Below are 57671 nucleotides of genomic sequence, written 5' to 3'. Positions count from 1 at the left end.
AGAGCGATTGAACGGTAAAAGACCGATGTATTCATCCACGCGATATTCAGGCAGAAAAATACCAGCCCTAAAAAAGAAGTTATTTGTGGGGTGTAATTCTCAACAGAGCCGAATAAAAGCGAATTCCACGTCCAGATAAAATAAACGATGTTCATCAAGCCAGTCAGTGTGATAACGGAAATATGCAGTTTATATCCTGTCAAGGAACCCCGGGCAGCCAGGAACATTGTGCTCATCACTATCATGCAATACGCTACTGCTGCCAGGAATACGCCCATCATTACCTTAAATTCAGGTAAGCCGAGCAGACGAAATAGCCACATCCAGACAGAAACTTGTAGCATAGCGTAGCAAAAAATAGTGAGTAAGGTACTTATTGCTAATGGAATGCCTGTCATATGTACACCCACAGGAACACCGAACTGACCTTTTAAGCGATCTTTCAATGATTCAAGCCGTTGGCGATCGTCAGTCGCCATTTCACCTGTTATTACAGTACTTAATGCAAGGCTCTTCTTGATGTAATTTATCATGTCCGGGTCAATAACTTCCTGTAAATGAAAAAGACTGAATCAAGCCAAAAACGTATTTACCAGATTGTGTAATATTCTGCGGATTCCTGATTGTACCCGAGACAGCACTTCCAACAAATGCCGAGGAGTTTGAAATGGCATTCAACAGTTCACGCTGTAAGAGCAACTGCAACGCTTCCGATGGGTAACGTTTAGGGTACCTGCTCCTGCGGCGGGTACGACAGTGAGAAATGTAGCCCCGCAAGAAATCGTCGTAGAACCGATTTCAGTTGCTAATGAAGGTGACTGAATCTCTGTTACCCGGCGAGGCGTTAGATGCTGAGGCGATTAAATCAAAGCCAGGAAAAGTAGATTGAGGCAAAAACGTCCATTATGATGACCTCAAGGTTAGCCCAAAAGGAAATCATGACAATGAGTGTTGGATTAATTACAGACGAGCCTGGACGCGTTTATACCTTCCATTCAACATTGCCAACTGGTGAGTATTTCGAATTTCGTCCCCGCAACCCTCCACTGAACTCAAAACCCATCGTTGATGACGAAAGCGGGATGTGTATTGGTTATTCCGTCGCTCAGGCTCCAGGTCTGTGGCAGATTTATGATACTGACGGTATGTTTATCAGGCTGGAGGAAGCACCGTTAGAAGCTCCCCTGATTGACCCAACAGACCTGGCTTTAATTGCCTTTGGTGCATTTCGCCTTTTTCGGGCTGGTAAAGCGTTACTTGAGAGTGGTGCCAAAACGGTTGTAACCGTTAAACTCAGTCAGGCCACCATCAGTATTTTGCGTGGCCGCCTCAAAATGGGCTTGTCAGCTCGCACGCTCAGGATGAGTGAGTCATCGGCAAAACATATGCTAACTCCCGGTCGCTATGTGCCTTTACAGATTCAGGAAAAAGCCATTCGTTACGGTACCAGAACGCCAGACCCACTGAAAAAGCCAGGTTTTTTCCGGTACGAAGCACGTATGTATAAGCTTGTGGAAGACAGGCAAAATAAAGGCACTTATATTTACAAGTCATACCGTCTTGAGGTTTTGGTCAGGGAAGCTGACTGGACTATCATGCATTTTCAGTATATGCCGTGAAGGGGGAATCATGATAAATATCACAAGCGGTAACAGACACCTTAAATTGACGCCTTATGAAAGGCTTACTGAGCCCGAGGAGCCTGCCTATAGCCGTATTATGGTTTGGGTTGAATTCTCAATCCCTGCCTTAAAAACTGAGTTTGCTGCAGAGTTTTTTGTCGGTCAGTTAGAGCAATTCAGGAATGATACACATGGTTTCCATCAGGCGTTAAAGACAGGGGGGAAATTTAAGGATATTAATTTAACCTCGGCATTCGAGCAGGTTGTACTTAAGTTCCATCAGGCACATTTTTCCGGGGCTGTTGGCGTTAGCATGGTACTGAAGCCTGAAAACCATGCTGACAGCATTACGCTTGAGGATTCCTTCGATATTGATGAAAGTTATTTTCCCGACCTGCTCTCAGGTCTGGACGACATCATTTCGTGGCAGAACTGATGCTTGAACTAAGTCACAAGACTGGCATTCAGAATGTCAGTTTTTTGTGCCATTTATCCGGGATTTTCTCGTTCTTAATCGGTCCACCCATCAGTAGCATGAGTTTGAATTCGTTTTCTATTCCCGCGTTTGCCAGCCAGCACCGGCGCGGTTGCTGATGCACCTGTATTAAAAGCGACCCCTTAAGTGCTACCGACGGAAAAAGCAGACTAACTGGGGGATGCTGAAACAGCAACAAATTGATAACGATGTTCAATCATAAGGGTTAGCAAAAAGCCCCGATGTTGGGCTTTTTAAATATGGATGTGGTTAATGTGTGGGCGCAGATACAAATAAAACCTTTTATTTCAGGTTGTTAGTTCAAAAAAATAAGCCCGCGTAAGGGAGATTACGCAGGCTAAGGAGGTGGTTCCTGGTACAGCTAGCATTTATGGGTTATGTTTTTCAGCGCTGAGGATAATACCCGTATTGAACGAAGCGGTATGTGATCCGATTCTAAGAATTATCCCAGCGTGAAAAAATTCCCCTGATTAACTATTTGCTGTGTGGGTTTCGAGTGCTTTCGCCATCGAAATTACGCATCAGCAGGGCGAACTTCAGCTCCACCTCTTCCGGAACCGGCAGCCAGACGGTATGACCGTCACCCGGTGCAACTTCAATCGCTTCACCTTTGCCGTTTTCCAGGTGTTCCAGCGTAAAGTTCATGTTGCCCTGCGGGGTCATCAGCTCCAGGCTGTCGCCTTTGGTGAACTTGTTTTTTACCGCCACGGCAGCCAGTGCGCCTTTGCGCTCGCCGGTGAAGTCGCCGACAAACTGCTGGCGCTCGGATACGGAGTAGCCGTGCTCGTAGTTCTGGTAGTCATCGTGGGTATGACGACGCAGGAAGCCTTCGGTATACCCGCGATGCGCCAGGCCTTCCAGGGTTTCCAGCAGGCTGGTATCGAACGGTTTACCGGCGGCGGCATCGTCGATGGCCTTGCGGTAGACCTGGGCGGTACGCGCGCAGTAGTAATAGGATTTGGTGCGACCCTCAATTTTCAGAGAGTGCACGCCCATCTGGGTCAGACGCTCAACGTGGGCGATGGCGCGCAGATCTTTCGAGTTCATGATGTAGGTGCCGTGCTCGTCTTCAAAAGCGGTCATGTACTCGCCCGGACGTTTGGCTTCTTCAATCATAAACACGCTGTCGGTTGGCGCACCGATGCCCAGCGTCGGCTCAACGTTGGTTACCGGGATCGGCTCATGCTTGTGAACGATGTTGCCGATGTCATCTTCTTTGCCTTCCTGGACGTTATACTCCCAGCGGCAGGCGTTGGTGCAGGTACCCTGGTTCGGGTCACGCTTGTTGATATAGCCTGAGAGCAGGCAGCGGCCGGAGTAGGCCATGCACAGCGCGCCGTGAACAAAGATTTCGATTTCCATATCCGGCACCTGGGTGCGGATCTCTTCGATCTCTTCCAGAGAAAGTTCTCGCGACAGAATGACGCGGGTCAGTCCCATCTGCTTCCAGAACTTCACTGTCGCCCAGTTGACGGCGTTAGCCTGTACGGAGAGGTGAATGTCCATCTCCGGGAAGTTCTCCCGAACCAGCATGATTAAACCCGGGTCCGACATAATCAGCGCGTCCGGTCCCATATCCACCACTGGCTTCAGGTCACGGATGAACGTTTTCAGCTTGGCGTTGTGCGGTGCGATGTTCACCACCACGTAGAATTTTTTACCCAGGGCATGCGCTTCGTTGATGCCAAGCTGGAGGTTCTCGTGGTTGAATTCGTTGTTGCGCACGCGCAGCGAGTAGCGCGGTTGGCCCGCGTAAACAGCATCGGCACCATAGGCGAAAGCGTAACGCATATTTTGCAGCGTTCCCGCCGGGGAAAGGAGTTCCGGTTTAAACATGTTTGTTCTCGTTCTGATGACAGGTCAGATCCGCGTGCACCTGGTGCAGCGGTAAGGGGAGATCCCCCACTTTAAGGGCGGGCATTGTAGCGCTGCGGGACGGGGAGGTAAAGCGCCGGGGCGTTACGCCACTAACCCGGCGAGTTTAAACTGTGTCAGGTGTTGTCTTTTACGGTCTGGCTCGGACCATTAGTTTTCACTGATGCAATGCCCTTATCCCGCGATTGCTCAGATGCGTACATCTGGCTGCTGCCAATCACCTGATGATTGCCTGCTTTGAGGTTGAAATAAAATTTGCCGTTAGAGGCTGTTTTCTTCTCATAACGTTCCTCCAACGGGCTGTTTGAGCGCACGGAGGCAATACCGTTTTCAGCGGCACTTTTGGTGGTGTACAGCTCACTGGTAAGAATGGTTTCTGCGTTCCCTGCTTTAAGAACGAACCTGAACTGACCATCACTGCTCTTGCTTAATTCGAACCAACCAGACATAAGAACTCCTTGATCGAAATTGAATTTATCAGTGCCGATGATAAATAAACGCATCGGTAAAGAGAGTATGGTTGATTATCGTGTGGATTCCAGAAATGAAAAACCCGCCGGTGGCGGGTCTGATAGCGAAAATGTCACGCAATCCTGCACGCATCCGCTTCCCATCTATACCCCACACCATACACCGCGCGAATAAATGACTGCTCGGCATCCAGCGCTTCCAGCTTACGGCGCAGGTTCTTGATATGGCTGTCGATGGTGCGGTCAGTCACCACGCGGTAATCGTCATACAGGCGGTTCAGCAACTGCTCCCGGGAGAAGACTTTCCCCGGCTCGTGGGAGAGGGTTTTCAGCAGGCGGAATTCAGCAGGAGTCAGGTCCAGCATCTTGTTGCGCCAACTTGCCTGAAAACGGCTTTCGTCGACAACCAGCGGACTTTCTGCGTCCAGCACCTGCAGTTCGCGATGTGGCTTGCAGCGGCGCAGAATGGTTTTCACGCGGGCGACGACTTCACGTGGACTGTAGGGTTTACAGATGTAATCATCTGCACCAATTTCGAGGCCCAGCAGGCGGTCAATCTCTTCAATTTTAGCGGTGACCATGACGATGGGCACGTCGGAGAAGCGACGAATTTCCCTGCACAGGGTCAGGCCGTCGGTACCGGGGAGCATCAGGTCCAGCAGGATCAGGTCCGGCGGCGTCTGACGTACGTACGGCAGCACCTGGTCGCCATGATTAATCAGCGACGGGGCATAGCTTGCCGCGCGTAAATAGTCGATCAGTAACTGCCCAAGTTTCGGCTCATCTTCCACAATCAAAATGCGTGGCGTGTTTTCGTCAATCGGTAACTCGGTCATGCTTCTCTCGATAAATCCCGTTCCAGAGGTAACTCTACTGTAATGCTAACCCCACCAAAAGGCGAATGGGCGGCGCGGATCGTGCCATTATGCGCCTCAACGATGTTAACGCAAATCGCCAGTCCCAGGCCGGAACCGCCGCTGGCACGGTTGCGGGAGCCTTCAGTACGGTAGAAACGTTCAAACAGTTTTTCCAGCTGTGTGTCCTGCACGCCGGGGGCGGAATCGGCAAAGGTCAGGGCAAAGTTCCCGTTTTCCTGTTTGCCGGAGATATGCAGCCCGCCACCGCAGTCGGTGTAGCGCAGGCTGTTTTCCAGCAGGTTGTTGAATAGCTGCATCAGCCGGTCTTTGTCACCAAACACCACCGCGCTGTCTGGCAAGGAGAGATCGATTTTCAGATTGCGGCTGGCAAAACGTTCCCGGAAAGCGCCGGTGGTGACTTCCAGGACGTTAATCACGTCGACGGGCGCTTTCTGGTAGGCCAGCGCCCCTTCATCTGACATAGAGAGCTGGTGGAGGTCATCCACCAGTTTGGTGAGCGTGCCCACTTCGGCCTGCAATGAGGCCACCGATTCAGGCGTGAACTGGCGTACACCGTCCTGAATGGCTTCCAGCTCGCCGCGCAGCACCGCCAGGGGGGTGCGCAGCTCGTGCGAAATGTCGGCCATAAAATCGCGGCGCATCTGCTGGTTTTTCTCCAGAGTACTGGCGAGCTGGTTAAAGTCCTGAGCCAGCTTACCCAGTTCATCCTGGCTGCGGGTATCTACGCGGGTCGTGAAATCCCCGGCGGCCAGCTTGTGCGTGCCCTCCACCAGCCGTTTCACCGGGGCGAGCAGGCCGCGTGCCATCGGGAAGGTAGCAAGCGCGGCGAGCAGAGTGGAGAAGGCGACAATCAGCCAGCTTGTCCGACGCTGTTGACGGTCAAAGTTAATATCGGTATTGCGCGTCAGGCGCTCTACCGGCGAGGCAATAACCCAGCCGACGGTCGCGTTATTCACTTTGATCGCACGACGGGTGCCGTCAGGCGGAATCGGCGCACGCGGGCCAACCAGCGTGCGCATTTCCTGATCGATTACCCAAAACTGAGTGCGCCAGCCGTGCGGCGGCATGCCTGGCCCTGGGCGATCGTCACCGGTGTCGTGCTCCAGCGAGCGCAGGATCTGGAAAATGAATCGGTCATTATTGCGCAGAAAACGCCAGTTGCCGTGCTGTGCGTACTGCTCGCCCAGCGCATCGCTTAACCCCTGCAAACGTTGCTCATTGCCATGCTTGATGTAATCAATAAATCCACGTTCAAAACTGACCCGCACAGCCCAGTGCATGCTGATCAGCAGGACAATACAGGTGGTAAATATCGCGACAAAGAGCTTACCGGTAATGCCCGGTCGCCAGAATTTCATGATTCACTCCTTTTACTGCGCCGGATAACGACATTCTTGCTGGTATCATCCGGCACTCTGGCGAAGATGAAAGCGGGCAGGGCGATGATGACCGCCAGGCTGAGATAAGTGTATAAAAAGACCTGATGCGCGACCGGGGTATCAACGCTGAGATGGTGTTGTCCGTACATACCGAGCAGTAAACCCGCCACGGTGACGCCCACGCTCATGGACAGTTGCATAACCATCGAAAGCAGGCTGTTGCCGCTACTCGCCAGATCGTCCGGCAGATCTTTCAGCGTCAGCGTGTTCATCGACGAGAAGCGCATGGAGTTGATAATCCCCTGGCAGAACAGCACCAGCGGCAGGACGTAGTACCAGCCCATCAGCGCCACGGCCATAAACAGCAGGCTGACCAGCGCCAGCCCCAGCGTGGCGGTCACCAGCACGTGACGATAACCAAAGCGGTTTACCACCTGCACCACGATGCGCTTCATTCCCATGCTACCCAGCACCATCGGGATCATCATTAAGCCCGCATGAAACGGTGAAAACCCCATCCCAATCTGCAAGAACACTGGGGTCATAAACGGCAACATACCGCTGCCGATGCGCCCGGCAAAGCTGCCGAACAGGCCCAGGCGATAGGTGGCGTTTTTAAACAGTGAGAGACTGAACAGTGCTTTATCGTTACCTCTGGCATGCCACAAATACCAGAGGATGGCCGTGAAACCGAGGGCAACCAGAATACCCAGCGTCAGGGACGAAATCCCCAGACCTTTTTGTCCGTCGAGTGCCAGCGTCAGCGTTGCCATTCCTCCTGCCAGCAGGATAAAACCAAAGAAATCGAAGCGTCGGGTTTGCATGGTGTAGTTGGGCATCAACGCCAGAGTGGCAATGGCACCGATGATGCCGACAGGAAGGTTGATTAAGAAGATCCAGTGCCAGGACGCGTATTCCACCAGCATACCGCCCAGCGCCGGGCCCAGCAGCGGCCCCACCTGACCGGGAAGGGTCACAAAGGTCATTGCCGCCATGTATTGCTCACGTGGAACAATCTTCATAACTGTTAGCCGCCCGACGGGCACCATCATCGCCCCGCCAACGCCCTGCAACACCCGCGCCATGATTAGCTGGTCGAGGGTGTTGGCCTGAGCGCAAAACAGCGAACCCGTGGTAAACAACACGATCGCGGTAAAGAAGATATTCCGCACGCCGACTTTGTCGGCCAGCCAACCGCTGGCAGGCAGCATCACCGCAACCGTCAGTACGTAGGAGACAATTACCATATGCATATGCAGCGGACTCTCCCCCAGACTTTTCGCCATCGAGGGGAGGGCGGTATTGACGATGGTCGTATCCAGCGACTGCATAAAGAAGCCGAAGGCGACTATCCATAATTGCCAGCGAACATTAGCGGGGAGGTCGGTCATTTATTCGATCACCGTGGTTCTGTTTTTCCGCGAAAAACGCAGTCGCAGACGGTCAAAGAAGAGATAGACCACCGGCGTGGTATACAGCGTCAGTAACTGGCTCATGACCAGCCCACCGACAATCGTGATCCCCAGCGGCTGGCGCAGCTCTGAACCGTCGCCACCCGAGATAACTAACGGCAGCGCGCCAAACAGCGCAGCCAGAGTGGTCATCATGATCGGACGAAAACGCAGCAGACAGGCCTGGAATATCGCCTCTTCTGGCGACAGATTGCCGTTACGCTGAGCATCCAGCGCGAAGTCCACCATCATAATGGCATTTTTCTTCACAATACCGATTAATAGCATGATCCCGATGAGCGCGATAAGGCTGAATGGCGCACCAAACAACTCCAGCGCCAGCAATGCCCCGACGCCCGCCGACGGCAGCGTCGAGAGGATCGTCAGCGGATGAACGTAACTCTCATACAGTATGCCAAGCACAATATAGACCGTGGCAATGGCGGCCAGGATCAAAATCACCTGCGAGTTCATTGTGTCCTGAAATACCTGCGCGGTTCCGGCAAAGCTACCGCGTACGGTAGACGGCACGCCAAGCTGCGTCATCGCGCGGTTGATCGCATCGCTGGCCTCGGAAAGTGATGAACCGGCTGGCAGGTTAAAGGAGATGGTCGATGCTGCCGACAGCCCTTGATGGTTCACCGACAGCGGCGCGTTGGCAGGCCGCCAGCTGGCGAAGTAGGAGAGCGGTATCGCCTTGCCGTCGCTGTTGATCACAAACATTTTGTCCAGGGCACTGATGTCCTGGGTGTAACGCGGATCAACTTCCATCACCACCTTATACTGGTTCATCGGCTGATAGATGGTGGAGATCTCGCGCTGACCGAAGGCATTGTTCAGCAGACTGTTGGCTGCTTCAACGTTAATACCCAGACGCGACATGGTCTCGCGATCGTAGGTCAGCGCCATTTCAGCACCGTTATCCTGCTGATCAGAGTTCACGTCCGCCAGCTCCGGCAGGGCGGCCAGCGCCTTGCGGATCTTCGGCTCCCACTCGCGCAGGGCCGCTAAATCATCAGAGAGCAGCGTGTACTGATAGCTGGCATTCGCCTGACGCCCGCCAACGCGGATATCCTGAACGGCCATCAAAAACAGATTGGCACCGGGCTCTTTAGCGAGTTTCACCCTAAGACGGTCAATCACCTGCTGGGCGGTTTCGTTGCGCTCGCCGCGCGGTTTCAGGGTAATAAACATCATCCCGCTGTTGACGCGTGACCCCCCCGTAAAGCCGGTCACGTTATCTACCGCTTTATCTTCCCGGATAATCTTCATAAAGTCCTGCAGCTTGCCGCGCATCGCCTGGAACGAAATGCTCTGGTCAGCCTGAATACCGCCCATCAGCACCCCGGTATCCTGCTCCGGGAAGAAGGTTTTCGGGATGGTGATGTACATCCAGACGTTGAGCACAATGGTTCCGATCAGCACCAGGCCGACAAGCCGGGTATGGTTCAGCACCCATTTCAGCGATTTGCCGTAGCGCTCCTGTATGGCCATCAGGATACGACCAAAGCCTTTACGGCGCGGCTGCGAGTGTGGTTTGCTGCGCTTGAGCATCCAGCCGCACATCATTGGCGTGAGCGTAAGGGAGATGATCAGCGAAATACCGATAGCGACGGAGAGGGTGACGGCAAACTCCCGCAGCAACCGGCCCGGCAACCCGCCCATCAGCAGCAGTGGCAGGAACACCGCCACCAGCGACAGGCTCATGGAGAGCACCGTAAAGCCCACTTCGCGCGTCCCCTGAAGCGCCGCCTGTAGCGGTTTAACACCTGCTTCCAGATGGCGGGATATGTTTTCCAGCACCACGATGGCGTCATCGACCACAAATCCTGTTGCGATGGTTAAGGCCATCAGCGACAGGTTGTTGAGGCTAAAGCCACACAGATACATGGCGGCAAAGGTACCAATCAGCGACACCGGAACGGCGACTGCCGGGATCAGCGTCGCGCGGCCTGAACGCAGGAACAGGAATACCACCAGGATCACCAGCGCAACGGAGATAACCAGCGTTTGCTCCACCTCTTCAAGCGAGGCGCGAATAGTCGGGGAGCGATCCTGGGCAATCTGCAAATCGATCTCAGCCGGGATCGTCTCCTGCAACACCGGAAGACGCGCGCGGATGCTGTTCACCGTCTCAATAATGTTGGCTTCCGGCAGCTTGCGGATCATCAGCAAAATCGCCGGTTTGGCGTTGGTCATCCCGGCGTTACGCACGTCCTGCACCGAGTCAATGACGCTGGCGACGTCGCTTAAACGCACCGCCGCGCCGTTGTTATAGTGGATGATTAGTGGTTGATATTCCGCCGCGGTTTTCAGCTCGTCGTTGGTGTGGATCTGCCAGCGGTGACTGTTGTCCTCAACCGCCCCCTGCGGTTTGCGCACATTGGCATTGCTGATAGCGGAGCGTACATCATCCAGTGACACGCCCTGATTAAACAGCGCCTGCGGGTTTAAGCCCACACGGACAGCGGGCAGGGAACTTCCGCCGACGCTCACGTCGCCGACGCCATTGATTTGTGAGATCGTCTGCGCCAGTTGGGTAGAGGCAAAGTCGTACAACTGCCCTTGCGAGTAGGTATCCGAGGTCAGTGTCAGGATCATGATCGGCGCATCGGACGGGTTAGCCTTGCGGTAGGTCGGGCGGCTCGGCATTCCGCTCGGGAGCAGGCTTTGCGCGGCGTTAATGGCGGCCTGCACGTCGCGTGCCGCACCGTTAATATCCCGATCGAAGCTGAACTCCAGAATGATACGCGTGCTGCCCAGCGAGCTGCTGGAGGTCATCTCGTTAATTCCGGCAATCCGCCCGAGCGAACGTTCCAGCGGCGTGGCGACCGACGAAGCCATCGTTTCCGGCGATGCGCCAGGCAGCGAGGCACTGACCATGATCACCGGGAAATCTACCTGCGGCAGGGGAGCCACCGGCAGCAGCCGGAAACCCAGTACGCCGCACAGGGTGATGGCGAGCGAGATTAAAATCGTCGCCACCGGGCGATAAATGAAGAGGGCGAAAAACTTCACTTACGCCTCCTCTTCACGTTTCGGGAAGCGGCTTTTGGTCCACAGCGCCAGGCGGTCAAACAGCAGGTAGATCACCGGCGTGGTGAAGAGGGTTAGCACCTGGCTCACCAGCAGACCACCCACCATCCCGATCCCCAGCGGACGACGCAATTCCGCGCCGACGCCGGTACTGAGCATCAGTGGTAGCGCACCCAGCAAGGCGGCCAATGTGGTCATCAGGATCGGACGAAAACGCAGCAGACAGGCCTGGAAAATCGCATCGCGCGGGTTCATCCCCTGCTCGCGCTCGGCAGCTAGGGCAAAGTCGATCATCATGATGGCGTTTTTCTTCACGATCCCGATAAGCAGGATGATGCCGATGATCGCAATCACATCCAGTTCGCTCCCCGCCAGCATCAATGCCAGCAGTGCCCCGACACCTGCCGTCGGCAGGGTAGAGAGGATGGTGATCGGATGGATAAAGCTTTCATACAGCACGCCGAGCACGATATACATTGCGACCACCGCCGCGACAATCAGCCAGATAGTGTTGCCGAGTGCCGCCTGGAATGCCAGCGTACTGCCCTGGAACTGGGTCTGAATATCGGACGGGAAGCTCAGCGTTTTCTCTGCGGCCAGAATCGCTTCCACGGCTTCGCCAAGAGAATAGTTATCCGGTACGTTGAAAGAAATGGTGGTGGACGGGAACTGATCCAGATGGTTAATCGACAGCGGGGTATAGCGCTCTTCCACGGTCGAGATGGCGCTTAACGGCACAATACCCCCGTCTTTGCTGGTCAGGCGTACCGAGTCCAGCCCCGCCAGGCCAGGTGTGTGCTCGGTGTTGTGCTCCAGCACCACGCGATACTGATTCGCCTGGGTGTAAATCGTGGAGATCAGTCGCTGCCCAAAGGCGTTATACAGCGCGTTATCAACGTCTGCCATGGTGATGCCCAGTCGGCTGGCGGTGTCACGATTCACATTCACATACGCTGCCAGACCTTTGTCCTGCCAGTCGCTGCTGACGTCAGAGAGCTGCGGCAGGGTTTTTAGCTTATCCACCAGCTGCGGCACCCAGGTGCTGAGAGCATCCAGTGTGGTGGCCTGTAGCGTGAACTGGTACTGGGTGCGGCTGACCTGGGTATCAATGGTCAAATCCTGAATCGGCTGCAGATAAAGTTCCACGCCAGGCACGCGCGCCACGGACTCTTGCAGACGTTCAATCACCGCGTTTACGCGATCGTCGCGCTGACCCAATGGCTTAAGGTTGATTTGCAGACGTGCGCTGTTCAGAGAGGGGTTGGTGCCATCCACGCCGACATAGGAGGTCAGGCTCTCCACCGCCGGATCTTTCATGATGATCTCAGACACCTGCTGCTGCCGCTGTGCCATGTTAGCGAAGGAGACCGACTGCGGTGCCTGAAGCGTGCCCTGAATAATGCCGTTGTCCTGAATCGGGAAAAAGCCCTTCGGAATAACGATCCACAACAGGACGCTGAGCGCCAGTGTACCGAGTGCCACGCCGAGCGTTGCCCACGGATGGTTGAGCACTTTCGCCAGCAGACGTCCGTACGCCGCGATAATGCGTTCGAATATGCGTTCGGAGGCGCGGGAGAAACGGTTTTGCTTGCGCAGGGACTCGTGGCTTAGCATGCGGGCGCACATCATCGGCGTCAGTGTCAGTGAAACAACCGCAGAAATCAAAATGGCGACTGCCAGGGTCACGGCAAACTCACGGAACAGACGTCCGACGATATCGCCCATAAACAGCAACGGGATCAACACCGCGATCAGCGAGAAGGTCAGCGAGATGATGGTAAAGCCGATCTCGCCCGCACCTTTCAGCGCGGCCGCCAGCGGTTTTTCGCCTTTCTCGATATAGCGCGAGATGTTCTCGATGACCACGATGGCGTCATCCACCACGAATCCGGTGGCGATGGTGAGCGCCATCAGCGTCAGGTTGTTGATCGAGAAATCGAGGAACACCATCACGGCAAACGTCCCCACCAGCGAGAGCGGGACGGCGACGGCGGGAATGATGGTTGCCGGAACGTTGCGCAGGAACAAATAGATAATCATCACCACCAGCGCAATCGCCAGCATCAGCTCAAACTGGGTGTCGGCGACCGACGCGCGAATATTCGTGGTGCGGTCAGAAAGCACTTTTACGCTGACCGATTTCGGCAGGCTTTCAATCAACTGTGGCAGCATAGTGCGAATGCTGTCGGCGGTTTCAATGATGTTTGCACCCGGCTGACGCTGGACGTTCATCACGATCGCCTGTTGTTTGTTTGCCCAGGCACCCAGCCAGCTGTTTTCCGCCCCTTGTTCGACTGTCGCGACATCGCCAAGACGCACCGGCGCACCGTTCTGGTAAGCAATAATCAACTGACGGTATTCATCGGCGGACTGCATCTGGTCGTTCGCGGAGAGCGTAACGGCACGGGTTGGGCCGTCCAGCGAGCCTTTTGCCGAGTTGACGTTAGCATTGCTGATGGCGCTGCGAATGGTTTCGCTGGTCAGCCCCAGTGCGGCAATCGCCTGGGCGTTGAGCTTCACACGCACCGCCGGGCGTTGCCCGCCTGCCAGTGTGACAAGGCCGACACCGGATACCTGAGAAATTTTCTGCGCCACGCGGGTTTCGACCATATCTTCCACCTGCGTCATCGGCATGGCGGAAGAGGTGACGGCAAGCGTCATGATCGGCGGATCCGCCGGGTTCACTTTGCTGTAGATCGGTGGATTAGGCAGGTCTGACGGCAGCAGGTTGGTGGCCGCGTTGATGGCGGCCTGTACCTCCTGTTCCGCGACATCCAGTGACAGCGTCAGCTGGAACTGGAGCGTCACGACGGATGCCCCGCCGGAACTCTGGGAGGACATCTGTTTCAGGCCAGACATCTGACCGAACTGGCGCTCCAGCGGTGCGGTAATGGCTGACGTCACCACGTCCGGGCTGGCGCCAGGATAAAGCGTCACCACCTGAATGGTTGGGTAATCCACCTCCGGGAGCGCCGAAACGGGCAGGAAGCGATAGCCGATAATCCCGGCCAGCAGGATTGCCACCATCAACAGCGTGGTAGCGACAGGACGTAAAATGAACAGGCGTGACGGCCCACCTGTAGAATCTGGAGGCATCACCTGCATCAGGCTTTCTCCCCCTGTTTCGCAGGTTCAACCACTTCCACTTTCGCCCCTTCGGTCAGACGGTCAATACCGTCCGTGACCACGCGGTCGCCCGCGGAAAGCCCGGCGCTGATGACCACCATCTGGCTGTCCTGAATCCCGGTTTTCACCAGATGCTTGCTGACTTTATTGTCGCTGTTCAGTACCCAGACAAAGTTCCCCTCATTACCCATCTGCAGTGCTGCTGATGGGATCACCACTGCGTTTTCTTCAGTCGCAACCAGCATCCGCGCATTGACGAACTGGTTCGGGAAGAGGGCGTCGTCCTGGTTATTAAACCGTGCTTTGAGCTTGATGGTGCCGGTGGTGGTGTCGATCTGGTTGTCCAGACTGAGCAGGGAACCTTCGCTGAGTTTCTGCTTGTTGGTACGATCCCATGCTTCCACTACCAACCCCTTTCCAGCTTTTTGCGCCTGCACCACCGTCGCAATTTCACTTTCCGGCAGGGTAAAGACTAAATCGATCGGATGGGTTTGGGTGATCACTACGATGCCCGTGGTGTCGCCACTTGAGATTTGGTTGCCGATATCGACCTGCTTCAGGCCGACGCGCCCGTCAATCGGCGAGGTGATGCGGCTCCAGTCCAGTTGCAGTTGTGCGCTGGCTACGGCGGCTTCATCGGCTTTAATCGTGCCCTGCGTTTCGCTGACCAGCGACTGCTGGGTATCCAGCTCCTGACGCGATACCAGGTTGGTTTTCACCAGTTGCTGGTAGCGTGCTAAATCGCGCCGGGCGTTGGCGAGCGTGGCGTTGTCTTTCGCGAGTTGTCCCTGAGCCTGGGCCAGCGCCACCTTGAACTGGCTCGGGTCGATTTCCGCCAACAGATCGCCTGCTTTGACCTGCTGACCTTCCTGGAAGTGAATGGCCATCAGTTGGCCATCGACACGGCTGCGTACTGTTACGGTGTTGGCGGCGGTAATCGTCCCAAGACCCGTAAGATAGCGCGGAACGGCTTTATTCACCGCCGTAGCCGCCTGTACAGGTGCCAGCGCACCGCCGCGCATACCGTGACGCCCTCCACCCGTTGGGCGTTGTGGCTGGCTGGTGGCACCCGCGGGGGCTGCGGAGTTTGCGGATTGACTGTGCCAGTACCAGGCGGCAAGGGCCACCACAATGATGCCAGCGGCGATTACCCAGCGGGATTTATTACGGCCTTTCATCGTTATACGTTCTCATCCTGAATACTTCGGGGAATGATACTAGTTTAGTCAGGCAACATAGCGGAAAAATGGAGGAAATATGGAAGACTGTCAGGAATGGTCTGAGAGTAGCGCCGCGGTTTTTTCCCTCTCCCGGCGGACTGAGGGATCCCCAGTAATTTTTTTCTGAAGCGATGAATGTTGTATCAGTAAAATGAAGGGCTTACAGCGACGCCCTGGTCCGGCTGTAAATCGCCGAAGCGTTTCCGTAAGGCCGGGGCGAGGCGCAGGGATGCGCCGAGAGGGCGTGGCCTGCAGGGATGCAGGCTCATGCCCGACCCGATAGCCTGAAGGAATAAGCTGAGGGTACCGCGAAGCGGCGATTTACCGCCGGGAGCCCGGGTCGCCAGGGCGGCGGCGATTGAGCCGCCATGGCACGTTCACAGGTGATGTCCTCACAGAGTAGCAAGATACGTAAAGTGAACGGAATAACCTCCACTGCCGTATGTTCCCCCTCACCCCAGTGGGAGAGCGCACCAGCCCGCACTGCAACAACACTAGCTAAACATCACCTGCGCCCAGCGCGCCAGACCGGCTGTAACGGAACCAAAGTCATCGCCACCCGCAATCGGAATGCCTGGCAGCTGTTCGGCCAGCGCTTTCTTAATCAGCGGTGAACGCGCGCTACCCCCGGTGAGGTAAATCACGTCAGGCTTCTCTTTACCGTTCTCCAGTGCCAACTGCACCTGCTCCAGAATACGCTGTAGCGGCTGAGCGAGCGCTGCCTCCAGCCCGTCCTGTGAAATCGCGGTGGCCAGATCGTCGCTGATAAACGGCAAGGAGACCGCATGCTCAGCGCGGTCGGAAAGGGCAATTTTGCTCTCTTCAGCAGTACGCACCACACGGTAGCTCAGGCGCTGGCGCCAAACTTTATACAGCAGGGCAACTTTATCTGCGTCCTGTGCATCGCGCACCAGGTCGTTCAGGAAACGGCCATTTGCGGTGCTGTAAAAATCACTCTGCGCCGGGACGTCGTTAATCGCGATAGCGTTCCACCATGGCAGGATTGGCAGAGCGATCCCTTTTTCAGTTTGTCCGCCCATGCCAAGCAGTGGCATCAGGCTCTTGAATGCCAGGGCAATATCGAGATCGTTACCGCCGATGCGGCAACCACTGTGCCCCAGCAAGCTGTTTTCGCGGTCACGACGGTTATGCCATTGTGGCCCCATCAGCAGCAACGAGCAGTCTGTCGTACCGCCGCCGATATCCACGACTAATACGCGTTTCTCTTCCGTCAGTGTGGCTTCAAAATCCAGCCCCGCCGCAACGGGCTCATACTGGAACACTACGTCACGGAAGCCAGCACGGTGCGCCGCACGTTCAAGGATACCCTGTGCCTGCTGGTTAGCGTCATCTCCCCCCAGTCCCTGGAAGTTGATCGGACGGCCAATCACCGCCTGGGTGATCGCTTCCGACACCTGGGTTTGCGCCTGATTGCGAATGTGCAGCATCATGGCGCAGACCAGATCTTCAAACATCGCCACCTGCTGTGGCTTCAGACCGCTGGCACCCAGGAAGGATTTTGGTGATTTAACGAAGTAAACCTCTTCGGGATCTTCGATGTACTGCCCGAGCGAAGAGAGGCCGAATTGCACGCTGGAAGGCGTAACGTCGATATCTTCCTCGCGGTTAAAACTGACCGCCCGGCGCAGCAGGGCCTGGGTCTCCGCCGCTGTGGCCGGAACCTGATGATGGCGGAACAGCCATTCGCTGACTGCTTCGCGGGTAGGTGCGCAGAGCATTGATGGTAGCAGCGTGCTCTCTTTTTCCATTTTCAGGAGCTGTGGCTGTCCGTCTTGCATAATTGCAACTGAGCAGTTCGCCGTACCGTAGTCAAATCCAATAAACACGAATAATCCCCATGCCAGTGAGAAGGGGCGAGACTTTAACGAAATGTCTGCATCGCGACAACAGGAATATGAAAGCAAGGCGAAACAAGGTCTTTCGGTTTATGCTGAGGGGAACAAAAAAGGAGCGACAATGTATACCCTGACCTGGCAACCCCCTTACGACTGGCAATGGATGTTTGGCTTTCTTGGCGCGCGTGCGGTAGAGGGCGTCGAGACCGTCACTGAACACTATTACGAGCGCAGTTTCGCCTGTGAGGGGCACCAGGGGATCTTTCGCGTCACACCGGATAGCCGGACTCACACGCTAAGGGTAACGTTGAGCCCCGGGTTAATCCCGGTTGCGCGAACCTGTCTTGAGCGTATCGGGCGTCTGTTCGATCTGGCCTGCGATCCGCATGAAATTCACAAGACACTTGGCGATCTCGGCGTTGCACGGCCTGGTTTACGTTTGCCGGGAGCAATGGATGCTTACGAACAGGGCGTGCGGGCCATTCTCGGGCAACTGGTCAGTGTGGCAATGGCGGCAAAACTGGCTTCACGCGTTGTCGCACTGTGCGGTGAACCGGTAAACGATTCGCCAGGCTATGTCTGCTTCCCCACACCACAAGCGCTGGCCGCAACGGACCCGCTGGCGCTGAAAGCGCTCGGGATGCCAGTCAAACGCGCTGAGTCGTTGATTCATCTGGCGCAATCGGTGATTGACGGCACATTTCCGCTGACGCCACCCGAGGACGTGGAGGCAGGTATGAAGGCGTTACAGCAGCGGCCTGGAATAGGGCGCTGGACGGCAAACTATCTGGCTCTGCGCGGCTGGCAGGCGAAGGATGTTTTTCTGCCGGATGATTATCTGATTAAGCAACGCTTCGCCGGGATGACGCCAGCGCAAATTCGTCGCTATGCTCAGCGCTGGCAGCCCTGGCGCTCTTACGCACTGCTGCACATCTGGTATACCGACGGCTGGGCGCCGTCAGTTGATAGCGAAATAACTGGTATTGAGAAGTAGATCCAGCGGCTGTGGCTCGGCAATCGTGTCACCATAAATAAAATCGAGCCCGATGCCAGAGAGTGTATCCATCATGATCGGCTGATTACAGGGACCTGCGATGGTTTTCATCCCCAGACGCTGGGCATGGCCCTGGATGATAGTCACCATCATCTCATCCATCAGATTGCCATAAACGTTGGTCACCACTTCCGCGTCCAGCATCAGATAGTCGGCCATATTCGCGCTCAGATGGGTAAAGACGTTCATGTCACGCCCCACCTGACTGAAGATCACACGGCAGCCCGCCTGACGAAGCTTTTGCAGCCCGCGTTGCAGGTTTTCATCCGGGTTGCACACCACATCGGCAGGGATGATCAGATGCAGAAGACGGCCCGGCAGTGGGCTTTTATCCAGCAGGTCGAGAAGTTCATCGACCAGCGTCATGCTAGCCAAACCGACCTCAGAAAGCGGCAGTGCGACCCCCATACCTTTACTCGCGACTTGTGCGGCAGAGGTACGGAAAAACTCACTAAAGATCCGTCTGTCGAGAGCGTGCAACAGCTCAGGTTCCGCCAGGCCAGATCGGAAGGCGTGTTCTTCCTGTACTTCGCCCTGGCTGGTCCACAGGCGTAACGAAATGAGCCAGAAGTTACAGCTTTCCGGTATGCGGGGCGAGGCGACACTGCGGGCTATCATCATCAGATGATTGTCTTTAATCATGTGCCACTGTTCATCCAGTGACATCATGCTGCGTGCGCTGTGATCCCGCTCCTGCTGAGGTTCGTAAACCGTGACTATGCCGCGCCCACTGTTTTTCGAGGCATAACAGGCGATATCAGCCTGCGACATGATCTCTGATGCCTGATGATTATTTTCATCAATCAACGTGATACCTGCGCTGGCGCCAATTCTGTGCAGGCGACCTTCCCACATAAAGTGATAGCCATTAATGGTATCGATCAGGCGACTGGCGATATAACGTGCGCTCTCTATGTTGCAGTCCGGTAACAGCAAACCGAATTCGTCCCCGCCCAGACGCGCCAGTACATCGCTGGAGCGGAGCATGGTCAACATTAATGAAGAGAGCTCCCGGAGCAGGGCATCACCTGCGGCATGGCCTGCCGTATCGTTGACCGCTTTGAAACGATCAAGATCGATAAAGACCAGCGCATGACGCTGGCGCGTTTCGCGAACGGTCTGCAAGAGCCGTTTGAGATGATTTTCGAAGCTGACCCGGTTTGCCAGGTGGGTCAGGGCATCGTGGGAAGCGCTGTAACTCAACTGACGCAGCATTTTGCGCGACTCAGTCACATCCTGAATCACGATAACCGAGCCAATGTTTTGTCCGTCCAGTGTGCTGAGCGGCGTAATGCTGTAATGAATATCAAAATAACCGCCGGTGCGGCAGTTCAGGACCACGTCCTGATCGATATCGGAACGGGACATATCACCGCTATGAATGTTCTCCATCAGCGGCCCTTTTTCACCAAAGGTAATATGCAGCACCCGCAGGATGGGCTGACCGATAGCTTCGGTCTGCAGCCAGCCGCTCATTTTCTCGGCAACCGGGTTCATGAAGGTGACATTCATGTTGATATCGGTGCACAGCACCGCTTCGCCGATGGAGTCGAGGGTTATGTGCAGACGCTCTTTTTCCTGGAACAGGGCCTCGTTGAGTTGCTTAACTTCGGTCATGTCCATGTTGATACCGAGCAGGCGTTCGACTTCGCCCTGCTTGTTCAGCACCCGGTTCGCCAGAGAGCGGATATGTCTCACGCCTTCCTTCACGCGGATGCGGAATTCAAGCTTAAACGGCAGACGGGAAATCAGGGAGTCCCGCAGCACCTTTTCTGCATGCGCGCGATCTTCAGGCAGCATCGTTTCGTGCCAGAGTTGCCAGGTGGGCTTGATGTGCGGCGGTATTTCATACAGCTCGAACATCCGCTTATCCCAGCTGATAATGTCAGGCTCCAGATCCCACTCCCAGATGCCGATACCCCCCGCTTCGTTGGCAAGCGTAATACGCTCCATCAGGCGTTTGTTGACCCATTCGGTCTGTTTCAGGTCGTTAATATCTTCGATCTGGGCGATAAAATAGAGGGGTGAACCGTCGGTATGGCGCACGACAGAGACAGCAAGAAGCGCCCAGACCACCTCTCCATTGCGCGTGTAATAGCGTTTCTCAAGGGTGTAGGTATTAATCTCACCGTTGACCAGTTGCTCCAGTTGTTCCAGGTCGGTATGTAAATCTTCCGGCCAGGTTAACTGCTGGAAGGTGAGCGACTGGAGTTCCGTCTGGCTGTAACCGAGAAAGTTGCACAGAGCCTTGTTAGCCTGAAGCCATTTGCCCTCAATGCTGACCAGCGCCATACCGATGGCGGAATACTCCATCGCGTTACGAAAACGCTCCTCGCTCTCGGTAATATGTTTGCGTTCTGCACGGAAAGCATACATCACCATAGTCATCACGTTGGCAGGCAGGAGCAGCATCAGGAACGGTAGCCACGGCGCATTCAACATGGCGTTAGTATGCTGAGTGGTCAGCGCCACAGGGTTACGGGCGATCATCAGGGAAACTACCATGACGGTGACCAGAAACACCATGAACGCTTCCATTCGCGGCAGGCGCACGGCACTCCACATGAGCAGAACGATAACGCAGGTAAAGGGCCACGGCAGCCAGGTGATCGCTGCCCAACTGAGGACTAACGTCACTGCCATGGTGGTCAGCGTTTCCAGCAGCAATTTCGGGTCACGATGTCGCAGCAGATAATGCGGTTTAAACAGCAACCCTAATGGCACCAGCGCCAGCGCACCAATGGCTTCAGACAAGACCCAGACGAGGAAATTACGCAGTGGTTCTGGAGTGGGGGCCAGAAAATAGACCAGAACACCACCCACCAGTGGTGGCACCAGCGCGCTGCCAATGGCCAGACGGATCCAGTCATTCAGATTTTGTAGCGGGTTATACCACGGGAGCAATTTGCGCAGTAATAACGCACCAATGACAGCCTCAATAACGTTGATTAAGGGGTAGATGAAGCTTGTCGCCCCCCACGAAAACAGCATCCATGAAGCCAGAATATTGCCAAACGAACAGGCCAGGGCTATCCCCGGCCACATTTTTCCGGCGTGGCGGTAAAACGCCACCATCATGATGGCGGTGGGAAACCAGAGCGGCGCCAGCAGAGTACCGAAGCGAGTAAGCTCCAGCGAAAATAAGGTAAAGATAAAGGTGACCAGGCCCAGACAGACAAGTCGTAATAAAGGATGTGGGGTGGTAACCAAAACCCGCTGGTATTGTTTATTCATTACCGCTTTATCCAGAGACGCCATGCCGTCAGGAAAGAAGTCCGGACGAGTGAATTTGATAATTTGGTTTATGCTAGTACAAACAATTTACAATTCATATGGTGACTGCTCATAATTTGACATCATAGACTTATTAAATAGTTACTCTTTATAAAATTCATATTGATTGCTGAAAAAGTGTCCGTTTAAATTTCACTAAAGGAATAATACGTCACTTTTCAGGCTGTCTCGCAGAACCTGCGCTTTCGACTGGTATCACGCCCCCGAAATCCCTATAATTGCCGCGTTTGACGCTCCGGCGTCGTCCTTCCTTAACATCCAGGTTAATCAGGTCGCTAAATTTATGACTGATAAGTCTCATCAGTGCGTCATTATAGGCATCGCCGGCGCATCGGCTTCAGGTAAAAGTCTAATTGCCAGTACGCTTTATCGCGAACTGCGTGAACAAGTAGGTGATGAGCACATCGGCGTCATTCCCGAAGACAGCTATTACAAAGATCAATCCCATCTGTCGATGGAAGAGCGCGTAAAAACCAACTATGACCACCCAAATGCAATGGATCACAGTTTACTGTTCCAGCATCTGGAAGCACTTAAGAGTGGTCAGGCGATTGAACTGCCCGTTTACAGTTATGTAGAACATACCCGCACTCAGGAAACCATCCGCATCGAGCCGAAGAAGGTCATCATCCTTGAAGGTATTCTGCTCCTGACGGATGCCCGTCTGCGTGAATCCATGAACTTCTCGATTTTCGTCGATACCCCGCTGGATATCTGCCTGATGCGCCGCATCAAACGTGACGTTAATGAGCGCGGTCGTTCAATGGACTCCGTCATGGCGCAATACCAGAAAACAGTCCGTCCAATGTTCCTGCAATTCATTGAACCGTCCAAGCAATACGCCGATATCATCGTGCCACGTGGGGGCAAAAACCGCATTGCTATTGATATCTTAAAAGCGAAAATCAGCCAGTTTTTTGAATAAGCCGCGTGAATTGTGTACCGTTCAGAGATAACCTGGTTTTACCCTGAGTGTTTACCGCCTCAGGGTACGATGCATGAAAGGAGAAAGTGCCATGCGTCTTTGTGATCGCGATATTGAAGCCTGGCTGGATGAAGGCCGTTTGTCTATTACCCCGCGTCCACCGGTGGAGCGTATCAATGGTGTGACCGTTGATGTGCGGTTGGGGAATAAATTCCGTACCTTTAGTGGCCATACCGCGCCGTTCATCGACCTCAGCGGGCCGAAGGATGAAGTCAGCGCCGCGCTTGATCGCGTGATGAGTGATGAAATCGTCATTGACGAAGGCGAAGCCTTTTATTTGCACCCAGGTGAACTGGCGCTGGCGGTGACGTATGAATCCGTGACGCTGCCGGCGGACCTGGTTGGCTGGCTGGATGGCCGCTCTTCACTGGCGCGACTGGGGTTGATGGTTCACGTGACCGCGCACCGTATTGATCCCGGCTGGTCTGGCCGTATCGTGCTGGAGTTCTTCAATGCCGGTAAACTGCCTCTGGCACTGCGCCCGGGCATGATGATTGGTGCGCTGAGCTTTGAACCGCTGACTGGCCCGGCCGAGCGTCCTTATAACCGCCGTCAGGACGCAAAATATCGCGACCAGCAGGGTGCGGTTGCCAGCCGTATTGATAAAGACTGATCAGTTAGTCCACTGAGGATGCCATGAGAAGAGTTCTGACAACGCTGATGATTTTGCTGGTGGTGCTGGTTGCTGGCCTTTCAGCGTTGGTTCTGCTGGTTAACCCGAATGATTTCCGCGCTTATATGGTGCGGCAGGTCGAGGCTCGTAGTGGTTATCAACTGAAGCTTGATGGGCCGCTGCGCTGGCACGTCTGGCCACAACTCAGCATTCTCTCTGGCCGCATGTCATTAACGGCGCCGGGGGCATCTTTACCACTGGTCTCTGCAGACAACATGCGTCTTGATGTGGCGCTGATCCCGCTCTTTTCTCACCAGTTGCAGGTTAACCAGGTGATGCTGAAAGGCGCGGTGATCCAGCTCACTCCACAGACCGAAGCTGTGCGGAACGCAAATGCGCCGGTTGCGCCGCGAGAAAATACCTTACCTGATGAACCGTCTGATACGGGCTGGTCATTTGATATCGGCAAACTGAAGGTGGCCGATAGTGTGTTGGTTTTCCAGCATGAAGGTGATGAGCAGGTCACCGTACGAAATATAAACCTGAATATGGAGCAGGATGAGCATCATCTTGCCTCGCTGGATTTTAGCGGCCGGGTGAACCGCGATCAGCGCGATCTGACCCTGTCACTGAATGCCAGCGTGAATGCGTCCGATTATCCGCATCAGCTTACCGCCGACATTCAACAACTGAACTGGCAACTGACGGGAGCCGATCTTCCCACTCAGGGAATAACCGGTCAGGGGTCGTTGCAGGCCGTGTGGCGCGAAGAACAAAAACAGCTGGAACTGGATAACCTCAACCTGCAGGCGAATGACAGTAGCCTGAAAGGGCAGGCGAGTGTCTCTCTTGAGGAAAAACCGAAGTGGGTTCTGAATCTACAGTTTGACAAACTTAACCTGGAGAATCTGCTGCCTCCTCTGCCCGCAAGCGCAACAGACAGCGATGTCACGCAAACGGGGCAAAGCCAGGCACCCAAGTCGCGTCCGGTTATCTCGTCCAATCTCGAACAACCTGACTATAACGCGCTGCGCGGATTTACAGCAGATATCCTGCTGAAAGCCAATAGCCTGCGCTGGCGCGGTATTGATTTTACTGATGTAAGCAGCCAGATGTTTAACCATAACGGTTTGCTGGTGATCTCCGAACTGAGCGGTAAACTAGGGGCTGGACACCTCTCACTGCCGGGTACTCTGGATGTCCGTAAAGATGTTCCCAGCGCCGAATTCCAGCCGCGTCTCGATAACGTGGAGATCGGCACCATCCTGAAAGCATTTAACTACCCAATATCTCTGACCGGGCAGTTGACGCTGGCAGGCGACTTCTCCGGCACAAAAATTGATGCCGATGCTTTCCGTCGCGAGTGGCAAGGTCAGGCGCATGTCGACCTGAAAGATTCCCGTATGGAAGGGCTTAACTTCCAGCAACTGGTCCAGCAGGCAGTTGAACGCAGCAGTGATGTGAAAGCCCAGGAAAACTACGACAGCGCAACGCGACTCGACAGCTTCACCACCGACATGACGCTGGATAACGGACTGCTTACTCTGGACGGCATGGAGGGAGTCTCTTCCGTGCTGTCGCTGACGGGTGAAGGTTCACTGGATCTGGTGAAAGAAACAGCGGATACACGTTTTAATATCAGGGTACTTTCCGGCTGGCAGGGTGAAAGTAAGCTGATTGACTTCCTGAAAGAGACACCGGTCCCGCTTAGCGTATATGGCAAATGGCAGGCGCTGAATTACAGCCTTCAGGTGGATCAGATCCTGCGTAAGCATCTGCAGGATGAGGCCAAACGTCGGCTTAACAACTGGGCAGATCGTAATAAAGATTCACAGACAGGCAAGGATGTGAAGAAGTTACTGGATAAGCTTTGATGTCCGATGTGCCGGGTAAGGCGTAGCCGTCACCCGGCTTTTTTACACCTCAAAATCCATCTCGTCCTCATCCCGCAGGGGGATGATCTGAACCTTCTGCACGCGATGGTTTTCAATCTGTAGCGTTTTGAGCCGATAGTCCCCCACCTGAACCTCTTCCCCCGGCTGCGGGATACGCTGCAAATACTCCATCAGCAGACCAGCAATGGTGTGATACTCACGTTTTTCATCCAGTGGCAGGGGAACGTACTGAATCAGGTCGTCAAGCGGCATATGGCCGTTGGCCGTCCATGAGCCATCTGCATTTTTCTGGATGTCATGGCGGGCATCAATCTCATCCACCTCGTTTGGCAAATTACCGGCGATGGTTTCCATCACGTCGCTGAGCGTGACCAGCCCTTCAACCGAACCAAACTCATCTACGACAAAAGCGAAGTGCGTGCGCGCGTTACGGAATTGCTCAAGGGCAGAGAGCAGATGCAGCCCCTCGGGGAACACCAGTGGCTGGCGCACCAGCACGCGCAGGTTTAACGCTTCGCCGTGTAACTGTTGTTGCAGCAGGTCGATGACATGTACCACCCCCAGCAACTCTTCCTCTTCCTCACCGCCAGTCACGACCACACGGGTATGCTGATTTCTATCCAGCAATGCGCGAATGTGTTCTTCCGGTGCTGTCAGGTCGATATGCTCGATATCGTGACGTGAGGTCATGATACTGCTGACTGAACGCTGATTCAGATTGAGCACCCGCTCAATCATTAGCCGCTCCTGCGGGTTAAAGATCTGCCCGTCGTTATGATCGGCCAGCATCGCAGAGGATTCGGCATCTAACTCTGCGTCCTCTTTTTGTCCGCTGAGCAGGCGCATCACGGTGTCGGCAGTGCGCTGACGCAGGCTCTGGTTTGCTGACAAAAAGCGACGACGGTTGAATATGGCGAGTTGGTTCAGTGACTCAATCATCACCGAGAAGCCGATCGCGGCGTACAGGTAGCCTTTAGGAATATGGAAGCCAAAACCGTCTGCTACCAGGCTAAAGCCAATCATCAGCAGGAAGCTCAGGCAGAGGATGACGATGGTCGGGTGGCTGTTCACAAACCGCGTCAACGCTTTGCTCGCCATTACCATCAGCGTGATGGCGATAATCACCGCAGCCATCATGACGGCAAGATGGTCCACCATCCCGACGGCAGTGATCACTGAGTCCAGAGAGAAGACCGCATCCAGTACCACAATTTGCGCCACTACCGGCCAGAATTTAGCTCCCCGTCGTTGGGTGGGATTTTCGCTGTCTTTCCCTTCGAGCCGTTCGTTCAGTTCTACTGTGGCTTTGAACAACAGGAACAACCCGCCGAAGAGCATGATCAGATCGCGGGCACTGAAGCTGAGATTATATAGAGTAATCAGCGGTTTAGTTAGTGTGACCAGCCAGGAAATTGACGCCAGCAGCAGCAATCGCATCGCCATCGCCAGCAGTAAGCCCGTCACGCGCGCGCGGTCGCGCTGGGAAGGGGGAAGCTTTTCAGCAAGGATGGCGATAAAGACCAGATTATCAATACCGAGAACTAATTCGATGACGACCAGCGTAACCAGCCCGGCCCAGATTGATGGATCGGCAATCCATTCCATAGTAAGAGCAATACCTTCTGTTATATGACTAATGTCACACTTCGATCATGGATAAAGCTGAAAGAAATTGCAATGCCGGGATGCGATTTCTCTTAATACGTTGTGCTAAACAGAGTGTCATAGATTCAAACTGTAAATAAGGTAAATGCGTAGATTTAATTACAGAAAGAAATTTTAGGATATATCGCAGATAATGGTTTTTATTTTTATATTGTCAATATAAAGAAAATCCTAAAAGGTAAAAACTTTGCTCTTAATATTAATCTTAAAAACAGATATTGAGAGAGATGTCTCCTTGCCTGCTATTAGGTAAGCTGCAACAATTCTCCCGGCACCAAATGTTAAATCTCGGTGTTGCAATTATTGTTTTGGTCTTCAGACAGGGTTATTCATTATCCGTTGGATGTTTCAGGCGGTTGATATATTTCCAGAAGACCATCCTCAAGAGGGTGTCTATCCATAACACATTGTTTAGTCAGTGGATTGGTAACTGAAAGCCAAGGGCGGTAGCGTGCCTGAAAGCGTGTGAATCAGCCCCGGTTATTCTGTCAAGAGCCAATGGATGAATAAGCTTTTTTTAGGACTGATGCCAGTTATATTTCTATTTGATTAACTGCATGCTGAAACTCAATACAGCTCGAGCTTATTTAAATTGAACGGGATAATTACTCTGCCAAAGTGATAAATAATCAATGATGAAATCCAAAATGAAATTGATGCCATTATTGGTATCTGCACTCTTGATGAGCGGTTGTACGGTCTTTCCCGGCAGCAATATGTCCACTATGGGCAAGGACGTGATTAAACAACAAGATGCCGATTTTGATCTCGACAAAATGGTGAATGTTTATCCACTCACGCCACGTCTGGTGGAACAATTGCGTCCACGTCCAAATGTTGCCCAGCCGAATATGTCTCTGGACCAGGAGATTGCCGCTTACCAGTACCGCGTGGGGCCGGGTGACGTTATCAACGTGACCGTCTGGGACCACCCTGAACTGACCACTCCTGCGGGTCAGTACCGTAGCTCAAGCGACACCGGGAACTGGGTGCAGTCTGACGGCACCATGTTCTATCCCTATATCGGTAAAGTTCATGTTGCCGGCAAAACGCTTGCCGAGATCCGTAGTGATATTACCGGCCGCTTAGCGCAGTACATCGCTGACCCGCAGGTGGACGTTAATATCGCCGCATTCCGCTCGCAAAAGGCCTATATCTCCGGCCAGGTGAACAAATCAGGTCAGCAGGCCATCACCAACGTCCCACTGACTGTGCTGGACGCCATTAACTCTGCGGGTGGCTTAACCGATGGTGCCGACTGGCGCAACGTGGTGCTGACCCACAACGGTAAAGAGCAGCGTATTTCGCTGCAGGCGCTGATGCAAAACGGCGATCTGACCCAGAACCGGCTGCTCTATCCGGGGGACATTCTTTACGTGCCACGCAATGACGATCTGAAAGTCTTCGTGATGGGGGAAGTGAAGAAACAGAGCACCCTCAAAATGGACTTCAGCGGTATGACCCTGACCGAAGCGTTGGGCAATGCGGAAGGTATCGATCTGACCTCGTCTAACGCCAGCGGCATCTTTGTGATCCGTCCGCTGAAAGGTGAGGGCAGCGCGAAAGGCAAGATTGCCAACATTTATCAGTTGGATATGTCCGATGCGACATCGCTGGTAATGGCAACGGAGTTCCGTCTCCAGCCATACGATGTGGTGTACGTCACCACCGCGCCGGTTGCCCGCTGGAACCGCCTGATCAACCAGTTGCTGCCAACCATCAGTGGCGTTCGCTACATGACGGATACGGCGCGCGACATTCATACCTGGTAATCCATGATGTTTAACAAAATTCTGGTGGTATGCGTGGGGAACATTTGCCGTTCCCCCACGGCTGAACGGTTGCTGAAACAGTACCAGCCTGCATTGGTCGTTGAGTCCGCAGGGCTGGGGGCGCTGGTCGGCAAAGGTGCTGATGAGCGCGCAACGAGCGTGGCCCGGGATCATAACCTTTCTCTTGATGGACACATTGCCCGCCAGGTCACCGGCCGGATGTGCCGGGAGTATGACCTGATCCTGACGATGGAAAAGCGCCATATTCATGCGCTATGCGATATCGCACCGGAGATGCGCGGGAAAGTGATGTTGTTTGGTCACTGGGAAAATGAACGTGAAATCCCAGACCCGTATCGCAAAAGCCATGAGGCCTTCGAGGCGGTTTACACCTTACTTGACCAGTCTGCCCAACAATGGGCGCAGGCACTGAAAGCTCAGCAGGGATAACAATGACAGAAAAAACAAGACTTTCTGCCGCCCCGACTTCGGGCAGTGATGAAATTGATATTGGGCGCCTGGTCGGCACGGTTGTAGAGGCAAAGTGGTGGGTGCTTGGGATCACCGCCGTGTTTGCCGCTGCCGCTGTCGTCTATACGCTGTTCGCAACGCCTATCTACAGCGCTGACGCGCTGGTGCAGATTGAACAAAATACCGGAAATTCGCTGGTGCAGGATATCGGTTCTGCGCTGGCGAACAAACCGCCGGCATCCGACGCTGAAATTCAGCTGATCCAGTCGCGTCTGGTTTTGGGTAAAACAGTTCACGACCTCGGACTCGATATCTCCGTCACCAAAAATACCTTCCCGGTATTTGGTGCCGGTTGGGATCGTTTGATGGGGCGCAACAATGACACGGTGAAAGTCACTGACTTCGTGCTGCCGAAAGGGGCTGCCGATCAGACGTTTACCCTGACGGTGCTTGGCCCGAAACAGTACCAGTTGACCAGCGACGCGGGCTTTAGCGCGCGCGGCGAAGTGGGACAGATGCTGACCAAAGAGGGCGTCAGCATGATGGTCAGCGCGATTAACGCCCATGAAGGGGGAGAGTTTACCGTCACTAAATTCTCCACGCTGGGGATGATCAACAATCTGCAAAACAACCTGACCGTCACCGAAAACGGTAAGGACACCGGCGTGCTGAGCATGACTTTTACCGGTGAAGATAAAGATCAGATTCGCAATATCCTGAACAGCATCACCCGCAACTATCTTGAGCAGAACGTCGAGCGTAAGTCTGCTGAAGCAGCGAAAAGCCTGGCCTTCCTTGCGAAACAGCTCCCGGAAGTGCGTGCCCATCTGGATGAGGCCGAGAACAAGCTGAACGCTTATCGTCAGGATAAAGACTCTGTCGACCTGCCGCTGGAGGCGAAATCAGTTCTCGATTCGATGGTCAACATTGATGCTCAGCTTAACGAGCTGACTTTCAAAGAAGCCGAGATTTCCAAGCTCTATACCAAACGTCACCCGGCCTACCGCACGCTGCTTGAGAAACGCCGCACGCTGGAAGAGGAAAAGGCAAAGCTCAACGGCCGCGTGACCGCGATGCCGAAAACGCAGCAGGAAATCGTGCGTTTGACTCGCGACGTGGAATCGGGCCAGCAGGTTTATATGCAACTGCTGAACAAACAGCAGGAGCTGAAAATCACCGAAGCCAGTACCGTCGGGGACGTTCGTATTGTTGACCCGGCCATTACTCAGCCCGGTGTGTTGAAGCCGAAGAAAGCGCTGATTATTCTCGGCAGCATTATTCTCGGCCTGATGCTCTCCATCGTTGGCGTGCTGCTGCGTTCGCTGTTCAACCGCGGTATCGAAAGCCCGCAGGTGCTGGAAGAGAATGGCATCAACGTCTACGCCAGCATCCCGCTGTCTGAATGGCAAAAGTCCCGTGACAGCGTCAAAACCATCAAAGGCGTTAAGCGTTACAAACAAAGCCAGTTGCTGGCGGTGGGTAACCCAACCGACCTTGCCATCGAAGCGATCCGTAGCCTGCGCACCAGTCTGCATTTCGCCATGATGCAGGCCAAAAACAACGTCCTGATGTTAACCGGTGTTAGCCCGTCAATCGGTAAGACCTTTGTCTGCGCCAACCTGGCGGCGGTGGTCAGCCAGACTAACAAGCGTGTTCTGCTGATCGACTGCGATATGCGCAAAGGCTATACCCATGAACTGCTGGGCACCAACAACACAAATGGTCTGTCGGAAATCCTGCTCGGCAAAGGTGAGATCAGCCAGAGTGCGAAACCGACAACGATCCCGAAATTCGACCTGATCCCACGTGGACAGGTACCACCGAACCCATCTGAACTGCTGATGAGCGAGCGTTTTGCTGAGCTGGTGGAGTGGGCAAGTAAGCATTACGACCTGGTGTTAATTGATACCCCGCCAATTCTGGCCGTGACCGATGCCGCCGTGGTTGGCCGTCTTGCAGGTACCACGTTGATGGTCGCGCGCTATGCGGTGAACACCATTAAAGAAGTGGAAACCAGCCTGAGCCGCTTCGAACAGAACGGGATTGAGGTCAAAGGGGTGATCCTGAACTCCATCTTCCGTCGCGCGAGCGGGTATCAGGATTACGGTTACTACGAGTACGAATACAAATCTGACAGCAAATAAAAATCCCCCTCACCCTAACCCTCTCCTCTGAGGGGAGAGCAGCTTTTCTCCCTCTCTCATGGAGAGGAGCGGGGTGAGGGATAAGGGGAAGACCATGACCACACAACGCCCTTTAGTTTCTATCTATATGCCGACATGGAATCGTCAGCAACTGGCGATCCGCGCGATTAAATCCGTCCTGCGACAGGATTACGATAACTGGGAGTTGATCATCGTAGATGACTGTTCCTCTTCGTATGAGCAGTTGCAAAAGTTTGTCACTGACCTCAATGACCCGCGCGTTAGCTATACCCATAACGCGATCAACTCCGGCGCGTGTGCGGTGCGTAATCAGGCGATTATGCAGGCGAAAGGGCAATATCTGACCGGAATTGATGACGATGACGAATGGACGCCGAACCGTCTGTCGACATTCCTGTCGCACAAGGAACAGTTGGTCACGCATGCTTTCCTGTATGCCAACGATTATGTCTGTCAGGGCGAAGTCTACTCGCAGCCTGCCAGCCTGCCGTTGTACCCGAAATCACCGTACTCCCGCCGCCTGTTCTACAAGCGCAACATTATTGGTAACCAGGTCTTTACGTGGGCGTGGCGCTTTAAAGAGTGCCTGTTCGATACCGAACTCAAGGCCGCGCAGGATTACGACATCTTCCTGCGGATGGTGGTGGAATACGGTGAGCCGTGGAAAGTGGAAGAGGCCACGCAGATCCTGCATATCAACCACGGGGAGATGCAAATCACCTCCTCGCCGAAGAAATTCTCGGGTTACTTCCATTTTTACCGCAAGCACAAGGACAAGTTTGACCGTGCCAGCCGGAAGTATCAGCTCTTTACTCTTTATCAGATCCGCAACAAGCGCATGAACTGGCGCACGTTGCTGACATTGCTGTCCGTGCGTAACGGCAAGCGTCTGGCTGACGGGCTTCGGGGGAAATAATGTTTCTGGAAGATTGCCGCGCAAACAGCTGGAGCCTGCGCCCGTGCTGCATGGTCCTGGCATACCGCATCGCGCATTTTTGCTCGGTGTGGCGCAAGAAAAATGTGCTGAACAATATCTGGGCGGCACCGGTGCTGGTGCTGTACCGCATCATCACCGAATGTTTTTTTGGCTACGAGATTCAGGCCGCTGCCACCATTGGCCGCCGCTTTACCATCCACCATGGCTATGCGGTGGTGATCAACAAGTTCGTGGTCGCCGGGGATGATTTCACTATTCGTCATGCGGTCACCATCGGTAACCGTGGGCCTGACAGTCTTGCCTGCCCGGTTATCGGCAATAACGTCGAGCTCGGCGCGAACGTGGTGATCATTGGCGATATCACGATTGGTAACAACGTCACCATTGGCGCTGGCAGTGTGGTGCTGGACAGCATTCCGGATAACGCGCTGGTGGTGGGAGAAAAAGCCCGCGTGAAGGTAATTAAATGAATATTCTGCAATTTAACGTACGCCTCGCAGAAGGCGGGGCGGCCGGCGTGGCGCTGGATCTGCACCAGCGTGCGCTGCAAAAAGGGTTACAGTCCCGTTTTGTCTATGGCTATGGCAAAGGGGGTAAGAAAAGCGTTAGCCATGATCGCTATCCGCAGGTGTTGAAACAGACCCCACGATTGACGTCGATTGCCAACATTGCACTGTTCCGCCTGTTTAACCGCGATCTGTTTGGCAATCTGAATAACCTTTACCGCACTGTGACGCGAACTACCGGTCCGGTGGTGCTGCATTTTCATGTGTTGCACAGCTACTGGCTCAACCTGGAAGAGGTGGTGGCGTTTTGTGAGAACGTGCAGGCACATAAACCGGACACCCGTTTTATCTGGACGCTGCACGATCACTGGAGTGTAACCGGCCGTTGCGCGTTTACCGACGGTTGCGAAGGCTGGAAAAATAACTGCCAGAAATGCCCGACATTAAATAACTACCCGCCAGTGAAAGTGGATCGTGCTCATCAACTGGTGGCAGGAAAGCGCCAGCTGTTCCGCGACATGCTTTCGCTGGGGTGCACGTTTATTTCCCCAAGCCAGCATGTGGCGGATGCGTTCAACAGCCTTTACGGGGCAGGGCGCTGCAAGATTATCAACAATGGCATCGATGTGGCGACGGAAGCCATTCTTGCCGAGCTGACACCGGTGGCCGAAACCACGGGTAAACCGAAAATCGCTATCGTTGCGCATGACCTGCGTTACGACGGTAAAACCAATCAGCAACTGGTGCGCGACATGATGGCGCTGGGTGACAACATTGAGCTGCACACCTTCGGCAAGTTTTCCCCGTTCGAAGGGGCAAACGTGGTCAATCACGGGTTTGAAACCGACAAACGCAAACTGATGAGCGCACTCAACGGAATGGATGCGCTGGTGTTCAGCTCCCGCGTGGATAACTACCCCCTGATCCTCTGCGAAGCGCTCTCTATCGGTGTGCCCGTGATTGCCACCCACAGCGATGCGGCGCGTGAAGTGCTGGAAAAATCGGGCGGTAAAACGTTCGCTGAAAACGAGGTGCTGCCGCTGGTGCAACTGCCAAAAGCCGATATCGCGCAGGCCGTATTTGGTACTGACCTGGAATCGTTCCGCAAGCGCAGCCGCAAGGCCTACAGTGGACAACAGATGCTGGAGGAGTATGTCTCGTTCTATCAGAATCTGTAGTTATCTGTTGCTGCCGCTGATCTACCTGCTGGTTAACGTTAAGATTGCCCAGCTCGGCGAAAGCTTCCCGATAACTATCGTTACTTTCTTACCTGTCCTGCTTCTGCTGTATGTCGATAAAATCAACCTTAAGAAGCTGATGATTGCCCTGGGGATGGGCACGGGCCTGACGCTATTTAACTACATCTTTGGTCAGTCACTGGATGCCAGTAAATACGTCACCTCGACCATGCTGTTTGTTTATATTGTTATTATTATCGGTATGGTCTGGAGTATTCGTTTTAAAACGATTTCTCCGCACAATTATCGGAAAATCCTTAGGTTCTTTTATATTGCCGTTGCGTTAATTGTTATGCTTGCTGCACTGGAAATGGCGCAAATTATTTTGACCGGTGGCAGCAGCCTGATGGAGATAATTTCGAAGTATCTCATTTACAGTAACAGCTATGTATTGAACTTCATCAAGTTTGGCGGGAAGCGTACCACAGCCCTCTATTTTGAACCGGCGTTTTTCGCTCTGGCGTTAATCTCAATTTGGCTCAGCATCAAACAGTTTGGTATCAAAACGCCTAAGACCGATGCTATGATTCTTGCAGGAATTGTTCTGTCAGGATCGTTCTCAGGGGTAATGACATTTATCCTGTTTTACCTGCTTGAGTGGGCGTTCCAGTATCTGAACAAAGAGGCGATTAAGAAAAAACTGCCGCTGGCGATTATCTCCCTGACGGTATTTATGGTAGGCGTGATATTTGCTTTCCCTTACATCTCAGAACGTCTGGGTGATTTGGGAACAGAAGGGTCTTCGTCTTATTATCGCATCATTGGTCCGCTGGTGATGGTGGGTTATTCCTTAACCCATATTGATGGTGTAGTAAGATTCGGCTCACTTTACGAATATGTTGCATCATTCGGAATCTTTAACGGTGCGGATGTCGGTAAAACCATAGACAATGGTCTGTATCTGTTAATTATTTATTTTTCGTGGTTTGCCGTACTGTTGACAATTTGGTATCTGTTTAAAGTTTTCAAAATAATGATTAACGCGTTTGGTGATAACCAGAACTTTCGCGTGCAACTTTATCTGTTTACGCCAGTGTCGCTGTTTTTTACCGGTTCAATATTTAGCCCGGAATATGCTTTCTTAATTGTTTGTCCGTTTATTCTGCGTAAAGCGCTTAATATTACGAATTCATGACGAGGTGGTCTTATGTTTCTAAGCGTCATTACTGTCGCTTTTCGTAATTACGAAGGGGTGGTAAAAACCTGGCGCTCGCTGCGCAATCTGGCGCGCGATCCAAGCCTTACTTTTGAATGGATCGTGGTTGATGGCGGGTCGAACGATGGCACGGCGGAGTTTCTGGAAAAACTCAACGGTGAGTTCAACTTACGCTACATCAGTGAGAAAGATAAAGGCATCTACGATGCGATGAATAAAGGCATTGAGATGGCGCAGGGGCGCTATGCGATCTTCCTGAACTCTGGCGATGTGTTCCACGATGACGTGGCGCAATTTGCTCGTCAACTGTCACGACAGAAAGATGATGCCATGGTGATTGGTGATGCGCTGCTGGATTTCGGTGATGGCCATAAAGTTTGCCGTAGCGCGAAGCCGGGTTGGTATATCTACCATAGTTTACCCGCCAGTCATCAGGCCATTTTCTTTCCGGTAAAAGGTCTGAAAAAGCAGCCATACGACTTGCAATATAAAGTGTCATCCGATTATGCGCTGGCAGCGAGTTTATATAAGTCTGGCTACCCGTTCCGTCGAATTAAAGGCCTGGTGTCTGAGTTTTCCATGGGCGGTGTGTCAACCTCGAATAATCTGGAATTGTGTAAGGATGCAAAAAGCGTACAGCGTAAAATATTGCGCGTGCCGGCTTTCTGGGCAGAACTGTCTTATTTATTGCGTCTGAAGACCACGGGTAAAACCAAAGCCTTATATAACAAAGCCTGAAATATAAGGAAACGCAATGCAGGATCTTAAAGGATTCACCGTGCCGAAAGGCTTTCGCGGTGGTAACGGTATTAAGGTGCAGTTGTGGTGGGCCGTTCAGTCAACGTTATTTGCCTGGTCGCCACAAATATTGTACCGCTGGCGGGCATTTTTATTACGCCTGTTTGGCGCAAAAATCGGAAAAAACGTAGTCATCCGACCTTCAGTGAAAATTACCTATCCGTGGAAATTAACACTTGGGGATTACGCATGGGTAGGGGATGACGCGGTGTTATATACCCTTGGCGAAATTACGATTGGCGCAAATTCGGTGGTTTCACAGAAGTGTTATCTGTGCACCGGTAGCCACGACTTTATGAGTCAGCATTTTGATATTACCGCGTCGCCCATTGTGATCGGTGAAAAATGCTGGCTGGCGACAGATGTTTTTGTTGCACCGGGTGTTTCTGTTGGCGATGGCACGGTAGTCGGTGCCCGCAGCAGCGTTTTTAAATCGCTACCGGCAAATAAAGTTTGCCGTGGCAACCCCGCAGTGGTGATACGCGAACGCGTTGAAACTGATTAAATTCATAAGTAGAGGAATATAAACATGTCTAAAGTCGCTCTCATCACCGGCGTTACCGGGCAGGATGGTTCTTACCTGGCAGAGTTACTGCTGGAAAAAGGGTATGAAGTGCACGGTATTAAACGTCGTGCGTCTTCTTTCAATACTGAACGTGTGGATCATATTTATCAGGATCCACACGCGGCGAACCCGAAATTCCATCTGCACTACGGCGACCTGACCGATACCTCAAACCTGACCCGTATTCTGCAGGAAGTGCAGCCGGATGAAGTGTACAACCTGGGCGCGATGAGCCACGTAGCCGTTTCTTTCGAATCCCCGGAATACACCGCTGACGTTGATGCCATGGGCACGCTGCGTCTGCTGGAAGCGATTCGTTTCCTTGGTCTTGAGAAGAAAACCCGTTTCTACCAGGCATCTACCTCTGAGCTGTACGGTCTGGTGCAGGAAATCCCGCAGAAAGAGACCACGCCGTTCTACCCACGTTCACCCTACGCGGTAGCAAAACTGTACGCCTACTGGATCACCGTAAACTACCGTGAATCCTATGGCATGTACGCCTGTAACGGCATTCTGTTCAACCACGAATCTCCACGCCGCGGCGAAACTTTCGTGACCCGTAAAATCACCCGCGCAATTGCCAACATCGCTCAGGGCCTGGAGTCTTGCCTGCACCTCGGCAACATGGACTCCCTGCGTGACTGGGGCCATGCCAAAGACTACGTGAAAATGCAGTGGATGATGCTGCAACAGGACAAACCTGAAGACTTCGTCATTGCGACCGGCGTGCAGTATTCCGTCCGTCAGTTCGTTGAAATGGCTGCGGCACAGCTGGGCATCAAACTGCGCTTCGAAGGCACTGGTGTGGATGAGAAGGGCATTGTGGTTTCCGTCACTGGCCACGACGCACCGGGCGTGAAACCAGGCGACGTGATTGTTCAGGTTGACCCGCGTTACTTCCGTCCTGCTGAAGTGGAAACCCTGCTGGGTGACCCAACCAAAGCGCACGAGACCCTGGGCTGGAAACCAGAGACCACTCTGCAGGAGATGGTTTCCGAGATGGTAGCCAAAGATCTTGAAGCAGCGAAAAAACACTCCCTGCTCAAGTCTCATGGCTACGAGGTTGCCATCGCGCTGGAGTCCTGAGAATGACAAAACAACGTATTTTTGTCGCCGGTCATCGCGGAATGGTGGGTTCCGCGATTGTTCGCCAGCTGGAGCAGCGCGGTGACGTTGAAGTGGTTGTCCGCACGCGTGACGAGCTGAACCTGCTCGATAGCCGTGCGGTACAGGACTTCTTTGCAAACGAACGCATTGACCAGGTGTATCTGGCGGCGGCGAAAGTGGGTGGCATCGTCGCCAACAACACTTACCCGGCGGATTTCATCTACGAGAACATGATGATCGAGAGCAACATCATTCATGCGGCGCACCTGCACAACGTGAATAAGCTGCTGTTCCTCGGCTCATCCTGTATCTACCCGAAAATGGCGAAGCAGCCAATCGCCGAAAGCGAACTGCTGCAGGGGACGCTGGAAGCGACCAACGAACCCTACGCCATCGCCAAGATTGCCGGGATCAAGCTGTGCGAGTCTTACAACCGTCAGTATAACCGCGACTATCGCTCGGTGATGCCGACCAACCTGTACGGGCCGCACGACAACTTCCACCCGAGCAACTCGCATGTGATCCCGGCGCTGCTGCGTCGTTTTCACGAGGCGACCGCCGAAAACGCGCCAGATGTGGTGGTGTGGGGCAGTGGTACGCCAATGCGTGAATTCCTGCACGTGGACGACATGGCGGCCGCCAGCATTCACGTGATGGAGCTGGATCGCGAGGTGTGGCAAGAGAACACTGAGCCAATGCTGTCGCACATCAACGTGGGCACTGGCATTGACTGCACTATCCGCGAGCTGGCGCAAACCATCGCGCAGGTGGTGGGCTACAAAGGCCGCGTGGTGTTTGACGCCACCAAACCGGACGGCACGCCGCGCAAACTGCTGGACGTGACTCGTCTGCATCAGCTGGGCTGGTACCACGAGGTGTCACTGGAGCAGGGGCTGGCCAGTACTTACCAGTGGTTCCTGGAAAACCAGCACCGCTTCCGGGGGTCATGATGTTTTTAAGTCAGGAAGATTTTGCCACGGTAGTGCGTTCCACTCCGCTCATCTCAATAGATTTGATTGTGGAGAACGAACGCGGCGAGTTCTTGCTGGGGAAACGAACCAACCGTCCTGCACAGGGCTTCTGGTTCGTGCCCGGCGGGCGCGTGCAGAAGGATGAGACGCTTACAGATGCCTTTGAGCGCCTCACTCTGGGTGAACTGGGTCTGCAACAGCCGATGGCTGCGGGCCAGTTTTTCGGGGTCTGGCAGCACTTCTATGACGATAACTTTTCGGGCTCCGGGTTCAGCACGCACTACATCGTGCTGGGGTTCCGCCTGAAGGTGCGTGAGGCAGACCTGCGTCTGCCTGATGCTCAGCATGACGACTACCGCTGGCAGACGCCAGAGGCGTTGCTCGCGAGCGACAACGTCCACGACAACAGTCGGGCGTATTTCCTTGCGGATCGTCAGGCTGGAGTGCCGGGCTTATGAAAATTTTGGTGTATGGAATCAACTACTCGCCGGAACTAACCGGTATCGGGAAATACACCGGCGAGATGGTCGAGTGGATGGCGAGCCAGGGACATGACGTGCGGGTCATTACCGCGCCGCCGTACTACCCGGAATGGAAAGTGGGCGAGCGCTACTCAAGCTGGCGCTACCGTCGCGAAGAGGGCGCGGCAACTGTATGGCGTTGCCCGCTGTATGTGCCTAAGCAGCCGTCAACGCTGAAACGCTTGATTCACCTTGGCAGCTTTGCCCTGAGCAGTTTTTTCCCGCTGATGGCTCAACGTCGCTGGAAGCCGGATCGCATCATCGGTGTGGTGCCGACGCTGTTTTGCACGCCAGGCATGCGCCTGCTGGGCAAACTCTCGGGCGCGCGCACCTTGCTGCATATTCAGGATTATGAAGTGGACGCCATGCTTGGCCTGGGGATGGCAGGCAAAAGTAAAGGCGGCAAAGTGGCGAAACTCGCCAGCGCGTTTGAGCGTAGCGGTCTGCATAACGTGGATTATGTCTCGACCATCTCGCGCTCAATGATGAACAAAGCGCAGGAGAAGGGCGTTCCGGCTCAGAAGGTGATCTTCTTCCCCAACTGGTCCGAAGTGGCGCGTTTTCGCGACGTAACTGAAAGTGACGCTCAGGCGCTACGCAGCCAGCTCGGGTTGCCTGATGATCAAAAAATCATTCTTTACTCAGGCAACATCGGTGAAAAGCAGGGGCTGGAGAGCGTGATTGAAGCGGCCCAGTTGCTCAGCAAGCAGCCGTGGATGTTTGTGATTGTCGGGCAGGGCGGTGGAAAGGCGCGGCTGGAAAAAATGGCAAGCGAACGCGGCCTGACCAACGTGAAATTTTTCCCGCTTCAGTCCTACGAAGCTCTGCCTGCACTGCTGAAGATGGGAGATTGCCATCTGGTTGTGCAGAAGCGCGGCGCGGCGGATGCGGTGCTGCCGTCCAAACTGACCAACATTCTGGCAGTGGGTGGTAACGCGGTGATTACGGCAGAAGCCGAAACAGAATTAGGCCAGCTGTGTGACAGCTATCCGGGGATCGCGGTGTGCGTGGAGCCGGAATCGGTCCCGGCGCTGGTCACCGGCATTGAACAGGCACTTGCCATGCCAAAAGTGAACACGGTGGCACGTGAATATGCCGAACGCACGCTCGAAAAAGAGAACGTGTTGAGCCAATTTATTGCAGATATACGGGGATAAATCATGAGTCAAACCACTTTGTATCCGGTTGTGATGGCTGGTGGCTCTGGTAGCCGGTTGTGGCCGCTGTCCCGCGTGCTCTATCCAAAACAGTTCCTCTGCCTGAAAGGGGATCTCACCATGCTGCAGACCACGGTGAACCGTCTGCATGGCGTGGAGTGTGAAAGCCCGGTGGTGATTTGTAACGAACAGCACCGTTTTATCGTGGCTGAGCAATTGCGCCAGCTGAATAAACTCACCGAAAACATCATTCTGGAGCCGGCCGGTCGTAACACCGCGCCTGCTATCGCTCTGGCAGCACTGGCAGCAAAACGCAGCAGTCCGGATTGCGACCCGCTGATGCTGGTGCTGGCGGCAGACCACGTTATTCAGCAGGAAGAGGCGTTTCGCAATGCGGTGCGTGCGGCCATTCCTTATGCCGAGAGCGGCAAACTGGTGACGTTCGGCATCGTGCCGGATCTCCCGGAAACTGGCTATGGCTACATTCGCCGTGGCAGCGTGACACCAGGTGAAGGCGACAGCGTGGCGTTTGACGTGGCGCAGTTTGTTGAAAAACCGAATCTGGAAACCGCGCAGGCGTATGTCGCCAGCGGTGAATACTACTGGAACAGTGGGATGTTCCTGTTCCGCGCCGGACGCTATCTGGAAGAGCTGGAAAAATATCGCCCGGATATTCTGAACGCCTGCGAAAAAGCAATGGCAGTGGTGGACCCGGATCTCGACTTTATCCGCGTGGATGAAGAGGCTTTCCTCGCCTGCCCGGAAGAGTCTATTGACTATGCGGTGATGGAACGCACGGCTGACGCCGTTGTGGTACCGATGGATGCGGGCTGGAGCGATGTTGGCTCCTGGTCATCACTTTGGGAGATCAGTGCCCACACCCCGGAGGGAAATGTCCACCATGGTGATGTAATCAGCCATAAGACGGAAAACAGCTACGTTTACGCTGAATCCGGGCTGGTTACCACGGTGGGCGTGAAAGATCTGGTGGTGGTGCAGACCAAAGACGCAGTGTTGATTGCTGACCGTAACGCGGTGCAGGACGTTAAAAAAGTGGTGGAGAAGATTAAGGCCGATGGTCGTCATGAACACCACATTCACCGCGAAGTGTACCGTCCGTGGGGGAAATATGACTCCATTGACGCGGGCGACCGCTATCAGGTGAAACGCATCACCGTGAAACCGGGTGAGGGGTTGTCGGTGCAGATGCATCATCACCGCGCCGAGCACTGGGTGGTGGTGGCGGGTACCGCTAAAGTCACCATTGACGGTGAAGTCAAACTGCTGGGCGAAAACGAGTCCATTTATATTCCCCTGGGGGCGACCCACTGTCTGGAGAATCCCGGGAAAATTCCGCTCGACTTAATTGAAGTGCGTTCTGGCTCTTATCTGGAAGAGGACGACATTGTGCGCTTCCAGGACCGCTACGGGCGCGTGTAACTCCGTCTTTAACGCCGGATGGCGCTTCGCTTATCCGGCCTACGAATGAATAAAAACAATTTTGCCTGTTAATCGGGCGGGCTGACTGTTGCCTGAAAAAGGGGTCATCATGGAAAAGTTAACTTGTTTTAAAGCCTACGATATTCGCGGCAAGCTGGGCGAAGAGCTGAATGAAGACATCGCGTGGCGCATTGGCCGCGCGTACGGCGAATATTTAAAACCGCAGACCATCGTGCTTGGCGGTGATGTGCGTCTGACCAGCGAATCCCTGAAGCTGGCGCTGGCGAAAGGGTTGCAGGATGCGGGCGTGGACGTGCTGGACATCGGTCTCTCCGGGACCGAAGAGATTTACTTTGCCACCTTCCACCTGGGCGTGGATGGCGGTATCGAAGTGACGGCCAGCCACAACCCGATGGACTACAACGGCATGAAGCTGGTGCGCAAGGGCGCGCGCCCAATCAGCGGCGACACCGGCCTGCGCGACGTGCAGCGTCTGGCGGAAGCTAACGATTTCCCGCCGGTGAACGACACGAAGCGCGGCAGCTACAAAAAAATCAACCTGCAAAAAGAGTACATCGACCACCTGCTGGGCTACATCAACGTGGCGAACCTGAAGCCGCTGAAGCTGGTGATTAACTCCGGTAACGGCGCGGCCGGCCCGGTTGTCGATGCCCTGGAAGCGCGCTTTAAAGAGCTGAACGTGCCGGTGACCTTCGTCAAAGTGCACAACACCCCGGACGGCAATTTCCCGAACGGTATTCCTAACCCACTGCTGCCGGAGTGCCGCGACGACACCCGCAACGCGGTAATTGAGCACGGCGCGGATATGGGTATCGCCTTTGATGGCGATTTCGACCGCTGCTTCCTGTTCGACGAGAAAGGACAGTTCATCGAGGGCTACTACATCGTCGGCCTGCTGGCGGAAGCGTTCCTCGAGAAAAACCCGGGGGCGAAAATCATTCATGACCCGCGTCTCTCCTGGAACACCGTCGACGTGGTGTCCGCGGCAGGCGGCACGCCGGTGATGTCCAAAACCGGCCACGCCTTTATCAAAGAGCGCATGCGCGAAGAAGACGCTATTTACGGCGGCGAGATGAGCGCACACCACTACTTCCGTGATTTTGCCTACTGCGACAGCGGGATGATCCCGTGGCTGCTGGTGACGGAATTGCTGTGCCTGAAGGGGCAGACCCTGGGCGAGCTGGTGCGCGACCGGATGGTGGCCTTCCCGGCGAGCGGGGAGATCAACAGCAAGCTGGCACAGCCAGCCGAGGCCATTGCCCGCGTGGAGCAGCACTTTGCGATCCACGCGCTGGAAATTGACCGTACGGACGGTATCAGCATGGCGTTCCCGCAGTGGCGCTTCAATCTGCGCTCGTCCAACACCGAGCCGGTGGTGCGCCTGAACGTGGAATCCCGTGCGGATACTGCGCTGATGGAAGCACGAACGAAGGACATTCTGGCGCTGTTGAATCAGTAAAAATTGCCCCTCCTGGTGGGAGGGGAAACCGAAAACAGGAACAACGATGACGAATCTAAAAAAACGCGAGCGAGCGAGAACGAATGCATCGTTAATCTCTATGGTGCAGCGTTTTTCTGATATCACCATCATGGTCGGTGGATTATGGGCGGTGTGTTGGATTAGCGGGCAATCGTTCTTATACATGCATCTGCTGATGGCACTAATTGCGCTGGTCGTGTTTCAGATGATCGGTGGGATGACCGATTTTTATCGCTCGTGGCGCGGTGTGAAAATGACCACCGAACTGATGCTGTTGCTGCAGAACTGGACCTTAAGCCTGATCTTCAGCGCGGGCCTGGTGGCGTTCAGCCATGATTTCGATAATCGTCTGGTGACGTATCTGTGCTGGTATCTGCTGACCAGCGTCGGCATGGTGGTGTGCCGTTCCCTGATCCGCTTTAGTGCGGGCTGGCTGCGTAACCGGGGTTATAACCGTCGCTTTGTCGCCGTAGCAGGAGATTTGCCGGTGGGGCAGGTGCTGCTCGACAGCTTCCGCAAAGAGCCGTGGTTAGGTTTTGAAGTGGTGGGGATCTACCACGACGCCAAACCGGGTGGCGTGCCGTCGGACTGGGCGGGCAACTACGACCAGCTTATTGACGATGCGAAAGCCGGCAAAATTCACAACGTCTACATTGCCATGCAGATGAAAGACGAATCCCGTATTAAGAAACTGATGCGTGAACTGGCGGACACCACCTGTTCGGTGATCCTGATCCCGGACGTCTTTACCTTCAACATTCTTCACTCCCGCATTGAAGAGGTGAACGGTGTGCCGGTCGTACCGCTGTACGACACGCCGCTGTCGGGTATTAACCGCGTGCTGAAGCGCCTGGAAGATATCGTGCTCTCTTCGCTGATTTTGCTGCTGATCTCTCCGGTACTGTGCTGCATTGCCCTGGCGGTGAAGCTGAGTTCTCCGGGGCCGGTTATCTTCCGCCAGACCCGCTACGGTATGGACGGCAAGCCGATCATGGTGTGGAAATTCCGCTCCATGAAGGTGATGGAGAATGACAAGGTGGTGACGCAGGCAACGCAGAACGATCCGCGCGTCACCCGTGTGGGCAACTTCCTGCGTCGTACCTCTCTTGATGAGCTGCCGCAGTTTATCAATGTGTTCACTGGTGGGATGTCGATTGTTGGCCCGCGTCCGCATGCGGTGGCGCATAACGAACAGTACCGTTCGCTGATTGAAGGTTACATGCTGCGCCATAAAGTGAAGCCAGGTATTACCGGCTGGGCGCAGATCAACGGCTGGCGCGGAGAAACCGACACGCTGGAAAAAATGGAAAAACGCATCGAGTTCGACCTGGAATACATTCGCGAATGGAGTCTGTGGTTCGATATCAAGATTGTTTTTCTGACCATCTTCAAAGGTTTCGTGAACAAAGCGGCGTACTAAGATGAGCTTACGTGAAAAAACCATCAGCGGCGCCAAGTGGTCAGCGATGGCGACCATCGTCATCATTGGCCTCGGTCTGGTGCAGATGACCGTACTGGCGCGCATTATTGATAATCACCAGTTCGGTCTGCTGACCGTCTCGCTGGTGATTATCGCCCTGGCCGATACACTGTCTGACTTCGGTATCGCCAACTCGATTATCCAGCGCAAAGAGATCAGCCATCTTGAGCTGACCACGCTCTACTGGCTGAACGTGGGGCTGGGGATTTTCGTGTTTGTGCTGGTGTTCCTGCTGAGCGATACCATCGCCAGCGTGCTGCATAACCCGGATCTCGCCCCGCTGATGCGTACGCTGTCGTTTGCCTTTGTGGTGATCCCCCACGGGCAGCAGTTCCGTGCGCTGATGCAAAAAGAGCTGGAATTCAACAAGATCGGGATGATCGAGACCAGTGCCGTTCTGGCGGGCTTTACCTTCACGGTGGTCAGTGCTCATTTCTGGCCGCTGGCGATGACCGCGATTCTGGGGTATCTGGTTAATTCTGCCGTACGTACACTGCTGTTCGGTTATTTTGGCCGCAAGATTTACCGTCCGGGACTGCATTTCTCACTGGCCTCCGTCTCCTCCAACCTGCGTTTTGGCGCGTGGCTGACGGCAGACAGCATTATCAACTACGTCAACACCAACCTTTCCACGCTGGTGCTGGCGCGTATTCTCGGCGCGAGCGTAGCAGGCGGCTACAACCTGGCCTATAACGTCGCGGTCGTTCCTCCGATGAAGCTGAACCCGATTATTACCCGCGTGCTGTTCCCGGCGTTCGCCAAGATTCAGGACGACACCGAGAAGCTGCGCGTCAACTTCTACAAGCTGCTCTCTGTGGTAGGGATCATTAACTTCCCGGTGTTGCTGGGGTTGATGGTAGTCTCCAGCAATTTCGTACCGCTGGTGTTTGGCGAGAAGTGGAATGGCATCATCCCTATCCTGCAACTGCTGTGCGTGGTGGGGCTGCTGCGCTCTGTGGGGAATCCGATTGGGTCTTTGCTGATGGCGAAGGCGCGCGTGGATATCAGCTTTAAATTCAACGTGTTCAAAACCTTCCTGTTTATCCCGGCGATTATTGTTGGCGGACATATGGCGGGGGCCATCGGCGTTACGCTGGGCTTCCTGCTGGTGCAGATCGTCAATACCGTTCTGAGCTACTTCATCATGATCAAGCCGGTGCTGGGTTCCAGCTACCGTCAGTACATCCTGAGCCTGTGGCTGCCGTTCTATCTGTCACTGCCAACCCTGGCGGTGAGCTACGGCCTGGGTGTGCTCCTCACTGGTCATCTGCCGTTGGCCGCGCTGCTGGCGGTGCAGGTAGTGGCGGGTGCGCTGGCATTCGGCGTGATGATTGTGCTGTCACGAAATGCGCTGGTGGTGGAGATGAAACGTCAGTTTTGCCGTAACGAAAAAATGAAAACGCTGCTTCGCGCAGGCTAGTTATTTAAGAGGCCATTATGAAATTACTTATTCTTGGCAACCATACCTGCGGCAACCGTGGCGACAGCGCCATCCTGCGCGGTTTACTGGATGCAATTAACACCCTTAAGCCTGAGACCGAAGTGGATGTGATGAGCCGTTATCCGGTGAGTTCATCCTGGCTACTGAACCGCCCGGTAATGGGTGACCCGCTTTACAGCCAGATGAAACAACACAACAACGCCGCAGGCGTGATGGGACGCGTGAAGAAAGTCCTTCGTCGTCGTTACCAGCACCAGGTGCTGCTTTCCCGTGTGACCGATACCGGCAAGCTGCGTAACATCGCTATCGCGCAGGGCTTTACTGATTTCGTTCGTCTGCTGTCGGGTTATGACGCGATTATCCAGGTCGGCGGTTCGTTCTTCGTCGATCTCTACGGCGTGCCGCAGTTTGAGCATGCGCTTTGTACGTTCATGGCGAAAAAGCCTCTGTTTATGATTGGTCATAGCGTCGGGCCCTTCCAGGATCCGCAGTTTAACCAGCTGGCAAACTATGTTTTCGGCCACTGCGATGCCCTGATCCTGCGTGAGTCGGTCAGCCTTGAGATGATGAAGCGCAGCGAGATTGATACCTCAAAAGTTGAGCACGGCGTGGACACGGCCTGGCTGGTGGATCACCAGGACGACAGCTTCCAGGCAAGCTACGCGGTGCAGCACTGGCTGGATGTGGCGGCAAAACAGAAGACGGTCGCCATTACCCTGCGTGAGCTCGCTCCTTTCGATAAACGTTTAGGCACGACGCAGGCAGCGTATGAAAAAGCTTTCGCCGATGTGGTGAACCGCGTGCTGGAGAGCGGCTATCAGGTGCTGGCGCTCTCCACCTGTACCGGTATCGACAGTTACAACAAAGATGATCGCATGGTCGCGCTGAATCTGCGCAACCTGGTTAATGACCCGTCCCGCTATCACGTGGTGATGGATGAACTTAACGATCTCGAGATGGGCAAGCTGCTCTCTGCCTGCGACCTGACGGTAGGGACGCGCCTGCACTCGGCGATTATCTCCATGAACTTCGGTACGCCAGCCATTGCCATTAACTATGAGCACAAATCAGCCGGGATTATGCAGCAGCTTGGAATGCCGGAAATGGCCGTGGATATTCGTCATCTGCTGGATGGTTCGCTCGGTGCGATGGTGGGAGACACCCTGGGTCAGTTACCTGCCATCAATGAACGCCTGGCCGTGGCGGTGAAAGCCGAGCGCGAGAAGGGCATTGGGATGGTGAAGTCGGTACTGGATCGCGTCCGGGAGGGGAAATGAAGGTTGGTTTCTTCTTACTGAAATTTCCGCTGTCGTCTGAAACGTTTGTCCTGAACCAAATCACCGCGTTTATCGATATGGGGTATGACGTGGAGATTATCGCCCTGCAAAAGGGCGATACCAAAAACACCCATGCGGCCTATACCCAGTATGGGCTGGAGGCGAAAACCCGCTGGCTGCAGGATGAGCCGTCCGGGAAGCTGAATAAGCTACGCCACCGCGCCAGCCAGACTTTACGTGGATTCCATCGCGCATCGACATGGCGGGCGCTGAATATTTCCCGCTATGGGTCCGAATCTCGCAATTTGATCCTGTCGGCCATCTGCGGGCAAACGGCGCAGTCGTATCGCGCGGATGTGTTTATTGCCCACTTTGGCCCGGCGGGCGTCACCGCCGCGAAATTACGCGAGCTGGGGGTTATTGACGGTAAGATTGCCACTATCTTCCACGGTATCGACATTTCCAGCCGTGAGGTGCTGAACCACTACACGCCGGAGTATCAGCAGCTTTTCCGGCGCGGAGATATGATGCTGCCCATCAGCGACTTATGGGCCGGGCGCCTGAAAAATATGGGCTGTCCGGGGGAGAAAATTACCGTTTCGCGGATGGGCGTTGATTTAGAGCGATTTACTCGCCGCCCGGTGAAGGTGCCGGGTAAACCGCTGCAGATCATTTCTGTTGCGCGTTTGACGGAGAAGAAAGGTCTGCATGTGGCCATCGAAGCCTGCCGCCAGTTGAAAGCGCGCGGGGTGGATTTCCACTATCGCATTCTCGGCATTGGGCCGTGGGAGCGTCGACTGCGCACGCTGATTGAACAGTATCAACTGGAAGACGTCATTGAGATGCCAGGCTTCAAGCCCAGCCACGAGGTGAAGGCCATGCTTGATGAGGCGGATGTGTTTCTGCTGCCTTCCGTAACGGGAACCGATGGCGATATGGAAGGTATTCCGGTGGCGCTGATGGAGGCGATGGCCGTTGGTATTCCGGTGGTTTCTACCCTGCACAGCGGGATCCCGGAGCTGATTAAGTCTGACCATTCCGGCTGGCTGGTGCCGGAGAATAATGCTATGGCGCTGGCCGATCGATTAGCGGCATTTAGCGACATCGACCAGCAGGCGCTGGAGCCTGTGCTCCACAATGCCCGACAAAAAGTTGAAACTGATTTTAACCAGCAGGTGATTAATCGCCAGTTAGCAAGCCTGCTGCAAACGCTGTAACGCCGAGGTTGTATGCTGAAAAAGATTACCCGACGCACCTTTGTCTCTTCTCTGTCCGTTCTGGCAGCTACGCCGCTGTTGTCGTCCCGCATTGCGCGGGCGGCAACCGGAAGAACGGTCTCTGTTAATCAGTACAATAACAACGACTGGATCGCCGCCTTTAAGCAGGCGTTTACCGACGGTGATACCGTCGTTGTGCCTGCGGGACTTACCTGCGAAAACATCAATACGGGCATTTTCATTCCTGACGGTAAAACGCTGCTGATCCACGGGGCATTAACCGGTAATGGCCGCGGCCGGTTTGTTCTGCAGGAAGGCAGTAAAGTGATAGGTGAAGGCGAGGGACGGACAGAGAATATCACTCTCGATGTGCGTGGCTCCGACTGCGTTATTAAAGGGCTGGCCATGAGCGGTTTTGGCCCTGTGGCGCAGATCTACATCGGCGGTAAGAAACCCAGCGTGATGCGCAATCTGGTGATTGATAACATCAGCGTGAGTCAGGCCAATTACGCCATCCTGCGCCAGGGCTTCCATAACCAGGTGGACGGTGCTCGTATCACCAACAGCAAATTCAGCCATCTGCAGGGCGACGCGATCGAGTGGAACGTGGCCATTAACGATCGCAATATCCTGATCTCCGACCATGTTATCGACAACATCAACTGCACTAACGGCAAAATCAACTGGGGCATCGGCATTGGCCTTGCCGGGAGCACTTACGATAATGACTACCCGGAAAAGCAGACAGTTAAGAACTTTGTAGTGGCAAACATCACTGGCAGCAACTGTCGTCAGTTAGTGCATGTTGAAAATGGTAAACATTTTGTTATCCGCAATATCAAGGCCAAAAATATTACCCCCGATTTCAGTAAAAAGGCGGGAATAGACAACGCCACGGTAGCCATTTACGGCTGTGATAATTTCATTATTGATAATGTCGATATGGTCAATAGTGCCGGAATGTTAATCGGCTATGGGGTAATAAAAGGCGATTATTTATCCATCCCGCAGAACTTCAAGCTTAACAATATCCACCTTGATAATCGCCAGTTGGCGTATAAGCTGCGCGGAATCCAAATTTCATCCGGTAACGCGACGTCGTTTGTGGCGATTACCAACGTCGAGATGCAGCGTGCTACCCTGGAGCTGCATAACAAACCGCAACATCTCTTTTTACGTAATATCAATGTGATGCAGGAGGCTGCCGTGGGGCCTGCCCTGAAGATCAATTTCGATCTGCGTAAAGATGTGCGCGGTAAGTTTATGGCAAAAGACGAAACCTTACTGTCACTGGCGAACATCAAAGCCGTTAATGAGAAGGGACAAAGCTCGGTGGATATTGACCGGGTGGACCAGCAGGTTGTGAATGTGGAAAGGCTGAATTTTGCGCTTCCGCACAGATAATCGACAATCGTCGGTTTTGGGACTATTCCTGGCATAAAAGCGTGATCGAATCAGATTACAACTACAGAAATTTATGGGGCTAAGGCGTAACATGACCCGAGAATTACGGCAAATCATGCTGGTGAAAACAGGTTTAAGAGCTATAATTCGTCAACCATTTTAAGGTGGAAGAAATAATGATTAATTTGAAAGCAGTCATTCCGGTAGCAGGCCTGGGCATGCATATGCTGCCAGCCACAAAAGCCATTCCAAAAGAGATGCTGCCGATCGTCGACAAGCCAATGATTCAGTACATTGTTGACGAGATTGTTGCTGCAGGGATCAAAGAAATCGTCCTGGTTACGCACTCATCCAAGAATGCGGTAGAAAACCACTTCGACACCTCTTACGAACTCGAAGCGTTGCTTGAGCAGCGCGTTAAGCGCCAACTGCTGGCGGAAGTGCAGTCTATTTGCCCGCCAGGCGTGACCATCATGAACGTGCGTCAGGCGCAGCCGCTGGGTCTGGGACACTCTATTCTGTGTGCCCGCCCGGTCGTGGGTGATAACCCGTTCATCGTCGTTCTGCCGGACATCATCATTGATACCGCTTCAGCTGATCCACTGCGTTACAACCTGGCGGCATTGGTGGCCCGTTTCAATGAAACAGGCCGTAGCCAGGTGCTGGCGAAACGCATGAAAGGCGATCTCTCCGAGTACTCCGTAATTCAGACGAAGGAAGCGCTGGAGACGGAAGGGCAGGTGAGCCGCATCGTGGAGTTCATCGAAAAACCGGATCAGCCGCAGACGCTGGATTCAGACCTGATGGCGGTTGGCCGTTATGTGCTGAACGCCGATATCTGGGCCGAACTGGAAAAAACCGAGCCAGGTGCCTGGGACCGTATTCAGCTCACCGACGCGATAGCTGAACTGGCGAAGAAGCAGTCCGTGGACGCGATGCTGATGACTGGCGACAGCTATGACTGTGGTAAGAAAATGGGCTATATGCAGGCGTTTGTGAACTATGGGCTGCGTAACCTGAAGGAAGGGGCGAAGTTCAGAAGTCGTATTGAGAAGTTGCTGGCTAACGACTGATTTTATCTTACTTGATTTGCGCAAGCGGCAGTCATCATTTGGGGATGTTGAAACATAACCAAAATGATAGCTGTCGTTTTTTGTTATTAATTCTAATAATAACATGGAGTTATCTGATTTAAATCTGGCCAGATTTGTAACGATTTGTGCTTGTTTCTGAGGTCATTTAGGACGACAATTAGCGCCAGCTTTTGTCTGAAACCAGACAAAATACCCATTATTCAAATTTCGCTCAGTGCACTGGTAGCTGTTAAGCCAGGGGCGGTAGCGTGCTTAATTTCTGAAACCGCACTTAAATATCAGGGTTTCAGAGCGCCAGTATCTCGACATATTCAATAGACGGAACAGATAACGTGAAAATTCTTGTGACGGGCGGGGCCGGCTTTATCGGCTCAGCGGTTGTGCGACATATTATTAAAAATACCCAGGACGAAGTCGTCAACGTGGATAAACTGACGTATGCCGGAAACCTCGAGTCGCTTACCGAAGTCAGCGATAGCGATCGATATGCCTTTGAGCATGCGGACATTTGCGACAAGAGTGCCATGGATCGTATCTTTGCTGAGCATAAGCCGGATGCCGTTATGCACCTGGCGGCTGAGAGTCATGTCGATCGTTCCATCACCGGCCCGGCCGCGTTTATTGAAACCAATATTGTCGGTACCTATGTATTGCTCGAAGCGGCTCGTTCTTACTGGTCCACTTTAGATGATGTAGAGAAGAAGGCGTTTCGTTTCCATCATATCTCAACCGATGAAGTTTATGGTGATTTGCCCCACCCGGACGAGCACCAGGCTTCTGGCGATTTGCCGCTCTTTACCGAAACCACAGCCTATGCGCCAAGCAGCCCGTATTCTGCTTCAAAAGCCTCCAGCGACCATCTGGTTCGTGCCTGGCTGCGTACCTATGGGTTCCCGACTATCGTCACCAACTGCTCCAACAACTACGGCCCGTATCATTTCCCTGAGAAACTGATCCCGCTGGTCATCCTGAACGCACTGGACGGGAAAGCGCTGCCTATTTATGGCAAAGGCGACCAGATCCGCGACTGGTTGTATGTTGAAGATCATGCGCGTGCACTTTACACCGTAGTTACCCAGGGTAAATCGGGAGAAACTTATAACATCGGTGGTCATAACGAAAAGCAGAATCTGGATGTTGTGCATACTATTTGCGATCTGCTTGATGAGATTGTGCCGAAAGAGGGGTCGTATCGCGACCAGATTACCTATGTTGCTGACCGCCCTGGGCATGACCGCCGCTACGCGATTGATGCGCATAAAATTGGCGTCGAGTTGGGATGGAAGCCTGAAGAGACGTTCGAAAGCGGTATCCGCAAGACCGTGGAATGGTATTTGAGCAACCAGGACTGGGTTAACAACGTTAAAAGCGGTGCCTATAAGACCTGGATCGAACTGAACTACGGAGAACGATAATTGTGAATATTATTCTGTTCGGCAAGACAGGTCAGGTGGGCTGGGAACTTCAGCGCGCCCTGGCTCCGCTGGGTAATGTCATCGCGCTGGATGTGCATTCTAAAGATTATTGTGGCGATTTCAGTAATCCGGAAGGCATTGCGCAAACGGTGCGTAGCATCAAGCCTGACGTGATTGTGAATGCGGCAGCGCATACCGCAGTTGATAAAGCCGAATGTGAGCCAGAATTTGCACAGCTGTTAAATGCCACAAGCGTGGAAGCAATTGCGAAGGAAGCGGCCAGAATTGGTGCTTGGGTTGTTCACTATTCAACGGATTATGTGTTCCCTGGCAATGGTGAAAAACCGTGGGAAGAAACTGATGCCACCGATCCATTGAATGTTTATGGACAAACAAAACTTGATGGTGAAAAAGCATTGCAGGCGCATTGCCCTAACCATCTGATTTTCCGTACCAGCTGGGTGTACGCTGGCAGAGGTAATAATTTCGCCAAAACCATGCTGCGTCTTGCGAAAGAACGTCAAGAGCTCTCTGTTATTAACGATCAGGTCGGGGCACCGACAGGTGCAGAATTACTGGCTGACTGTACCGCTCACGCTATTCGTGTTGCTGTGAATAAATCCGAAGTAGCAGGGCTATATCATCTGGTGGCTTCTAACACGACGACCTGGTACGACTATGCGGCATTGGTGTTTGAAGAAGCCCGTCATGCAGGTATTGAACTGGCCATCGAGAAGCTAAATCCGGTTCCGACCTCGGCTTATCCAACTCCGGCTCATCGTCCGCATAACTCACGTCTGAATACAGGAAAATTCCAGCGCAATTTCGGGCTGGTCTTACCGTCATGGGAAGTGGGCGTTAAACGTATGCTCGCTGAGTTATTTACTGCTCAATCAGTTTAAAATCAAAATAAATGCCCATTTATGGGCATTTTGTATTTATAGAGAAAAAAATGACTACGCGTAAAGGTATTATTCTTGCCGGTGGCTCTGGCACTCGTTTGTATCCGGTAACCATGGCTGTCAGTAAACAACTGCTGCCAATCTACGACAAACCGATGATTTATTACCCGCTCTCTACGCTGATGCTGGCGGGGATTAAAGATATCTTGATCATCAGTACACCGCAGGATACCCCTCGCTTTGAGCAGCTGCTCGGCGACGGTAGCCAGTGGGGCTTGAATCTTCAATATAAAGTGCAGCCAAATCCTGATGGGCTGGCACAGGCATTTATTATTGGTGAAGAGTTTATTGGTGAAGATAGCTGTGCACTTGTGCTGGGTGACAATATCTTCTATGGTCACGATCTGCCTAAACAACTCGAAGCTGCAATCACTAAAGGTGAGGGCGCAACCGTATTCGCATATCATGTGAATGATCCTGAGCGTTACGGTGTCGTGGAGTTTGACAAAGACGGCACTGCTATTAGCCTTGAAGAAAAGCCCACTGAGCCAAAAAGCAATTACGCCGTAACCGGTCTGTATTTCTACGACAACGATGTTGTGGAAATGGCGAAAAACCTGAAACCCTCTGCACGCGGCGAACTGGAAATTACAGACATTAACCGTATCTATCTGGAGCAGGGACGACTCTCTGTTGCCATGATGGGCCGCGGATATGCATGGCTGGATACCGGTACTCACCAGAGCCTGATTGAAGCGAGTAACTTTATCGCGACCATTGAAGAGCGACAGGGGCTGAAAGTATCCTGCCCGGAAGAGATTGCCTATCGCAAAGGGTTTATTGATGCGGAGCAGGTTCGTAGTCTGGCTAAGATATTGTCTAAAAATAAATATGGTGAATATTTATTAAGACTCGTAGACGGTAAGTTATAAGTCCTAATTAAATCAACATCCATCTTGTTGGATGTTGATTTGTTTTTTTGAGTAATGGCACATGAGCTTTATAAGAAACGTTTCGTGGGTAGGCGCTGGCACAATATCAAGTATTGTTATTTCTATTGTTTCGGTTCCTCTGATATTAAAAAGCTACTCAATCACTCACGTGTCATATTTTTTATTTCTATGGACAATTCTAGGGGTAGTAAACCTTTCTGACTGTGGCGTGAGCAGAGGGGTAAGTAAATTTATCAGCAATAAAAAAGACGCAAAGAAAATATTTAAGATTGCTTATACTTATTTACTGGTGGTTATGGTATTACTGTTTTTTATTTATTCAGTATGGCAACAATTTGGTAATGGCTATAATTTAGATGCCATGCCTCGCTATGTACAAATGTTGGGATTGCTCATAATACTGGCATCATTTGTCACGTTTCCACTGTCAGGGTACATTGAAGGTGTAGGCGGATTTAAAGAGAGCTCAATAGCGAAAAATATCGGTAACATGATAACCTATGGCATGCCGGTTGTATTAGCTCAGTATAATGTCAGTATCGACTATGTATTAGCGTTTTCAGTCTTGTTATCAAGGCTCACTCTTTTGCTTTTACTGCTGGCCTATGCGCTAAAAAAAAGTACAAAAAATAATTCTTTCACCAATGAACACGCTCATTGCTCAGCACGAGAGTTTTACAGCTTTAGTTTTTCAGTGGGTATAGCTAGTTTATTGGGAATCGCATTCTTGTACTGGGATCGTTTCCTTGCTCTTAAGTATTATTCTGGAATAGAGCTTGTTAACTATGTCGCTTTTTCCGAGATGGTGATCAAAAGCTATGCTATCCCTGGTATTTTAGCAGGGGTCATATTTCAGTATTTTAGTTCTGGTGCATATCATCACATTCGCGGGAAGCTTGTTAAAGTTCTTAACTTAAAAATTTATCTCGCAGTTAGTATTTCTATATCAATGCTATTTGTACTGGTATTATTGATATTTAATGAAATCATTTTCTCAGCTTTATTTAGTGTAGGAATCGATGAAAAGCTGAAAGTGATTTTTTATATCATATCATTTTTTACCGCTCTAAATTGTTTCACAATGCTGGTAATGACTATTGGGCAGGCGTTAGGTAATCATAAAAGGATATTGTTTATTCAAACATTTACGCTTCCTGTATTCGCAATAGCATCATTTATTTTGATTAAATGCCAGTTGCCTGAATTAAGTTTCTTTGTATGGTTTTTGCGCATACCAACAATGCTAATTTCTATATTAAATCTAAACGATAAAAAATTAAGTGAGACTGTGTAATGAAAGTTTTGATTATTAACCAACATACTAATAATTTTGGTGATGATGCTGCTGGGTATGCACTGGTATCTGAGTTGGTCAATAGAGGTCATGAAGTAGCCATTACTTATATCTGGAACAAGAACGGTACAAAAATCCCATTTGAGCATGAGAAAGTTACACATTATGATAGTCTGAATGTATCCCGAGATACTCTCGTAAAAGAATTCAAATTGTTTATGCTTGGCCGTGAGGGATATTTCAAGAAGTTAAAAGAACTTTCAAAGCTATATGATTTTATTTTTGTCTCACCAGGCGGCGCCAACATCGGTATTTATAAAGATTGGACCTATCTGGCTAACGTTATTGTAGCGAGAATGGCTAATCCTAATGTCCTTTTCCATCTTAATACCGTTGGTGAGAGCAACAGTAAAATTTTCAACTGGCTTTCGAGAAGAGTACTGAAAAAATGTATTATGTTTGTTCGTGAGAAAAGATCGTTTGATTTTCTGAGAACCAAAAATATCAATTCAACTTTGGGCGTTGATACGGCGTTTTTGCTTCCAAGACAACAAAAAGAGCTTTCAGAAAATAAAATTCTTACTTTTATCCCAACGCAGTTAAGTAACTGGCATGTTGACTTCAGAAGCGGCAATGATGGCAATATGTTAAAAGAACAAATCTTGCCTGCTATTGCGGAGTTTGCAAACAAAGAAGGTTATACTATCCGAATTCTCCCGCATCTTTATTCATCCGAAGCAGAATCAACCTTCCTGAATATGGTTAAAGATCATCTGGAGAATCATGCATCTACAGCCTATATCGATGGTGGTGTTGACAGCTTCTTCAAATACGATGAAAGGGTAAATAATTCTGAGCTAGTTGTAAGCATGCGCTATCATGGTGTCGTTTTGGCTGTTAAGAATCAAACTAAAGTCATCAGTCTCGCCTACGAAAACAAAATGAAAGAGTGCTGCCGATACGCTGGCATTCTTTCCCAAAACATCGATTTGTTAAATTATGATAATAATAAATTCAAAATTCTTTTAAATGACAGTGTCGTAAGTAATCTGTATAAAGAAGATCGTGAGTTCTTAAAACGAATGGCATCGAAACCAATGGACTTCATTGATCTATACAATCGGTGAGTATATGAGAATACTGTCCAATTGCTATTTTATAGTTTGTATAGCGTTGCTTTTTAGTTTTCTATTATATTGCTTTCAATTCTCGGGTATCTATCCTGATGTATCCGGTTTTCTGCTTCTATTTTTATTAGGAAGTTGTGGGGCATTTCTTTTTATGGGGTGTGTTATGAATCCTGTAATCAGAACTTGGTTTAGAAACTCAAAAATTTCAATTGCAAATGAACAAAATATTTTTCGGTTTAGTTATAAACCAATAATAATGATTGTGTTGTTTTTTGCTGTTGAAGTTCTTTACAATGGGAAAATACCAATTATCGAGATGATTCGCGGTAATTTATACGATTACCGTGATTTTACTTTCCCTGGTGTACATGTCATTTTTACATCACTTACAACATTTTACTGCATAAAATCATATTTTGATTATCTAATATATCGTAAAAAGAGAAGTTTTATCGCATCTGCTGTTTGTCTGTGTCTCTTCATGTTATTGATGTATCGAAGTTATATTGTTTTTTGCATTTTGAATTTTCTTTTCTTGTTTGTGTTGTACAGGAAAATAAGTTTTAAAAAGATAGCCAAAATTACCGCTAGCGCACTTCTGCTAATGTATGTTTTTGGTCTCGCGGGTGACTTACGTACCAAAGCTCAAACAGGTGATGAAAACTTTACTGTTGAAAATATAATGCGCGCTACAGAGGCTGACTCAGTATTTACGCAACAACAGTCACTTTCTCCATTGTATTGGGCATATTTGTATATTAGCTCACCGGTGATGCTGCCAACTTACTGATTTAGTGTATGATGGTGTTTTTGAGGTGCTCCAGTGGCTTCTGTTTCTATCAGC

At 52.7% G+C, this 57671-nt stretch carries 45 protein-coding genes and 1 pseudogene (1 of these 46 running past the window's edge); 33 read left to right on the top strand and 13 right to left on the bottom strand.

Annotated features, from left to right (window positions below):
- Both V6E55_RS16765 and V6E55_RS16760 read right to left on the bottom strand, forming a co-directional pair.
- Nucleotides 1-479, bottom strand: the 5' portion of a protein-coding gene (locus tag V6E55_RS16765; protein WP_316943423.1) for a hypothetical protein. 73 nt of this gene lie to the left of the window's left edge; only the first 479 of its 552 coding nucleotides appear in the window; the start codon lies at nucleotides 477-479; its stop codon lies beyond the left edge, outside the window.
- 61 nt (nucleotides 480-540) lie between these two features.
- Nucleotides 541-732, bottom strand: a pseudogene (locus V6E55_RS16760) (hypothetical protein); the annotation flags it as partial.
- A gap of 212 nt (nucleotides 733-944) precedes the next feature.
- Here V6E55_RS16760 and V6E55_RS16755 point away from each other — a divergent pair.
- Together V6E55_RS16755 and V6E55_RS16750 are read left to right on the top strand one after the other, a co-directional pair.
- Nucleotides 945-1619 carry a hypothetical protein gene (locus V6E55_RS16755; RefSeq protein WP_316943422.1) on the top strand — a complete coding sequence of 225 codons (675 nt, stop codon included), beginning with the start codon at nucleotides 945-947 and terminating at the stop codon, nucleotides 1617-1619.
- A gap of 10 nt (nucleotides 1620-1629) precedes the next feature.
- On the top strand, nucleotides 1630-2058 hold the full coding sequence (locus V6E55_RS16750) for a WapI family immunity protein (RefSeq protein ID WP_316943421.1): 429 nt from the start codon (nucleotides 1630-1632) through the stop codon (nucleotides 2056-2058).
- A gap of 534 nt (nucleotides 2059-2592) precedes the next feature.
- Here V6E55_RS16750 and trhP read toward each other — a convergent pair.
- The 9 genes from trhP to yegD form a co-directional block, all read right to left on the bottom strand.
- Nucleotides 2593-3954: a prephenate-dependent tRNA uridine(34) hydroxylase TrhP gene (trhP, locus tag V6E55_RS16745; protein ID WP_049008242.1), complete on the bottom strand. Its 1362-nt coding sequence runs from the start codon at nucleotides 3952-3954 to the stop codon at nucleotides 2593-2595.
- Nucleotides 3955-4109: 155 nt separating this feature from the next.
- Nucleotides 4110-4442 carry a YegP family protein gene (locus V6E55_RS16740; RefSeq protein WP_236921082.1) on the bottom strand — a complete coding sequence of 111 codons (333 nt, stop codon included), beginning with the start codon at nucleotides 4440-4442 and terminating at the stop codon, nucleotides 4110-4112.
- Nucleotides 4443-4576: 134 nt separating this feature from the next.
- Nucleotides 4577-5299 (bottom strand): two-component system response regulator BaeR, encoded by a 723-nt coding sequence (gene baeR / locus V6E55_RS16735; protein WP_114977755.1) that lies wholly within the window; start codon nucleotides 5297-5299, stop codon nucleotides 4577-4579.
- Nucleotides 5296-6699, bottom strand: coding sequence for a two-component system sensor histidine kinase BaeS (gene baeS, locus V6E55_RS16730; protein WP_316943420.1), 1404 nt, complete (start codon nucleotides 6697-6699; stop codon nucleotides 5296-5298). The genes baeR and baeS overlap by 4 nt, the downstream gene beginning before the upstream one ends.
- A complete protein-coding gene (locus V6E55_RS16725) occupies nucleotides 6696-8111 on the bottom strand; it encodes an MFS transporter (RefSeq protein ID WP_316943419.1) in 1416 nt (471 codons plus the stop codon). The genes baeS and V6E55_RS16725 overlap by 4 nt, the downstream gene beginning before the upstream one ends.
- Entirely contained in the window at nucleotides 8112-11189 is a 3078-nt protein-coding gene (gene mdtC / locus V6E55_RS16720) for a multidrug efflux RND transporter permease subunit MdtC (RefSeq protein ID WP_316943418.1), read from the bottom strand. It abuts the gene before it with no gap.
- Nucleotides 11190-14312 carry an MdtB/MuxB family multidrug efflux RND transporter permease subunit gene (locus V6E55_RS16715; RefSeq protein ID WP_316943417.1) on the bottom strand — a complete coding sequence of 1041 codons (3123 nt, stop codon included), beginning with the start codon at nucleotides 14310-14312 and terminating at the stop codon, nucleotides 11190-11192.
- Complete coding sequence (locus V6E55_RS16710; protein ID WP_316943416.1) at nucleotides 14312-15511, bottom strand: MdtA/MuxA family multidrug efflux RND transporter periplasmic adaptor subunit; 1200 nt, start codon at nucleotides 15509-15511, stop codon at nucleotides 14312-14314. Before V6E55_RS16710 ends, V6E55_RS16715 begins: the two co-directional genes overlap by 1 nt.
- Nucleotides 15512-16047: 536 nt before the next feature.
- Nucleotides 16048-17400, bottom strand: a complete 1353-nt coding sequence (gene yegD / locus V6E55_RS16705; RefSeq protein ID WP_114977761.1) for a molecular chaperone — start codon at nucleotides 17398-17400, stop codon at nucleotides 16048-16050.
- Between the two features lie 130 nt (nucleotides 17401-17530).
- Between yegD and alkA the strand changes: the two genes are divergently transcribed.
- Nucleotides 17531-18403, top strand: coding sequence for a DNA-3-methyladenine glycosylase 2 (gene alkA / locus V6E55_RS16700; protein ID WP_316943415.1), 873 nt, complete (start codon nucleotides 17531-17533; stop codon nucleotides 18401-18403).
- Here the strand turns inward: alkA and V6E55_RS16695 are convergent.
- Nucleotides 18368-21697 (bottom strand): diguanylate cyclase, encoded by a 3330-nt coding sequence (locus tag V6E55_RS16695; protein ID WP_316943414.1) that lies wholly within the window; start codon nucleotides 21695-21697, stop codon nucleotides 18368-18370. The genes alkA and V6E55_RS16695 overlap by 36 nt on opposite strands.
- A gap of 343 nt (nucleotides 21698-22040) precedes the next feature.
- On the opposite strand from V6E55_RS16695, the gene udk reads away from it, so the two are divergent.
- The 3 genes from udk (at nucleotide 22041) to asmA (ending at nucleotide 25229) form a co-directional block, all read left to right on the top strand.
- Nucleotides 22041-22682, top strand: a complete 642-nt coding sequence (udk, locus tag V6E55_RS16690; RefSeq protein ID WP_008500855.1) for a uridine kinase — start codon at nucleotides 22041-22043, stop codon at nucleotides 22680-22682.
- 91 nt (nucleotides 22683-22773) lie between these two features.
- Nucleotides 22774-23355 carry a dCTP deaminase gene (gene dcd, locus V6E55_RS16685; RefSeq protein WP_114977763.1) on the top strand — a complete coding sequence of 194 codons (582 nt, stop codon included), beginning with the start codon at nucleotides 22774-22776 and terminating at the stop codon, nucleotides 23353-23355.
- A 23-nt stretch (nucleotides 23356-23378) separates the two neighbouring features.
- Nucleotides 23379-25229: an outer membrane assembly protein AsmA gene (gene asmA / locus V6E55_RS16680; RefSeq protein ID WP_316943412.1), complete on the top strand. Its 1851-nt coding sequence runs from the start codon at nucleotides 23379-23381 to the stop codon at nucleotides 25227-25229.
- Nucleotides 25230-25271: 42 nt separating this feature from the next.
- Here asmA and V6E55_RS16675 read toward each other — a convergent pair whose 3' ends face one another.
- Nucleotides 25272-26855 carry a TerC family protein gene (locus V6E55_RS16675; RefSeq protein ID WP_236921074.1) on the bottom strand — a complete coding sequence of 528 codons (1584 nt, stop codon included), beginning with the start codon at nucleotides 26853-26855 and terminating at the stop codon, nucleotides 25272-25274.
- A 692-nt stretch (nucleotides 26856-27547) separates the two neighbouring features.
- On the opposite strand from V6E55_RS16675, the gene V6E55_RS16670 reads away from it, so the two are divergent.
- The 27 genes from V6E55_RS16670 to V6E55_RS16540 all read left to right on the top strand — a co-directional run bounded on the left by V6E55_RS16670 (nucleotide 27548) and on the right by V6E55_RS16540 (nucleotide 57617).
- Nucleotides 27548-28687: a polysaccharide export protein gene (locus V6E55_RS16670; RefSeq protein WP_028016366.1), complete on the top strand. Its 1140-nt coding sequence runs from the start codon at nucleotides 27548-27550 to the stop codon at nucleotides 28685-28687.
- A 6-nt stretch (nucleotides 28688-28693) separates the two neighbouring features.
- Nucleotides 28694-29137: a low molecular weight protein-tyrosine-phosphatase Wzb gene (wzb, locus tag V6E55_RS16665; RefSeq protein ID WP_114977766.1), complete on the top strand. Its 444-nt coding sequence runs from the start codon at nucleotides 28694-28696 to the stop codon at nucleotides 29135-29137.
- A 2-nt stretch (nucleotides 29138-29139) separates the two neighbouring features.
- Nucleotides 29140-31302 carry a tyrosine-protein kinase Wzc gene (gene wzc / locus V6E55_RS16660; protein WP_114977767.1) on the top strand — a complete coding sequence of 721 codons (2163 nt, stop codon included), beginning with the start codon at nucleotides 29140-29142 and terminating at the stop codon, nucleotides 31300-31302.
- Nucleotides 31303-31396: 94 nt separating this feature from the next.
- Nucleotides 31397-32239, top strand: coding sequence for a colanic acid biosynthesis glycosyltransferase WcaA (gene wcaA / locus V6E55_RS16655; RefSeq protein WP_114977768.1), 843 nt, complete (start codon nucleotides 31397-31399; stop codon nucleotides 32237-32239).
- On the top strand, nucleotides 32239-32730 hold the full coding sequence (gene wcaB, locus V6E55_RS16650) for a colanic acid biosynthesis acetyltransferase WcaB (protein WP_023312402.1): 492 nt from the start codon (nucleotides 32239-32241) through the stop codon (nucleotides 32728-32730). The genes wcaA and wcaB overlap by 1 nt, the downstream gene beginning before the upstream one ends.
- Nucleotides 32727-33944 carry a colanic acid biosynthesis glycosyltransferase WcaC gene (gene wcaC, locus V6E55_RS16645; protein ID WP_236921341.1) on the top strand — a complete coding sequence of 406 codons (1218 nt, stop codon included), beginning with the start codon at nucleotides 32727-32729 and terminating at the stop codon, nucleotides 33942-33944. The genes wcaB and wcaC overlap by 4 nt, the downstream gene beginning before the upstream one ends.
- Nucleotides 33919-35139 (top strand): colanic acid polymerase WcaD, encoded by a 1221-nt coding sequence (wcaD, locus tag V6E55_RS16640; RefSeq protein ID WP_316943410.1) that lies wholly within the window; start codon nucleotides 33919-33921, stop codon nucleotides 35137-35139. Before wcaC ends, wcaD begins: the two co-directional genes overlap by 26 nt.
- 12 nt (nucleotides 35140-35151) lie before the next feature.
- The gene (wcaE, locus tag V6E55_RS16635; RefSeq protein ID WP_114977770.1) at nucleotides 35152-35898 is read left to right on the top strand and encodes a colanic acid biosynthesis glycosyltransferase WcaE; all 747 of its coding nucleotides are present in this window, start codon (nucleotides 35152-35154) and stop codon (nucleotides 35896-35898) included.
- Nucleotides 35899-35914: 16 nt separating this feature from the next.
- On the top strand, nucleotides 35915-36463 hold the full coding sequence (gene wcaF / locus V6E55_RS16630) for a colanic acid biosynthesis acetyltransferase WcaF (protein WP_316943408.1): 549 nt from the start codon (nucleotides 35915-35917) through the stop codon (nucleotides 36461-36463).
- 24 nt (nucleotides 36464-36487) lie between these two features.
- The gene (gene gmd / locus V6E55_RS16625; RefSeq protein WP_028016374.1) at nucleotides 36488-37609 is read left to right on the top strand and encodes a GDP-mannose 4,6-dehydratase; all 1122 of its coding nucleotides are present in this window, start codon (nucleotides 36488-36490) and stop codon (nucleotides 37607-37609) included.
- A 2-nt stretch (nucleotides 37610-37611) separates the two neighbouring features.
- The gene (gene fcl / locus V6E55_RS16620) at nucleotides 37612-38580 is read left to right on the top strand and encodes a GDP-L-fucose synthase (protein WP_316943407.1); all 969 of its coding nucleotides are present in this window, start codon (nucleotides 37612-37614) and stop codon (nucleotides 38578-38580) included.
- Nucleotides 38580-39059 carry a GDP-mannose mannosyl hydrolase gene (locus V6E55_RS16615; protein ID WP_114977772.1) on the top strand — a complete coding sequence of 160 codons (480 nt, stop codon included), beginning with the start codon at nucleotides 38580-38582 and terminating at the stop codon, nucleotides 39057-39059. The genes fcl and V6E55_RS16615 overlap by 1 nt, the downstream gene beginning before the upstream one ends.
- The gene (wcaI, locus tag V6E55_RS16610; protein ID WP_316943406.1) at nucleotides 39056-40279 is read left to right on the top strand and encodes a colanic acid biosynthesis fucosyltransferase WcaI; all 1224 of its coding nucleotides are present in this window, start codon (nucleotides 39056-39058) and stop codon (nucleotides 40277-40279) included. The genes V6E55_RS16615 and wcaI overlap by 4 nt, the downstream gene beginning before the upstream one ends.
- Before the next feature lie 3 nt (nucleotides 40280-40282).
- Nucleotides 40283-41719 carry a mannose-1-phosphate guanyltransferase gene (gene cpsB / locus V6E55_RS16605; protein ID WP_028016378.1) on the top strand — a complete coding sequence of 479 codons (1437 nt, stop codon included), beginning with the start codon at nucleotides 40283-40285 and terminating at the stop codon, nucleotides 41717-41719.
- 109 nt (nucleotides 41720-41828) lie between these two features.
- On the top strand, nucleotides 41829-43199 hold the full coding sequence (gene cpsG / locus V6E55_RS16600; RefSeq protein ID WP_114977774.1) for a colanic acid biosynthesis phosphomannomutase CpsG: 1371 nt from the start codon (nucleotides 41829-41831) through the stop codon (nucleotides 43197-43199).
- A 46-nt stretch (nucleotides 43200-43245) separates the two neighbouring features.
- Nucleotides 43246-44640, top strand: coding sequence for an undecaprenyl-phosphate glucose phosphotransferase (wcaJ, locus tag V6E55_RS16595; protein WP_236921335.1), 1395 nt, complete (start codon nucleotides 43246-43248; stop codon nucleotides 44638-44640).
- A 1-nt stretch (nucleotide 44641) separates the two neighbouring features.
- Nucleotides 44642-46120, top strand: a complete 1479-nt coding sequence (wzxC, locus tag V6E55_RS16590; protein ID WP_114977776.1) for a colanic acid undecaprenyl disphosphate flippase WzxC — start codon at nucleotides 44642-44644, stop codon at nucleotides 46118-46120.
- A gap of 17 nt (nucleotides 46121-46137) precedes the next feature.
- Complete coding sequence (gene wcaK / locus V6E55_RS16585; RefSeq protein ID WP_316943405.1) at nucleotides 46138-47418, top strand: colanic acid biosynthesis pyruvyl transferase WcaK; 1281 nt, start codon at nucleotides 46138-46140, stop codon at nucleotides 47416-47418.
- Nucleotides 47415-48635 (top strand): colanic acid biosynthesis glycosyltransferase WcaL, encoded by a 1221-nt coding sequence (gene wcaL / locus V6E55_RS16580; protein ID WP_316943404.1) that lies wholly within the window; start codon nucleotides 47415-47417, stop codon nucleotides 48633-48635. Before wcaK ends, wcaL begins: the two co-directional genes overlap by 4 nt.
- 12 nt (nucleotides 48636-48647) lie before the next feature.
- Entirely contained in the window at nucleotides 48648-50039 is a 1392-nt protein-coding gene (wcaM, locus tag V6E55_RS16575) for a colanic acid biosynthesis protein WcaM (RefSeq protein WP_316943403.1), read from the top strand.
- A gap of 176 nt (nucleotides 50040-50215) precedes the next feature.
- The gene (gene galF / locus V6E55_RS16570) at nucleotides 50216-51112 is read left to right on the top strand and encodes a GalU regulator GalF (RefSeq protein ID WP_114977780.1); all 897 of its coding nucleotides are present in this window, start codon (nucleotides 50216-50218) and stop codon (nucleotides 51110-51112) included.
- Between the two features lie 353 nt (nucleotides 51113-51465).
- Nucleotides 51466-52548: a dTDP-glucose 4,6-dehydratase gene (gene rfbB / locus V6E55_RS16565; RefSeq protein ID WP_316943402.1), complete on the top strand. Its 1083-nt coding sequence runs from the start codon at nucleotides 51466-51468 to the stop codon at nucleotides 52546-52548.
- 2 nt (nucleotides 52549-52550) lie between these two features.
- Nucleotides 52551-53450: a dTDP-4-dehydrorhamnose reductase gene (gene rfbD, locus V6E55_RS16560; protein ID WP_316943401.1), complete on the top strand. Its 900-nt coding sequence runs from the start codon at nucleotides 52551-52553 to the stop codon at nucleotides 53448-53450.
- Between the two features lie 50 nt (nucleotides 53451-53500).
- Nucleotides 53501-54382 (top strand): glucose-1-phosphate thymidylyltransferase RfbA, encoded by an 882-nt coding sequence (gene rfbA / locus V6E55_RS16555; RefSeq protein WP_316943400.1) that lies wholly within the window; start codon nucleotides 53501-53503, stop codon nucleotides 54380-54382.
- A 61-nt stretch (nucleotides 54383-54443) separates the two neighbouring features.
- The gene (locus V6E55_RS16550) at nucleotides 54444-55697 is read left to right on the top strand and encodes a lipopolysaccharide biosynthesis protein (RefSeq protein ID WP_316943398.1); all 1254 of its coding nucleotides are present in this window, start codon (nucleotides 54444-54446) and stop codon (nucleotides 55695-55697) included.
- On the top strand, nucleotides 55697-56824 hold the full coding sequence (locus V6E55_RS16545; RefSeq protein WP_316943397.1) for a polysaccharide pyruvyl transferase family protein: 1128 nt from the start codon (nucleotides 55697-55699) through the stop codon (nucleotides 56822-56824). The genes V6E55_RS16550 and V6E55_RS16545 overlap by 1 nt, the downstream gene beginning before the upstream one ends.
- A 4-nt stretch (nucleotides 56825-56828) precedes the next feature.
- Nucleotides 56829-57617 (top strand): oligosaccharide repeat unit polymerase, encoded by a 789-nt coding sequence (locus tag V6E55_RS16540; protein WP_316943396.1) that lies wholly within the window; start codon nucleotides 56829-56831, stop codon nucleotides 57615-57617.
- The last annotated feature ends 54 nt before the right edge of the window (nucleotides 57618-57671 follow it).

This window comes from Enterobacter sp. 342 (assembly GCF_036663495.1).
GTDB lineage: Bacteria > Pseudomonadota > Gammaproteobacteria > Enterobacterales > Enterobacteriaceae > Enterobacter.
This window is presented reverse-complemented; position numbering and strand designations above follow the sequence as displayed.

Coding starts and splice junctions, on each gene's coding strand:
- galF (WP_114977780.1), top strand. CDS start 50,216: ATGATTAATTTGAAAGCAGTCATTCCGGTAGCAGGCCTGGGCATGCAT.
- wcaL (WP_316943404.1), top strand. CDS start 47,415: ATGAAGGTTGGTTTCTTCTTACTGAAATTTCCGCTGTCGTCTGAAACG.
- V6E55_RS16695 (WP_316943414.1), bottom strand. CDS start 21,697: ATGAATAAACAATACCAGCGGGTTTTGGTTACCACCCCACATCCTTTA.
- V6E55_RS16750 (WP_316943421.1), top strand. CDS start 1,630: ATGATAAATATCACAAGCGGTAACAGACACCTTAAATTGACGCCTTAT.
- alkA (WP_316943415.1), top strand. CDS start 17,531: ATGTATACCCTGACCTGGCAACCCCCTTACGACTGGCAATGGATGTTT.
- wcaE (WP_114977770.1), top strand. CDS start 35,152: ATGTTTCTAAGCGTCATTACTGTCGCTTTTCGTAATTACGAAGGGGTG.
- trhP (WP_049008242.1), bottom strand. CDS start 3,954: ATGTTTAAACCGGAACTCCTTTCCCCGGCGGGAACGCTGCAAAATATG.
- V6E55_RS16670 (WP_028016366.1), top strand. CDS start 27,548: ATGATGAAATCCAAAATGAAATTGATGCCATTATTGGTATCTGCACTC.
- cpsB (WP_028016378.1), top strand. CDS start 40,283: ATGAGTCAAACCACTTTGTATCCGGTTGTGATGGCTGGTGGCTCTGGT.
- asmA (WP_316943412.1), top strand. CDS start 23,379: ATGAGAAGAGTTCTGACAACGCTGATGATTTTGCTGGTGGTGCTGGTT.
- rfbA (WP_316943400.1), top strand. CDS start 53,501: ATGACTACGCGTAAAGGTATTATTCTTGCCGGTGGCTCTGGCACTCGT.
- wcaC (WP_236921341.1), top strand. CDS start 32,727: ATGAATATTCTGCAATTTAACGTACGCCTCGCAGAAGGCGGGGCGGCC.
- udk (WP_008500855.1), top strand. CDS start 22,041: ATGACTGATAAGTCTCATCAGTGCGTCATTATAGGCATCGCCGGCGCA.
- gmd (WP_028016374.1), top strand. CDS start 36,488: ATGTCTAAAGTCGCTCTCATCACCGGCGTTACCGGGCAGGATGGTTCT.
- wcaF (WP_316943408.1), top strand. CDS start 35,915: ATGCAGGATCTTAAAGGATTCACCGTGCCGAAAGGCTTTCGCGGTGGT.
- V6E55_RS16755 (WP_316943422.1), top strand. CDS start 945: ATGAGTGTTGGATTAATTACAGACGAGCCTGGACGCGTTTATACCTTC.
- wcaA (WP_114977768.1), top strand. CDS start 31,397: ATGACCACACAACGCCCTTTAGTTTCTATCTATATGCCGACATGGAAT.
- baeR (WP_114977755.1), bottom strand. CDS start 5,299: ATGACCGAGTTACCGATTGACGAAAACACGCCACGCATTTTGATTGTG.
- V6E55_RS16740 (WP_236921082.1), bottom strand. CDS start 4,442: ATGTCTGGTTGGTTCGAATTAAGCAAGAGCAGTGATGGTCAGTTCAGG.
- V6E55_RS16715 (WP_316943417.1), bottom strand. CDS start 14,312: ATGCAGGTGATGCCTCCAGATTCTACAGGTGGGCCGTCACGCCTGTTC.
- wcaI (WP_316943406.1), top strand. CDS start 39,056: ATGAAAATTTTGGTGTATGGAATCAACTACTCGCCGGAACTAACCGGT.
- wzc (WP_114977767.1), top strand. CDS start 29,140: ATGACAGAAAAAACAAGACTTTCTGCCGCCCCGACTTCGGGCAGTGAT.
- V6E55_RS16550 (WP_316943398.1), top strand. CDS start 54,444: ATGAGCTTTATAAGAAACGTTTCGTGGGTAGGCGCTGGCACAATATCA.
- cpsG (WP_114977774.1), top strand. CDS start 41,829: ATGGAAAAGTTAACTTGTTTTAAAGCCTACGATATTCGCGGCAAGCTG.
- V6E55_RS16540 (WP_316943396.1), top strand. CDS start 56,829: ATGAGAATACTGTCCAATTGCTATTTTATAGTTTGTATAGCGTTGCTT.
- V6E55_RS16675 (WP_236921074.1), bottom strand. CDS start 26,855: ATGGAATGGATTGCCGATCCATCAATCTGGGCCGGGCTGGTTACGCTG.
- V6E55_RS16545 (WP_316943397.1), top strand. CDS start 55,697: ATGAAAGTTTTGATTATTAACCAACATACTAATAATTTTGGTGATGAT.
- dcd (WP_114977763.1), top strand. CDS start 22,774: ATGCGTCTTTGTGATCGCGATATTGAAGCCTGGCTGGATGAAGGCCGT.
- V6E55_RS16710 (WP_316943416.1), bottom strand. CDS start 15,511: ATGAAAGGCCGTAATAAATCCCGCTGGGTAATCGCCGCTGGCATCATT.
- wzxC (WP_114977776.1), top strand. CDS start 44,642: ATGAGCTTACGTGAAAAAACCATCAGCGGCGCCAAGTGGTCAGCGATG.
- wcaK (WP_316943405.1), top strand. CDS start 46,138: ATGAAATTACTTATTCTTGGCAACCATACCTGCGGCAACCGTGGCGAC.
- V6E55_RS16615 (WP_114977772.1), top strand. CDS start 38,580: ATGTTTTTAAGTCAGGAAGATTTTGCCACGGTAGTGCGTTCCACTCCG.
- wcaM (WP_316943403.1), top strand. CDS start 48,648: ATGCTGAAAAAGATTACCCGACGCACCTTTGTCTCTTCTCTGTCCGTT.
- wzb (WP_114977766.1), top strand. CDS start 28,694: ATGTTTAACAAAATTCTGGTGGTATGCGTGGGGAACATTTGCCGTTCC.
- baeS (WP_316943420.1), bottom strand. CDS start 6,699: ATGAAATTCTGGCGACCGGGCATTACCGGTAAGCTCTTTGTCGCGATA.
- fcl (WP_316943407.1), top strand. CDS start 37,612: ATGACAAAACAACGTATTTTTGTCGCCGGTCATCGCGGAATGGTGGGT.
- wcaJ (WP_236921335.1), top strand. CDS start 43,246: ATGACGAATCTAAAAAAACGCGAGCGAGCGAGAACGAATGCATCGTTA.
- wcaB (WP_023312402.1), top strand. CDS start 32,239: ATGTTTCTGGAAGATTGCCGCGCAAACAGCTGGAGCCTGCGCCCGTGC.
- V6E55_RS16725 (WP_316943419.1), bottom strand. CDS start 8,111: ATGACCGACCTCCCCGCTAATGTTCGCTGGCAATTATGGATAGTCGCC.
- wcaD (WP_316943410.1), top strand. CDS start 33,919: ATGTCTCGTTCTATCAGAATCTGTAGTTATCTGTTGCTGCCGCTGATC.